This window comes from Mitsuaria sp. GD03876 (assembly GCF_029840635.1).
Taxonomy (GTDB): Bacteria; Pseudomonadota; Gammaproteobacteria; order Burkholderiales; family Burkholderiaceae_C; genus Roseateles.
In genome coordinates this window covers 1-42,302 of record NZ_JAOCCU010000051.1, presented here as the reverse complement: position 1 = coordinate 42,302, position 42,302 = coordinate 1, and the positions used below count along the sequence as shown (strand labels likewise).

31 protein-coding genes are annotated in these 42,302 nt (G+C 70.0%); 23 read left to right on the top strand and 8 right to left on the bottom strand.

Going from position 1 to position 42,302, the window contains the following annotated elements; translation table 11 throughout:
- Positions 1-31 precede the first annotated feature (31 nt).
- From N5D62_RS24050 to N5D62_RS24015, 8 genes are all read left to right on the top strand, one after another.
- On the top strand, positions 32-730 hold the full coding sequence (locus tag N5D62_RS24050; RefSeq protein WP_279760486.1) for a protein-L-isoaspartate(D-aspartate) O-methyltransferase: 699 nt from the start codon (positions 32-34) through the stop codon (positions 728-730).
- Positions 731-785: 55 nt separating this feature from the next.
- On the top strand, positions 786-1,670 hold the full coding sequence (locus tag N5D62_RS24045) for a peptidoglycan DD-metalloendopeptidase family protein (protein ID WP_279760483.1): 885 nt from the start codon (positions 786-788) through the stop codon (positions 1,668-1,670).
- Between the two features lie 23 nt (positions 1,671-1,693).
- The gene (gene rpoS / locus N5D62_RS24040; RefSeq protein WP_279760482.1) at positions 1,694-2,830 is read left to right on the top strand and encodes an RNA polymerase sigma factor RpoS; all 1,137 of its coding nucleotides are present in this window, start codon (positions 1,694-1,696) and stop codon (positions 2,828-2,830) included.
- A 150-nt stretch (positions 2,831-2,980) separates the two neighbouring features.
- Positions 2,981-4,450 (top strand): 23S rRNA (uracil(1939)-C(5))-methyltransferase RlmD, encoded by a 1,470-nt coding sequence (gene rlmD / locus N5D62_RS24035; RefSeq protein ID WP_279760481.1) that lies wholly within the window; start codon positions 2,981-2,983, stop codon positions 4,448-4,450.
- Positions 4,451-4,553: 103 nt separating this feature from the next.
- Entirely contained in the window at positions 4,554-5,663 is a 1,110-nt protein-coding gene (aroC, locus tag N5D62_RS24030; RefSeq protein WP_279760480.1) for a chorismate synthase, read from the top strand.
- A 278-nt stretch (positions 5,664-5,941) separates the two neighbouring features.
- Positions 5,942-7,117 carry an efflux RND transporter periplasmic adaptor subunit gene (locus N5D62_RS24025; protein WP_279760485.1) on the top strand — a complete coding sequence of 392 codons (1,176 nt, stop codon included), beginning with the start codon at positions 5,942-5,944 and terminating at the stop codon, positions 7,115-7,117.
- Between the two features lie 12 nt (positions 7,118-7,129).
- Positions 7,130-10,405, top strand: a complete 3,276-nt coding sequence (locus tag N5D62_RS24020; protein ID WP_279760479.1) for an efflux RND transporter permease subunit — start codon at positions 7,130-7,132, stop codon at positions 10,403-10,405.
- 113 nt (positions 10,406-10,518) lie between these two features.
- Positions 10,519-11,187, top strand: a complete 669-nt coding sequence (locus N5D62_RS24015; protein WP_279760478.1) for a hypothetical protein — start codon at positions 10,519-10,521, stop codon at positions 11,185-11,187.
- Positions 11,188-11,309: 122 nt separating this feature from the next.
- Here N5D62_RS24015 and N5D62_RS24010 read toward each other — a convergent pair whose 3' ends face one another.
- Positions 11,310-12,335 (bottom strand): LacI family DNA-binding transcriptional regulator, encoded by a 1,026-nt coding sequence (locus N5D62_RS24010; protein WP_279760477.1) that lies wholly within the window; start codon positions 12,333-12,335, stop codon positions 11,310-11,312.
- A gap of 261 nt (positions 12,336-12,596) precedes the next feature.
- Here N5D62_RS24010 and N5D62_RS24005 point away from each other — a divergent pair, with 261 nt between their 5' ends.
- The 5 genes from N5D62_RS24005 to N5D62_RS23985 all read left to right on the top strand — a co-directional run bounded on the left by N5D62_RS24005 (position 12,597) and on the right by N5D62_RS23985 (position 22,085).
- A complete protein-coding gene (locus N5D62_RS24005) occupies positions 12,597-16,037 on the top strand; it encodes an FG-GAP-like repeat-containing protein (RefSeq protein WP_279760476.1) in 3,441 nt (1,146 codons plus the stop codon).
- Positions 16,038-16,121: 84 nt separating this feature from the next.
- On the top strand, positions 16,122-20,270 hold the full coding sequence (locus tag N5D62_RS24000; protein ID WP_279760475.1) for an RHS repeat-associated core domain-containing protein: 4,149 nt from the start codon (positions 16,122-16,124) through the stop codon (positions 20,268-20,270).
- 513 nt (positions 20,271-20,783) lie between these two features.
- The gene (locus tag N5D62_RS23995) at positions 20,784-21,206 is read left to right on the top strand and encodes a hypothetical protein (protein ID WP_279760474.1); all 423 of its coding nucleotides are present in this window, start codon (positions 20,784-20,786) and stop codon (positions 21,204-21,206) included.
- Entirely contained in the window at positions 21,203-21,559 is a 357-nt protein-coding gene (locus tag N5D62_RS23990) for a hypothetical protein (RefSeq protein ID WP_279760473.1), read from the top strand. The genes N5D62_RS23995 and N5D62_RS23990 overlap by 4 nt, the downstream gene beginning before the upstream one ends.
- Positions 21,543-22,085, top strand: a complete 543-nt coding sequence (locus N5D62_RS23985; RefSeq protein ID WP_279760472.1) for a hypothetical protein — start codon at positions 21,543-21,545, stop codon at positions 22,083-22,085. Before N5D62_RS23990 ends, N5D62_RS23985 begins: the two co-directional genes overlap by 17 nt.
- Before the next feature lie 26 nt (positions 22,086-22,111).
- Here the strand turns inward: N5D62_RS23985 and N5D62_RS23980 are convergent, their stop codons facing one another.
- Positions 22,112-22,669, bottom strand: a complete 558-nt coding sequence (locus N5D62_RS23980; protein WP_279760471.1) for a hypothetical protein — start codon at positions 22,667-22,669, stop codon at positions 22,112-22,114.
- Positions 22,670-22,931: 262 nt separating this feature from the next.
- Here N5D62_RS23980 and N5D62_RS23975 point away from each other — a divergent pair, with 262 nt between their 5' ends.
- The 10 genes from N5D62_RS23975 (at position 22,932) to N5D62_RS23930 (ending at position 33,621) form a co-directional block, all read left to right on the top strand.
- Complete coding sequence (locus N5D62_RS23975; protein WP_279760484.1) at positions 22,932-23,426, top strand: gluconokinase; 495 nt, start codon at positions 22,932-22,934, stop codon at positions 23,424-23,426.
- Complete coding sequence (locus tag N5D62_RS23970) at positions 23,423-23,953, top strand: TRAP transporter small permease subunit (protein WP_279760470.1); 531 nt, start codon at positions 23,423-23,425, stop codon at positions 23,951-23,953. The genes N5D62_RS23975 and N5D62_RS23970 overlap by 4 nt, the downstream gene beginning before the upstream one ends.
- A gap of 18 nt (positions 23,954-23,971) precedes the next feature.
- Positions 23,972-25,264 carry a TRAP transporter large permease subunit gene (locus N5D62_RS23965; protein WP_279760469.1) on the top strand — a complete coding sequence of 431 codons (1,293 nt, stop codon included), beginning with the start codon at positions 23,972-23,974 and terminating at the stop codon, positions 25,262-25,264.
- 53 nt (positions 25,265-25,317) lie between these two features.
- Entirely contained in the window at positions 25,318-26,349 is a 1,032-nt protein-coding gene (locus N5D62_RS23960) for a TRAP transporter substrate-binding protein (protein WP_279760468.1), read from the top strand.
- Positions 26,350-26,572: 223 nt separating this feature from the next.
- On the top strand, positions 26,573-27,427 hold the full coding sequence (locus N5D62_RS23955; RefSeq protein WP_279760467.1) for a transporter substrate-binding domain-containing protein: 855 nt from the start codon (positions 26,573-26,575) through the stop codon (positions 27,425-27,427).
- A 334-nt stretch (positions 27,428-27,761) separates the two neighbouring features.
- Complete coding sequence (locus N5D62_RS23950) at positions 27,762-29,123, top strand: hypothetical protein (RefSeq protein WP_279760466.1); 1,362 nt, start codon at positions 27,762-27,764, stop codon at positions 29,121-29,123.
- A gap of 61 nt (positions 29,124-29,184) precedes the next feature.
- Positions 29,185-30,306, top strand: coding sequence for a patatin-like phospholipase family protein (locus tag N5D62_RS23945; protein ID WP_279760465.1), 1,122 nt, complete (start codon positions 29,185-29,187; stop codon positions 30,304-30,306).
- Between the two features lie 192 nt (positions 30,307-30,498).
- On the top strand, positions 30,499-31,521 hold the full coding sequence (locus N5D62_RS23940) for a phospholipase (protein ID WP_279760464.1): 1,023 nt from the start codon (positions 30,499-30,501) through the stop codon (positions 31,519-31,521).
- Between the two features lie 83 nt (positions 31,522-31,604).
- Entirely contained in the window at positions 31,605-33,014 is a 1,410-nt protein-coding gene (locus tag N5D62_RS23935; protein ID WP_279760463.1) for a hypothetical protein, read from the top strand.
- Positions 33,004-33,621, top strand: coding sequence for a hypothetical protein (locus tag N5D62_RS23930; RefSeq protein WP_279760462.1), 618 nt, complete (start codon positions 33,004-33,006; stop codon positions 33,619-33,621). The genes N5D62_RS23935 and N5D62_RS23930 overlap by 11 nt, the downstream gene beginning before the upstream one ends.
- 82 nt (positions 33,622-33,703) lie before the next feature.
- Here N5D62_RS23930 and N5D62_RS23925 read toward each other — a convergent pair whose 3' ends face one another.
- The 6 genes from N5D62_RS23925 to N5D62_RS23900 form a co-directional block, all read right to left on the bottom strand.
- Entirely contained in the window at positions 33,704-33,928 is a 225-nt protein-coding gene (locus tag N5D62_RS23925; protein ID WP_279760461.1) for a hypothetical protein, read from the bottom strand.
- A gap of 227 nt (positions 33,929-34,155) precedes the next feature.
- The gene (locus N5D62_RS23920; protein WP_279760460.1) at positions 34,156-35,730 is read right to left on the bottom strand and encodes a methyl-accepting chemotaxis protein; all 1,575 of its coding nucleotides are present in this window, start codon (positions 35,728-35,730) and stop codon (positions 34,156-34,158) included.
- A gap of 186 nt (positions 35,731-35,916) precedes the next feature.
- Positions 35,917-36,924 (bottom strand): hypothetical protein, encoded by a 1,008-nt coding sequence (locus N5D62_RS23915; RefSeq protein ID WP_279760459.1) that lies wholly within the window; start codon positions 36,922-36,924, stop codon positions 35,917-35,919.
- 68 nt (positions 36,925-36,992) lie between these two features.
- Positions 36,993-37,745 (bottom strand): DUF5672 family protein, encoded by a 753-nt coding sequence (locus N5D62_RS23910; RefSeq protein ID WP_279760458.1) that lies wholly within the window; start codon positions 37,743-37,745, stop codon positions 36,993-36,995.
- Positions 37,745-38,899 carry a glycosyltransferase gene (locus tag N5D62_RS23905; protein ID WP_279760457.1) on the bottom strand — a complete coding sequence of 385 codons (1,155 nt, stop codon included), beginning with the start codon at positions 38,897-38,899 and terminating at the stop codon, positions 37,745-37,747. Before N5D62_RS23905 ends, N5D62_RS23910 begins: the two co-directional genes overlap by 1 nt.
- A 137-nt stretch (positions 38,900-39,036) precedes the next feature.
- The coding region (locus N5D62_RS23900) for a hypothetical protein (protein WP_279760456.1) at positions 39,037-42,302 on the bottom strand (3,266 nt) is incomplete at its 5' end.

Here is a 42,302-nt window from a genome sequence, read left to right as displayed (position 1 = left end):
GCCGCAGGGCCACTGGCAGCAGGCCGCCGCCATCAAGGCCCGGCAGACGACGCCGATCGGCCTCGGCCTGGATTCGGCGGGCGTGCGCCAGCGCATGGTGCAGCGGCTGCGCCGCGACGGCCTGGCCGACGAGCGCGTGCTGCAGGCGCTGGCCAGCGTGCCGCGGCATGCCTTCGTCGACTCCGCGCTCGCCACCCAGGCGTACGAGGACACCAGCCTGCCGATCGGCCACGGCCAGACCATCTCCAAGCCGTCTGTCGTGGGCCGGATGATGGCGCTGATGCTGGCCGCGCCCGGCGCGCAGCAACGCGGCCACCTCGGCAAGGTGCTGGAGATCGGCACCGGCTGCGGCTACCAGGCGGCGCTGCTGGTGCAACTCTCGAAACAGGTGGTGTCGGTGGAGCGCCTGCGGCCGCTGCACGACAAGGCGCGCGCCAATCTCGCGGGTCAGCACCAGGTCCGGCTGGTCTACGGCGACGGCATGCTCGGCCACGCGCCGTCCGCGCCGTACGACAGCATCATCTCCGCCGCGGGCGGCGACAACATTCCCCAGGCCTGGCTGGACCAGCTCGCGCCCGGCGGGCGGCTGGTCGCGCCGATGACCGCGCCCAGCGGCCGCGGGCAAGTCCTGGTCCTCATCGACCATGTCCGCGACGCCGCGGGCTCGCGCTTCGTGCGCAGCCTGCATGAAGCGGTCCTGTTCGTGCCCCTAAAATCAGGGGTCCTGTAGCGCGGCCGCCTCACGGCGCCGCGCCTGGCCTTTCCGCAACGATCCACACGCGCGCATGCAACAACTCTTCCGTCTTCCGCTGCTTGGAGCCACCGTGGTGCTGATGGCGCTCGCGGGCTGCCAGAACACGCCGCACCGCGCCCCGGTGGAGGACCGCCCCGTCGGCAAGGGCTCGACCGCGCAATCCTCGATCCCCGGCACGGCCGTGACGCCGGCCCCCGAATCGAAACCGCTGCCCGGCGCCGAGAACGCCGGCAAACCCGGCTACTACACCGTCAAGCCGGGCGACACGCTGATCCGCATCGCGATGGACAACGGCCAGGGCTGGCGCGACGTCGTCCGCTGGAACGGCATGGAGAACCCCAACCTGATCGAGGTGGGTCAGGTCTTGCGCGTGGTCCCGCCGGGCGTGGACCCGACCGCGGTGACCACCAAGCCGCTGGCGACCTCCAAGGTCGAGACCCGTCCGCTGGATGGCAAGTCCCCGGCTCCGGCGACGACGACGGCCGCCGCCTCGGCGCCAGCCAGCGGCGCGACCGCGCCGGCGGTGCCGCTGGCCGCCAGGGACGACGACGACATCAGCTGGGGCTGGCCGTCGTCCGGCCCCGTGGCGGCCGGTTTCGACGAGGTCCGCAACAAGGGCCTGGCCTTCTCCGGCAAGGCCGGCGACCCCGTCTTCGCCGCCGCCGATGGCCGCGTGATGTACGCGGGCGCGGGGTTGCGCGGATACGGCAACATGATCATCATCAAGCACAGCACGAACTATCTGACGGCCTACGCGCATAACCAGACGCTGCTGGTGAAGGAAGACCAGGTGGTGCGCAAGGGACAGAAGATCGCCGAGATGGGTAGCAGCGACGCGGACGCGGTGAGGCTGCACTTCGAGGTGCGCAAGCAGGGCAAGCCGATCGATCCTTCCAGGCTGCTGCCCGCGCGCTGAGGCGCTCAAGGAGGCGCCGCGACATGAACTTGCAACGCGCCGCTTCCTCCGACGGGCATCTGCCTGAAGGCCTGGACCACCCCGGACATCCAGGCCGATTCCAATTGCCCCCCGAGCTCGCGGCCGACGGCGCCGCGGACCCGGCCGACGAGCGCGAGGCCGGCGCGTCGGCCGACGGCGCCGGCCAGGCCGCGCATCCCGCCGAGGACGGCGAATCCGACGACGAGGACGTCCGCGCGCTGCGCGACGCCGATGCCGGCGAAGGGCGCGCCAAGGCCCGCAAGGGCGACCTCGGTCCCGCCGACGGCGATGCGACCAACGCGCTGCAGGCCTACCTGCGCGACATTCGGCGCACGCCGCTGCTCACCCCTCAGGAAGAGTTCGACACCGCCGTGAAGGCGCGCGCCGGCGACTTCGAGGCCCGCCAGGCCATGATCGAGCACAACCTGCGCCTGGTCGTCAGCATCGCCAAGAACTACCTGGGCCGCGGCCTGCCGATGAGCGACCTCATCGAGGAAGGCAACCTCGGCCTGATGCACGCGATCGGCAAGTTCGAGCCCGAACGCGGTTTCCGTTTCTCGACCTACGCCAGCTGGTGGATCCGCCAGGCGGTGGAACGCGCGCTGATGCACCAAGCGCGGCTGGTGCGCCTGCCGGTGCATATCGTGCGCGAGCTGAATCAGGTGCTGAAGGCCCGGCGCGCGCTGGAAGCGGTGGCGGCGGAACGCGGCGGCGAAGGCGTCGTGCGCGCCGAGGACGTCGCCCAGGCGCTGGGCCGGCCGGTCGACGAGATCGCCGAGCTGCTCGCCTACGCGGAACTGCCGAGTTCGCTGGATTCGCCGGTCGATCGCAACGGCGACGGCGGCGAGTCGATGCTGGACCTCGTCGCGGACGAGCAGGCGGTCGATCCGGCGGGGCATCGGCTCAGCCATGAGCTCGAGGACCTGCTCAAGAGCGGCCTCGCCTCCCTGAGCGACCGCGAGCGCGAGGTGCTCGCCGGCCGCTACGGCCTGGCGGACCGCGAGCCGGAGACGCTGGACATCCTGGCGGTGCGGCTGGGGCTGACGCGCGAGCGCATCCGCCAGATCCAGATCGAGGCGCTGGCCAAGCTCAAGCGCAACATGATGCGCCAGGGCATCAGCCGGGATTCCATCTTCTAGACCCTGCGTCGATCGACCGGATCGACCGCTGTCGGTCGTCGTCGGTCGCGGTGGGTGGGCCAGCGGTCTTGCATGGCTCCCTCGCCCGCACCGCGGGAGAGGGCGGGGGGTGAGGGTCGTCATCGAGCGCCGCTGGGATAATGCGCGCCCATGACTGATGTATCGGAATGGCTGAAGGTCGAATCGCTGGACCTTGAAGCGCAGGGCGTCGCCCACAACAGCGAAGGCAAGGTCGTGTTCATCGAGGGCGCGTTGCCGGGCGAGGAAGTCCAGGTCACCGTCGGCCGCAAGAAGAACAACTGGGAGCAGGCCGCGCTGGTCGCGATGCGCCGGGAGAGTTCGCAGCGCGTGCGCCCCGTCTGCCCGCATTTCGGCCTGCATCCAGGCGCCTGCGGCGGCTGCAAGATGCAGCACCTGCACCCGGCCGCGCAGGTCGCGGTCAAGCAACGTGTCCTCGAGGACAACCTCTGGCACCTGGGCAAGGTCAAGGCCGAGGCGCTGCTGCGCCCGATCGAGGGCCCGGCCACCGGATACCGTTACCGCGCCCGGCTGTCGGTGCGCTACGTGCCGAAGAAGGGCCATGTGCTGGTGGGCTTCCACGAGCGCAAGAGCCGCTACATCGCCGACATGCAGGTCTGCAAGGTGCTGCCGGAACATGTCAGCGCGATGCTGATGCCGCTGCGCGAGCTGATCGGCGCGATGGATGCGCGCGACCGGCTGCCGCAGATCGAGCTGGCCATCGGCGACACCGATGGCACGCAGGTGATCGCGCTGGTGCTGCGCCACCTGGAGCCGCTCAGCGACGGCGACGTCGCCAAGCTGCGCGCGTTCGCGCAGGCGCATCCCGGCGTGCAGTGGTGGCTGCAGCCCAAGGGCCCGGAGACGGTGCACCTGCTCGACCAGGGCGGCCCCGAGCTGGCCTACACGCTGCCCGAGTTCGGCGTGCTGATGCCGTTCAAGCCGACCGACTTCACCCAGGTCAACCACCACATCAACACGGTGCTGGTCGGCCGCGCGCTGCGGCTGCTGGACGTGCAACCGGGCGAGCGCGTGATCGACTGGTTCTGCGGCCTGGGCAACTTCACGCTGCCGCTGGCGACGCAGGCGCGCGAGGTGCTCGGCATCGAGGGCAGCGAGGCGCTGGTGCAGCGCTCGCGCGAGAACGCGGCGCGCAACCGGCTCGAGCACAAGGCCAGCTTCGTGGCCCGCAACCTGTTCGAGATGACGCCGGAGCTGCTGGCCGCCGACGGCGTGTCCGACCGCTGGCTGATCGATCCGCCGCGCGAAGGCGCGTTCGCGCTGGTCAAGGCGCTGGCGGACCTGGTCAAGGATCCGTCGCGGGCGCCGGGCTGGACGCCGCCGGAACGCATCGTCTACGTCTCCTGCGCTCCGGCGACGCTGGCGCGCGACGCCGGCCTGCTGGTCCACGTGGCCGGCTATCGCTGCACGAGGGCGGGCACGGTGAACATGTTCCCGCACACGGCGCACGTGGAGTCGATCGCCGTCTTCGAGCGCGATTCTGCGGCGCAGGCCCGGATCGCGGCGGAGGCGGCGGCCGGCACGGATGTCGACGCCGCGGCCGACGCCTCGCCGTCTCCGAGCGCTGAGTTCATCGCTTAATGAGGCTGGCGCGGCCGGGACGAGGGCGCGTGACGCGCCGGTCGCCCAGGCCGCGCTCGTAGAATCGACCGCTTCGGTTTCTCCCGCCTCGGCAGGTTCTCAGATGTCCGGCAGCACTTTCGGCAGCTTGTTTCGCGTCACCAACTTCGGCGAGAGCCACGGTCCGGCCATCGGCTGCGTGATCGACGGCTGCCCGCCGGGGCTGGCGCTGTCGGTCGAGGACATCCAGCCCGAGCTCGACCGCCGCCGTCCCGGCACCTCGCGCCACGTGACGCAGCGCCAGGAACCGGACCAGGTCGAGATCCTGTCGGGCGTCTACGAGGGCCTGACCACCGGCACCCCGATCGCGCTGCTGATCCGCAATGTCGACCAGCGCAGCAAGGACTACGGGAACATCCTCGACACCTTCCGCCCCGGCCACGCCGATTACACCTACTGGCGCAAGTACGGCCTGCGCGATCCGCGCGGCGGCGGCCGCTCGTCGGCGCGGCTGACGGCGCCGATGGTGGCGGCCGGCGCGGTCGCCCGCAAATGGCTGCGCCAGGAACTGGGCATCCAGTTCCGCGGCTGCATGACGGCGCTGGGCGAGATCGACATCGCGTTCGAAGGCTGGGACCACGTCGGCCAGAACCCGTTCTTCGCCGCCAACGCGTCGCAGATCGAGGCGCTCGAGGCCTACATGGACGCGCTGCGCAAGGACGGCGACTCGGTCGGCGCCAAGCTGACGGTCGAGGCCACCGGCATGCCGGCCGGCCTGGGCCAGCCGCTGTTCGACAAGCTCGACGCCGACATCGCCTACGCGATGATGGGCATCAACGCGGTCAAGGGCGTCGAGATCGGCGCGGGCTTCGACAGCGTGCGCCAGCGCGGCAGCCAGCACGGCGACGCGCTGACGCCGGAAGGTTTCGTCGGCAACAACGCCGGCGGCGTGCTCGGCGGCATCTCCAGCGGCCAGGACCTGCGGGTCTCGATCGCGATCAAGCCCACCAGTTCGATCCGCACGCCCCGGCCGTCGATCAACCGCGCCGGCGAGCCGACCGTGGTCGAGACCTTCGGCCGCCACGATCCCTGCGTCGGCATCCGCGCGACGCCGATCGCCGAGGCGATGCTGGCGCTGGTCGTCATCGACCACGTGCTGATGGACCGCGCGCAGTGCGCGGACGTCGAGCTGCCCATCCCCGCCATCGCCGCCCAGCGCCCCGACGCGGGCTGAGTCGGCCCCAAGGCGGGCGGCCCCGCCCGCCGGCTGAGCTTCCAGCTATCGCTGTCGACCGCTCGACAGCCATTTACCAATGGCTGGCAATCGCTCATACCTGCCGTTTCGTCGCAATGACTAGCAATTCGTCGCTAGGCGTGTCGATTTCAGTAGCAAAGAAAAGCAGGCTATGACACGCAAACTGCAATTCGTCGCAGGTCGCTGACGCGCCAATTTGGGGATTCCTACACTCCGCCGCATTCAAGGATCATCGATCCGGTGATCCCGTGTCGAAGATGGGGGAGATCATGCGCAAGCAGTGGTGGTTGGGTGGCGTGGCGGTGGCCGTGCTGGCGGGCGGCGCCGGTGTCTACGCGACGAGCGGGAGCCAGGCATCCGCTCCGAAGAAGGATCCGGAGAAACCGGCGCTGGAGTTCCAGGCGAACGAGATCGTCAAGCCGACGCTCGCCGCGATGCCCGGCCTGATCGAGTTCTCCGGCCCGCTGGTGGCGCCCAACACGGTGATCGTGCGGGCCAAGGCCTCGGGCAGCCTGGACCGCCTGGCGGTCGCCGAAGGCAACCGGGTGCATGCCGGCCAGGTGCTGGGCCAGCTCGACCTGGAGGAGCTGCGCCACAAGGTCGCCGAGCGCAGCGCCAGCGTCGAATCGGCGCGCGCCATGTACGAGCAGTCCGAGCGCCAGTTCAAGGCCAACCAGGGCCTGGCCTCGCAGAACTTCATCGCGCCGACCGCGCTCGACAACTCCCGCGCCCAGCTCGAGTCCGCCCGCGGCCAGATGCTGTCGGCCCAGGCGCAACTGGGCACCAGCGAGGTGCTGCTGCGCCAGGCGGCGCTGGTGTCGCCGATCGACGGCATCGTCGCCAAGCGCCACACGCTGCCCGGCGAGAAGGTGGCCGCCGAGCAGCAGGTGCTGACCATCGTCGACCTGTCGCGGCTGGAACTGGCCGGCCTGGTCGGCACGCACGAGGTGGGCAAGCTCTCGCCCGGCATGTCGGTGCAGGTGAAGGTGGAGGGCAGCGACGCGCCGGTGACCGCGAAGATCGCGCGCATCGCGCCGGCCGCCGAGCCCGGCACCCGTTCGATCGGCGTGACGCTGTCGCTGGACAACCCCGGCGAGCGTTTCCGCGCCGGCCAGTACGCGGTCGCCCGCGTCGAGCTGCCCGACGACAAGCAGCGCCTGACGGTGCCGGTCACCGCGATCGGCAGCGTCTCGGGCCAGGAACACGTCTGGATGATCGACAAGGGCACGCTGGTGCGCCGCATCGTCACCACCGGCCGCCGCGACGCGCGCGAGGGCCGCGTCGAGATCCTCGCCGGCGTGACGCCGACGTCCCAGGTGCTGGGCGCGCGCTTCGACAACCTCAAGGAGGGCGAACGCGCCGAGATCCGCGCGCCCAAGGCGAGCGTGGCCAGCGCGATGGATGCCTCGGGCGCCAGCGCCGCGGCGCAGTAAGGGGACGCGACCATGTGGATGACCCGCGTCTCGATCCGCAACCCCGTCTTCGCCACGATGGTGATGGTCGCCTTGTGCGTGCTGGGGTTGGTGGCGTATTCCAAGCTGGGCGTCGAGCAGTCGCCCGACATTTCCTTCCCCGGCGCCCAGATCGACATCCAGTACCCCGGCGCCTCGCCCGAGGCGGTGGAGCGCGAGGTGGCCAAGCCGTTGGAGGAGGCGCTCAACACGATCGCCGGCGTCGAGCGGGTGCAGTCGCGCAGCTTCGAGGGCCGGGTGCAGACCTCGGTCGAGTTCTCGCTGAACGCCGACATGAACCGCGGCATGCAGGAGATCCGCGACCGCGTGGCGATGGCGCAGGCGCAGTTCCCGCGCGACGTGAAGCCGCCGATGGTGCAGCGCTTCCAGGGCGAGAACGCGCAGCCGATCATCGTGGCCGCGCTGCTGAGCCCCAACCGCACGCTGCGCGAGCTGTCGATGCTGGCCGACCTGACGATCTCCAAGCGGCTGGGCCGCGTCGAGGGCGTGGCCAAGGTCGACGTCGGCGGCATGGCGGTGCGCGAGGTGCGCATCGACCTCGATCCCACGCGGCTGCGCGCCTACAACATCACCCCGGCGGAGATCTCCAAGGCGCTCAACGCCGCCAACACCGACGCGCCGGTGGGCCTGATCTCCAACCGCTACGACGACGCGATGCTGCGCGTCGAGGGCAAGGTCAAGGACCCGAAGGAATTCGTCAACGTCGTCGTCGCGCGCCGCGGCGACCTGGCGCTGACGCTGGGCGACCTGGGCGTGCTCAGCGAGCGCGAGCGCGAGCTCGACTCCATCGCCCGCATCAACGGCCAGCCGGCGGTCAGCTTCAACATCTTCAAGCAGCAGGACGCCAACATCGTCCAGACCGGCGAGGCGGTGAAGGCCGCGGTCGAGGAGCTGCGCAAGACGCTGCCCAAGGACATGGAGCTGCGCCTGGTCTACGTCAACAGCGACTTCGTGAAGCACTCGCTGGACGGGCTGCGCCACACGCTGATCGAGGGCGCGCTGCTGACGGTGGCGATCGTGTTCCTGTTCCTGCACAGCTGGCGCTCGACCATCATCACCGGGCTGACGCTGCCGATCTCGGTGATCTCCAGCTTCATCGCGATCTACGCGTTCGGCTTCACGCTGAACTTCATGACGATGATGGCGCTGAGCCTGTGCATCGGGCTGCTGATCGACGACGCGATCGTGGTGCGAGAGAACATCGTGCGCCACGTCGGCATGGGCAAGGGCCACCACCAGGCGGCCGAGGACGGCACCAACGAGATCGGCCTGGCGGTGATGGCCACGACCTTCGCGATCTGCGCGGTGTTCGTGCCGGTCGCGTTCATGGGCGGCATCGTCGGCAAGTTCTTCTACCCGTTCGGCATCACCGTCGCGGTGGCGGTGCTGGTGTCGCTGTTCGTCAGCTTCACGCTGGATCCGATGCTGTCGTCGGTGTGGCCGGACCCGCCCAGCACCTACGTCAAGAAGGTGCCGGTGATCGGCCACCTGATCCGGCTGACCGACCGCGGCATGGACGTGCTGCACGCGGTCTACGAGAAGACGCTGCGCTGGGTGTTCTCTGGCCGGCGCTACCGGCTGTGGGTGCTGCCGGCGTTCGCGCGGCCCTTCGGCGCCGACGGCGCGCGCGACAAGACCGCGCCGCGCCGGCTGCGCTCGGCCACGATCACGCCGCGCGGCATCGTGACCGGCACGGGCGTGGCGAGCTTCGTGGCGGCCATCCTGCTGGTGCCGGCGGTGGGCAGCGAGTTCCAGCCGCAGGTCGACCAGGGCTTCACGCACCTGACGCTGCGCATGCCGGTGGCCACCAGCCTGGACCGCGGCGACGCCAAGGTGCGCCAGGTCGAGGAGATCCTGGCGAGGTTCCCGGAGGTCAAGACGGTCTCCACCGTCGTGGGCAGCAGCGGCGAGGGCATGGCCACCGGCCGCAACCAGGCCAACCTGGACATCGCGCTGGTGGACCGCAAGCTGCGCAAGCGCACCCAGACCCAGGTCGAGGACGCGATCCGCGCCGAGATCGCGCGCATCCCCGGCGTCGAGGTCAGCGTGGGCTTCAACCGCCCGGTGTGGGTGACGATCCTGGGCAGCGACCCGGAGGTGCTGACGCAGGTGGCCAAGGACTTCGCCGAGAAGGTCAAGAAGATCAAGGGCGCGGTCGACGTCGACACCACCGTCAAGCCGGGGCTGCCCGCGTTCGCGGTGAAGCTGAGCGACTCGGCGGTGCGCGAGCTGGGGCTCAACGCGGTGCAGGTGGCCTCGTCGCTGCGCGCCTATGTCAACGGCGAGGTCGCGACCTACTGGACCACGCCCGACGGCAACCAGGTCGAGGTGCTGCTGCGCCTGCCCAAGACCCAGCGCCAGAGCCTGGAGCAGATGCGCGGGCTGCCGGTGGCGTTCGCCAAGGACGGTTCGCCGATCGCGCTGGAGCAGGTCGCCACGATCGTGCCGGTGTTCAACCCCGAGGTGATCCGCCGCCAGAACCTGCAGCGCCGCGAGGCGGTGTATGCCGGCGTGCAGGGCCGCCCGGGCGGCGACGTCAACGCCGACGTGCAGAAGCTGATCAAGGAGACGCAGCTGCCCCCGGGCATCAGCTTCATGGTCGACGGCGACGGCAAGCAGCAGGCGGAAGCCTTCAACGGGCTGCTGATCGCGATGGGGCTGGCGCTGATCTTCATTTACATCGTGCTGGCCAGCCAGTTCGGCAGCTTCGTGCAGCCGATCGCGATCATGGCGTCGCTGCCGCTGGCGCTGATCGGCGTGATGCTGGCGCTGCTGCTGTGGAAGACGACGCTGAACGTGTTCTCGATGATCGGCCTGGTGATGCTGATGGGCCTGGTGACGAAGAACGCGATCCTGCTGGTGGACTTCGCCAACCACGCGCGCAAGGACCGCGAGCTGTCGGTGCCGCAGGCGCTGCTGGAAGCCGGCCTGATCCGGATGCGGCCGATCATCATGACGACCGCGGCGATGGTGTTCGGCATGCTGCCGATGGCGATCGCGCTCAACGAGGGCGGCGAGATCCAGGCGCCGATGGGCCGGGCGATCATCGGCGGCGTGATCACGTCGACGATCCTGACGCTGGTCGTGGTGCCGGTGATCTATTCCTACCTGGTGCGGGGCCGCAAGACCTTCGACGCGACCGACCCGGCGCCGCAAGGCCCGGAGGCGCATCACGCGCCGGTTGCTCCGGTCGCGCCGTCGCCGGAGGCCTTGTCGCCGATCAAGCCGATCCCGGGCGTCGCGGATTGAACTGACTCATTTGAGTAGGTCAGCGCGGTTCTTTGACCATTTGAGAGGATGGTGCGGCAAAGGGGGCTGGGAGACAGTGAGTGTGTTGTCAACGCGCTCGGAGGTTCCCTCTCATGTCCCCTTCGTCGATCCCGCCTTCTGGTCGTCCGTCGCCGCGCGTCTTCCGCGCACCCCTCGGGGTGGCGAGCCTGTCGCGGGTCGGTGTGCCGTCCGCGCCGGGAGGCGCCGCGAACGACGCCGACTTCCTCTCGCGCCAGCCGGACCAGGTCGAGCTTCGCTTTCGCGACCTGCGCATCGCCCCCTCGCTGCCGTGCCTGGCGCTGATGGGCTGCGTGGTGCCGGTCCTGGCGCTGGCCGTCGCGCTCGAGTCCTGGCTGGCCCTGGCCGGCGGCATCGGGCTGTTGATGATCCTGCTCGGGTGCGTGGGCGTCGGCATCGAATCGCTGCGCGGCCTGCGCCTGTCCTGCACGCCGCCGCTGCCCGGCTTCGCCGGCGACACGGTGATGCTGGCGCTGTCGGTCTCGGATCGCAGCGGCCGGGCCCGCCGCGACATCGCCGTGACCGTCGGCGACCTGCCGGTACCCAGCGCCGCCGGCTGGATCGATGTCGCGCCGCGCGCGACCGTGCCGGTGCTGATCCCGATGCCGGCGGTGGGCCGCGGCAGAAGGCCCGTCCCGCCGGTGCGGCTGGAGACGCGTCATCCCTTCGGCCTGGCGCGCGTCAGCGCCACCTGGGCACCGCGCCGCGAATGGCGCGTGTCGGGACGACCGGCGCCGTTCTGACCGCGCCGCGGTGGCCGGCATCGTCGTGACCACCGCCGTTCCGACCCAGGGCCCGCCGCGTCCGTGGCGGCCCCTTGGCCCCTTGGCCCCTTGGCCCCGCGGGGCCTCAGCTCCCCGGTTGCTCAGCAACTCTCCCGCATCACCAGCTGGAAGCCCAGATCCAGGCAGGGCTCCGGCACCGCCTCGTTGCGCATCAGCGCGATGAGCATCCTCGCCGCATGCAGGCCGATGTCGCCCCGCGGGGTGCGCACGGTGCTCAACGGCGGCAGCATCTGGTCCCCGCCGGTCAGGTCGTTGAAACCGACGACGGCCACCCGCTCCGGCACCTGCACGCCCAGCCGCAAGGCCTGCAGCAGCGCGCCCTGCGCGAGGTCGTCGTTGTTGAAGAAGATCGCGTCCACGTCGGGCGCCGACGCCAGCACCCGTTCGAACAGCGCGGCGCCCAGCGCGAAGGAGGAGGGCGCCGCGTCCATGAACTCCAGCGCCGGATCGTGGGCCGCGCCGAGCGCGGCACGATAGCCCGCGGCGCGCTGCAGCGTGCGCGGATCCAGCTGAGCGGCGGCGAACGCGATGCGGCGATAACCGCGTCGCATCAGCTCGGCGGTCATCGCGTGGCCGGCGGCCTGCTGCGAGAAGCCGACCGAATGCAGCCCGGCCTCGCCGCGGTTCTCCATCACATGCACGCAGGGAACGCCGCTGCCGTTGAGCAGCGCGCGGGCGGCTTCCGTGCGGTCGAAGCCGGTGACCAGCAAGCCGGCCGGCCGGTTCATCAGGTAAGTCCGCAGCAGCGCTTCCTCTTCCTCCGGGTGGTAGTGCGTGACGCCGATCAGGCTCTGGTAACCGGCGGCCAGCAACGTGCGCTGCGCCGCGTCGAGCAGGTCGACGAACAGCGCGTTCGACAGCAACGGGATCAGCACGACGACCTGGTTGCTGCGCGCGGACGCCAGCGCCCGCGCGGCCGGATCGGGCACGTAGCCGAGCTGCGCGACCGCGGCGGTCACGCGTTCCACGAGCTCCGCGGCGACGCTGCGTTCCCCGCGCAGCGCGCGCGACGCGGTGATCGGGCTGACGCCGGCGGCCAGGGCGACGTCTTGCAGGGTCGCGCGGCCGGTGGCGCGGCGGCGCTTGGAAGCGGGTGCGGAGGACATTGGCGGGAGGATAGCGCTGTCCTCCTGCGGGCGACGCCCGGAATGACCCCGAGGTCCGGCGCGCCGCCGAGCGGGCGCCGCGCGGTCGCGTGACAGCCGGATGACCCGCCGATCAGGGAAAGACCTGACCCTGTCCGTCACGAACTCAGAAAAAGGCGAAGCGATACTTCGCTTTGACAGAACCAAATACTTCTTCGCAAAGGCGACGCGATCGGCCGGTGAGCCGACGGGTCAGCGCCTGCGGCGATCCAGGGAGGATCCATGAATCGATGGGCTGTGGCGCCGCTGCGCGCCGGGCGGATGCTCGCGTGCGCCTTCGTCGGCGCTGTCATGGCGACCGGCGCGTTCGCGCAGATCAGCGTCTCGAGTTCCGGCAGCCCGGCCTACAGCCAGGCGATCGGCGTGCCCCCGGGCATCGGCGGCATGCAGCCCAACCTGAGCCTCATGTACGCCGGCGGCGGGGTCAACGGCCCGGTGGGGCATGGCTGGTCGCTGCAGGGCATCTCGATGATCACGCGCTGCCCGGCCACCCGCTACACCGATGGCCGGCCCGGCGGCGTCGTGTTCGGCCCGGGCGACAAGCTGTGCCTGGACGGCCAGCGCCTGATCCAGACGGATGCGTCGGGCAATGTCGTGGCGTTCCCGCAGGTCGACGATGTCAAGGGCCTGTCCAGCGGCTGGCGGGAGTACCGCACCGAGAAGGACAGCTTCGTGCGCGTGCGGGCCTACGGCCAGACCGGCAGCGACGCGGCCAACGGGCCGCAGTACTTCAAGGTCTGGACCAAGGCCGGCCAGATCTATGAATACGGCAACTCGCCGTCGGCGGACGTCAACACCAAGGCGTCGGTCGTCGCGCAGGGCAAGACGGCGGTGATGGTGTGGGCGGTGGCGCGCATCAGCGACGTCGTCGGCAACTACATCGACTTCAAGTACGAGAACGACGAGCGCGACTGGGGCAGCCACGCCTACAACGTCACCGGGCCGGGCCGCGAATGGAACATCCGCGAGATCCAGTACACCGGCAACGGCAGCCAGCTGCCCAGCAACAAGGTGGTCTTCCGTTACTCGAGTCGGACCAGCGACGCGGCGGAGTCCTACCAGCAGGGCTCGAAGAACGTCAGCGTGCGGCGCCTGGACGCGATCGACACCTACATCAACTCGCCGACGACCGCGCCGGCCGAGCCGGGCGCGGCGCCCGCGGGCGGGCTCTTCGTCAAGCGGGTGCGCATCGACTACGCCCAGGGCGGCCTGACCGGCCGCGCGCGCGTGGCGGCGATCTCCGAATGCGTCGGCGCCAACGCCAGCCAGTGCCTGCCGCCGGCGCGCTTCAACTACGCCACCGGCAGCGCGTACCGCGTGGCCTCGACCAGCTTCAACCTGCCGTCGACCAAGCTGTCCTCGATGGATGGCAAGTACGGCGTGATGGCGGGGGACTTCAACGGCGACGGCCGCACCGACCTGATCCGCTGGGCCGAGAACGCCGGCGAGACGCAGCTGCTGCAGAGCAACGGCGACGGCAGCTTCAGCAGCGTCGCGACCTCGCTGACGTCGATGGGCGCGCTCAACCGCGCCGACGGCTGCATCTCGTCCACGGTGGCCGACGTCAATGGCGACGGGCTGCCCGACGTGATCCGCGTGTTCAACGACCTGAACTCCAGCGGCGGCTCCTGCGGCCAGACGGCGCGCGCGGAGTTCCTCATCAACCAGGGCAGCGGCAGCTTCCAGACGCGGCAACTGCTGGACACCGGCAACGCGCAGATCGCGTTCAAGCGCCAGGTGTCGAATCCGCTGTCGCGGCAGTTCTGCGGCGATGTCGCCGCGGCGGGCAACGACGAGCGCTCGCGCGACCTGATCCTGGCGATCATCGGCCAGTGCGCGGGCAACACCTACTGGACCGGCTTTGGATGGACCGCCGGGGCGACCTACTACTTCATGGACGTCAACGGCGACGGGCGGATGGACATCATCACGTCGACGCTGCCGGCGCGCGCGCCCGCGGATCCGCGCGACGACCCGAACGCCGACGAGGACTATCCGATCTGCAACGCCTGCACCAAGGTCTACCTGGCGCAGGCCGACGGCCGCTTCGCGCTGACGCCCACCAACGTCGACAACATCGGGCTGTACTCGGATCCGGGGCGCTTCGGCGCGCTGAACTCGTGGACCTACGTGCGCGACACCAACGGCGACGGCCTGGCCGACCTGCTGTCGGCGGGCGCGCCGCGCAAGTACCGCAACTGGACCTCCAACGGCGACGGCAACTTCTCGGCGCAGGTCTATTCCGGCGGCAGCTCGTGCGCGGTGTCGCTGGACTTCAACGGCGACGGGCGCTCGGACTGCCTGCAGCCGGGCACCGGCGGCACGAACAACGCGCTGCGCGCGGGCTACTCGAGCACCGGACCGCTCTACGTCGCCAACTTCAACCTGACGGGCGCGTCGCAGGGCCTGAGCAGCAACGGCGGCAACTCGATCGGGCAGAACTACGGCGTCTACGCGATCGACGTCAACGGCGACGGGCGCGACGACCTGATCCGCTGGCACGACAACGCGTCGCTGAACCAGCTGTTCCTGTCCAACGGCGACGGCACCTTCGGCGAGGCGCCGATGAGCGCGCTGGGCGAGATGAACGGGATGATCCTGGGCCAGAGCGACGGGACCTATGACCTGCTGATGGGAGACTTCCGCGGGCTGGGCTCGGTGGAGTTCCTGCGGATCTCGCGCAACGCGCCGGACCTGAGCGACCTGAGCAAGAAGAACAAGCTCTTCGTCGCGTCGAACGTCGAGACGGCGGACCGGCTCGTCAGCTACGTGTCGCCGACGGGGCTCAAGACCACGGTGAACTACGAGGCGATGGCCAGCGGCCGCGTCGCCAACGACGCGGGCACCGGCTTCAAGGCCCAGTACCCGTTCACCGATGTGATGATGCCGGGCCAGATCGTGGGCTCGCTGGACCAGGAGTCGGGCGTGGGCGCGGAGACGGTGCGCACCGAGTTCGGCTACACCGGCATGAAGGCCGCGGTGGACGGGCGCGGGCTGCTGGGCTTCCGCCAGACGGTGCAGCAGAACGCCGCGCCCAATGGCGAGGCGCTGAGCGTGTGGACGGACTTCCTGCTGGAGGAACCGTACGCGGGCGTGGCCAAGCGCACGCAGACGCGCCGTGGCGCCTGGAACGCGCCGGGCGCGGCCCTGCTGAGCCAGACCGAGAACGTCTATTGCGACCGCACGTCGGGGACCAATCCGGATTCGGCCAGCGTGGATGCGCCGTGCGCGACGACGGCCAGGATCACGCGGCCCTACCTGCGCCGCAGCATCGAGTCGGGCTGGGACCTCAACGGCACGCCGCTGCCGGTGGTCACGACGCTCAACACCTACAACGACACGGGCGACCCGACGCAGATCGTGGTGACCACGCGCGGCACGGTGGCGGGGCAGGCGGACCAGGTGTCGACGAAGACGACGACCAACACCTACTGCGCGCCGGACACGGCGAACTGCGCCAACAAGATCGCGGGCGACAACTGGATCCTGGGGCGGCTGAGCCGCGCGACGGTGACCAACTCGGTGCCCAAGCTGATCGACGTGCTCAACGCGAGCGCGGGCACGTCCCCGACGGCGACGGCCACGACCGGCAGCCAGGCGGTCCAGCCGCCGATGAATCCGGCGGTGCTGTCGGCCATCCTGCAGCTGCTGCTGGATGACTGAGCGCGCGACGCGCCTGAACAGTCCCCGAACGGGAACCACGACAAGAACCGCACGTCCGAGCTGATCGGACCAGGGAGAGAGAGCATGCGTGCATTCCGGCTCGCGATGTCCGAGGGGTCGACCGGTGGTCAGGCGCGGCGCGCCTGGCGCGGGGCCCGCGTCGGGCTGACGGCGCTGATGGGGGCGGCGGGGCTGATGGGGTGGGGCGCCGCGCAGGCGGACCCGTCCTACAGCTACAGCCGCACGAGCGCGTTCACGTACAAGGCCAACGGCCTGCTCGAGAGCGAGACCGTCGAGCCGGACCAGCCCAACCTGTGCGTCACGACGAGCTACACCTACGGCGACGCGTACGGGAACAAGACGGCGACGACCACGGCCAACTGCGCGGGCGCGTCGACGACGGCGCAGTTCGCGCAACGCGGCGCGTCGGCGAGCTACCTGACGCAGACGGTGACCGTGGCGGGGGTGAGCGTGGTCGTGCCGGCGGGGACGTTCGCGACCAATGCGGCCAACGCGCTGAGCCAGGGCGAGACGCGGACCTACGACCCGCGCTTCGGCGCGGTGACGCGGCTGGTCGGTCCCAACGGCGAGGCGGTGGCGACGAGCTGGGCGGTCGACGACTTCGGCCGCAAGGTGCTGGAGACGCGCGCGGACGGCACGAGCACGGCGGTCTATTACTGCTGGCTGAAGGTCTTCAACCCGTCCACCGGGGCGATGGACCCGGCCACCAGCGGGAATGCGACCTCCAGCAGCGCGGGTTGCCATAACGGCACGTCGCCGCAGATCGGCGCGCCCATCGAGGGCGAAGTGCCGGCGGACGCGGTGCGCTTCGAGCACACGGTGGCGCTCAAGGGCGGCGCGGCGATCTCGGGCTACTCACGGGTGTACTTCGATCGCGCGGGTCGAAAGATCCGCAGCGTCGCGCAGGGCTTCGACGGCAACGACCAGCCCGGCGGCGCGCGGCTGATCGCGCAGGACGTCGACTACAACCGGTACGGCGTGGCGGTGATCTCGACGCAGCCGTACTTCCTCAACACGGGCTCGTCGACCACGGGCAACAGCGCCTACGGCCTGTCCAAGACCGAGTACGACGCGCTCGGTCGCGCCACGGCGGTCTACACGGTCGACACCAGCGTGACGGACCAGCAGACCGGCGGCAACGCCGGCGTGGTCGTGCTGCCGGGCAATCGCGGCGGTGCGCGGCAGATGGCGAAGTCCAGCGTCAGCTATGACGGGCTGACGACGGTTTCCACCGATGACCAGGGCCATACCAAGGTCGAGGAGAAGAACCTCGACGGGCAGGTCATCCGCACGCGCGATGCGATGAGCGCGGAGGTGGTGCATCAGTACGACGCCTTCGGCAACCTGGTGATCACGAAGGATCCGCTGGGCAACCGCATCACCGTCGACTTCGACGCGCGCGGCCGCAAGGTCGCGATGAACGATCCGGATGCCGGCGTCGTCGCGTACTGCTACGACGCGCTGGGGCAGCTCAAGGCGCAGCAGAGCTCCGTGATGCGCGGTGGCCACACGCCGGGCGCGTGCCCGGCCGTGGACGCCTCCACGACCGCGACGCCGGTGGCGGGCTGGACCACGATGGCCTACGACGCGCTGGGGCGCATGACCAGCCGCGCGGAGCCGGAGTACACGTCCTCGTGGAGCTACGACGGCTGCGCGATGGGCAAGGGCAAGCTGTGCCAGAGCAGCACCAGCCATGGCGTGACGCGCAAGGTCGCGTACGACGCGCTGGGCCGCGTGGAGAAGCAGCGCACCGACATCGCGGGCGACTTTAGCGCCGGCACGGCGATGAGCTACGACGCCAATGGGCGACTGCTCACGCAGACCTACCCGACGGGGGTGAAGCTCCGCTACCAGTACACCGCGCTGGGTTTCCTGCGCGCGGTGACGCTGGATACGCAGGTGAACGTCGGCGGCACGACGCTGGCGGCGGGCTCGGCGTTGTGGACCGCGAGCACGTTCAACGCATGGGGCAAGGCCGAGCAGTCGAGCTACGGCAACGGCATCAACAACCACGCGAACTTCCTGTCCGACACCGGACGGCTGGCCGGCCTGACGGCGGGCGGCGGCGCGAGCAATTCGGCCGTCAACCAGAGCTACAAGTGGGACAGCCTGGGCCTGCTGTTGCGTCGCGTGGACGCGCTGGGCGATGGCGGTGGCGTGGGGGCGCTGGATACCTTCGCTTATGACGCGCTGGGCCGGCTGACGCAATACGACGTGTCGGGCGGCGGCGCGGCGGGCACCAGCATCCGCACGGTGACGCTGCAATACAACGCGCTGGGCATGCTGCTGTCCAAGAGCGATGTCGGCAACTATGTCTACGGCGCGCAGGGCGTGGCCAACGGCAAACCGCACGCGGTGCAGGGCATCCAGAACCAGGGTCAGAACTTCGGCTACGACCTGAACGGCAACGCGACCTCAGCCACGGGCGGCAAGTGGCGCACGGTGACGTACACCAGCTTCAACATGGCTGACGCCATCACCGGCGCCGGTCCGACCAGCACCTGGAAGTACGACGAGAGCCACCAGCGGATCAAGGAGACCAAGTCCAACCGGATCACCTGGTACCTGCACCCGGACAACGCAGGCGGCTTGGGCTTCGAGCGCGAGGTCGCGTCCAATGGCACGCAGAGCAACCGGCATTACGTCAGCGCGGGTGGCCAGTCGATCGCGGTGCTGGTGACCAACGGTGCGTTGCCGACGCTGGATGCCGCGGCGATGGCGCCGGCGGACCTGGGCGTGGTGTCGGCGCTCAAGCTCGAGTACTGGCACAAGGACCAGCTTGGCAGCCTGATCGCGACAAGCGACCACGCGGGCAACGTGACGGCGCGTTACGCCTACGACCCCTTCGGCAAGCGCCGCTACACCAACACCGCCTACGACCCGTACGGCAACCTGGTGGTGGACTGGAAGCCCGACGGCAGCCCGGGCACCGATCGCGGCTTCACCGGCCACGAGCATCTGGACGACATGGGCATCGTCCACATGAACGGCCGGCTGTATGACCCGACCCTGGGTCGGATGATGCAACCCGACCCGTTCGTGCAGGAGATGCTCAACCTGCAGAACTATGACCGCTATGCGTACTGCTACAACAGCCCGCTGATCTGCACGGATCCGACGGGGTACTCCTTCCTGTCGAAGATCTGGAAGAAATTCAAGCCGATCATCATTGCCGTCGCGGTTGCCCTCATTGCACCGGAAGCATTGGGATATCTAACGAACTACTCTGCAAACTTCGTCGTCATGGGTACGACCGGTACGCTTGAGTTGACTTCTCTCGGTACAGCTGTTTCCGGGTTCGCTGCAGGCGCGATTTCTTCGGGAAATTTGAAGGGCGCTCTACAGGGAAGTTTGCGTGCAGGCTTGTTCAGCTTTGCTGGTGACGCGATTACTCAGACTGGATCGTTTGAGGGGAGCGCCAATGGCGGTTGGGGGGAAAACTCTTGGCAGGCTGTTGCGTTGCATGGAGTAGCTGGCTGTGTCACCTCGGTCGCAGAAGGCGGGAGGTGCGGCAGCGGCATGTTGAGCGCCTCGCTCTCGCAAGTAAGTCTTGGCTACAAGATGGCGTTTGCAGACGCGGTGGGAAATCGCCTGATCGGCGGCATGATCGCGAGTACCGTCGTAGGAGGCACTGGCTCCGTGTTGGGCGGTGGAAGCTTCGCAAATGGTGCCAAGACGGCGGCATGGGGGTACCTGTACAACCTCTGTAACCCGACGCACGGAACGGACTGCTTCTCCGACTTGCGGTCAGTTCTTTATGACAGTCCGCTTGCTAAAGCTTGGTACTCGGTGTTTGGAAATCCCAATGATCCGGTGGTGAATACGTATTACGCCGGCTTCACTATGACGGCTTCTGTTATTCGTGGTTATAGTTTTCAAACCGGGCTTGTGTATACGCCGGGCGAGGATTTTGGACTATTCTTTTCTGACTCGAAAGTGTATGGGTTTGATGGTAGTGCTGGCTATGTAATGGGATACAATCGGGGCCCTCTGTCTAGCTTCCAGGGCGAGGCTACTAGTGTCAATCTAGGGTTTGGAGTGATGGGCTTTGGTCCTGGATATGGCTTTACGATGTCGAACGGAGCATACACCGGGAGCGCCCTTGCTATTGGTCTAAAAGGAGTGCCGCCGGTTGGTGGCACCCTATCTGTTGGAACTTACAAGACCTGTACTTTGACGGTTGGAAAAACTAAGGCCGGTTGCGGGGGGTAGTTGTTGTGTTTGATACGTTGCTAAAAGCGCTGGTGATCATTTTAATGATTGCTGGACTGATTACCATGATTCGCGGTATTCATATGGCTTCGCGTCAGTTTTCAAGGAGTGTGGCCGGCCTTGTAAAGCCTGAACGCGGTGTCGACGGGAGGGTGCGCGACGTTACGCAACCCACTCAAGAAGGGGTTCATGCTGCAAAAGCCCTTTTTCGTAATGTTCTAACGTTCTTGGCCATTGAGGGAATTGCGGCCGCAGTGCTCCTTCTGAGGAATTGGCTCTACGGCTAAGCGCGATCGCGTGTTTCTAGAAGTCGTCCTGAGTGAGTATGCTGCGTAAGTTTCTCGGAATTCTGGCGCTACATTGGAGCCCGACATGTCGATCCACTTGATGCCGTCGGGTAGTACTGCTGTAGGCGACATTTCGGAGTGGCATGCGATGCAAGGCGGTGGATTTCTGCTCCGACCAGTTTCCCAGGATTGCCAAGGCGAATGAACGACGCGAAGGAATGACGCCATGTCGATCACGCGCCATTTGTTCGGACCGTCGATGGCGATCTGCCTCGGCCTGATCAGTCTGAATTCCTCGGCGTTCCAGATCCTGAATGGACCGGTGTTCGCCAATGGGGGGACTTCGACCGCCGAGTTCGCATTCATCCAGGCCGATGGTCAGGTGAGGGCGCTCGCTGAGATCCGCCCGGGTTCACTCTTCGGCTCGCGCGATCCCGTTCCGCAGGGGGCCATCCGAGTCACCTCGAATGGCCGTCAATTTGAGCTGGACGATGCGTCACGCTCTCGCCAAGCGCGGGACTTGAGACAGTCCCGCCAAGCGTGGGTTTTCGACGGGGAGCAGGTCTGCGTGCTTGAAAGCCGTCTGGTCGCGGAGGCGGCTTCCGCCCGTTGTCCAAAGATTCCTGAGCAGAAGGGGGAAGGGTCGTGAAGCCACTGGAAGTTTCCGCCGGGCTGCTGGCCGTCGCATGCTTCATCCCATTTGCGGCTGACGCCCAGGAGTACCGCCCGCTGCAGGGCAAGTACGCGATCGCCGGAGCGCATCTCGTCGATCCGGCCCCTGGCGAGAAACGTGATCGCGCGGTGATGTTCATCGAAGGCGATGCTGCGGCCGACATGTTCAAGGACATGCCCCAAAAGGCCGTCAAGGATCAATGCGCCGGGGACTTGGTCTCCAAGAGCGCGGGCAACCTTGTTTGCTCGAAGGCCAACGACGGCAAGTACTTCTGCTCGTTTGCAGTCGGCCTCAAGGATGGACGCCTGTTGAATGGCAGATCCTGCTGATCAGGGCCACGTGTTCGCCAAGCTGATCGTGCTCGGCCTGCTCGTGGCGCAGCCCGTGCTCGCCTCGGCCAAGGAGTACCGCAACGACGCCTTCGGCTTCCGGATGACCCTGCCGGATTCGATGAACGTCTGCACCACGCCTGTGCCTGCGCCCGATCACGGATTCCTGGTCATCGAATCAGGCGCCGATTGCGATGACGCAACCCGCCAACCGCTGATGGAGCTCTTCGTCGAGCACAACTCGCTGCCGTTGGGAAACACACCGAAGGAAGTCGCGGCGAAAGCCTGCAATGGAATTGCCCGCGATACGCGATGGGCTCGGGGTGGCGCTGCGATCTTCGAATGCGAACCCGCGATGAGAGACGGTCGCGCGACCCAGTCTTATGTCCTCGTCCAGACCGCGAAACGCCCGGATCCCGAAGACTGGACGATCGTCGTCATGTCTCTCTTTGGAAAGACACCGGCGAGCGTGCCGGACCGAAGACATGCGCGTTCGCTTTTTGCTCGCCTGAGATGGACGCGATAACTCGGCCTTGCTTTTGCGGGGCAAGTTCAGCCCAGTTTGCCTGCACCCGGATACCGCGCCTCCTTGAACAACTCCCGCGCCTGACGCCGCGCCTTGTCCATCGCCTCTTTCAAGCGCTCGCCTTCATAGCCCATCTCGCGGAAGAACGATTCCCGCGGCCAGGTGAGGTAGGGCGCCAAACTCTCCCGATCCTCATCGCTGAGCGGTTCCGCGAGCACCGGCTCCAGCGCCCGCACCTGCGGCCACGGCGCGTTCGCGACCACCGCCGCGGCGAACGGCATCAGCTTCGCGATGTTGTCGATCGACGGCCGATCCCGCAGCGGCTCAAGGTCGCAGACGAAGCTGAATTCAAAGGTGTTGCCTCGCTGCCCCCATTCATTCGGCCGCCACGCGCGACGAGCGTCCTCGTACAACATGAGATTCACGATGTCGACGCCCTTGGCTTCCGGACCTCGGAGTTCCTCCCGGATCGGCCTGAGCCTGCGCTGGAACCATTCGGCGAACGCCCAATGCGTGAAGCTCAGGTAGCGCTCATACCGCTCGCCGCGCGGGAAGTAATAGAACCGGAACGTTCGAATGGTCATCGGCGGAGGGTACCCAACCGGCAACCCCTCGCGCCATGAAACCCCGCGTAATCCCTATCCTGGTGCCTCGACGCACCACCTAAGATAGCGCTATCCCGCCGTACCGGTCACTCCGCGCGGCGGGCCGCCTCCCGCGACGAGGCCTCGACGGCGACCCCGGATTCCCCGACTCGCCGTCTCTTTTCAGACTTCGGGATAGCGCTATCCAATGACCTCGCCCCAAGCCACCGCCGCCGCCATCTCCGCCCGCGCCATCGTCGTGATGGGCGTGGCCGGCTGCGGCAAGACCAGCGTCGGCGACGCGCTCGCCCAGGCGCTCGGCTGGGCCTTCATCGAAGGCGACGCCCACCACGCCCCGGCCTCGATCGCCAAGATGCAGGCCGGCCTGCCCCTCACCGACGAGGACCGCTGGGGCTGGCTCGAGCGCCTCGGCCAGTTGCTCGTCGAGCAATCCCCCGTCGTGCTGAGCTGCTCCGCGCTCAAGCGCGCCTACCGCGACCGCCTGCGCCGCGCCTGCCCGTCGCTGCGCTTCGTCCACCTCGACATCGACAAGCCGCTCGCGCTGCAGCGCGTCGCCGCCCGGGCGGCCGGCCACATCTTCCCGGCGAGCCTGGTCGACAGCCAGTTCGCCACGCTCGAGCCGCCGACGGGCGAGCCCGGCGTCGTGACGGTCCCGGCGGCGCTCGCGCTGCCGGAACAGGTCGCGCGCGCCCTCGCGCTGCTGGCGTCGCACAACAACCCGGAGACCGCGCCATGACCGCCCCCATCCAGGACGCCCACGACCCCGCCGCCGCCGCGCCCCGCTCGCGCTGGCAGACCGCCAGCGAGGCCGCCATGGCGCTGTGCCTGGGCGTCATGGCGCTCGCGGTCTTCGTCAACGTCGTGCTGCGCTACGGCTTCGGCAGCGGCATCGCCGCCAGCGAGGAACTCTCCCGGCTGCTGTTCGTCTGGATGGTCTTCATCGGCGCCACCGCCGCCTACCCGCTGGGCGAGCACATGGCCTTCACCAGCCTGCTGCTGCCGCTGCGCCGCAAGCCCGGCGCGCTGCGCGTCATCACCGCGCTGATCCGCGTCGCCGTCATCGCCGCGGCCGTCATGGTCGGGTGGGGCGCCTGGCAGCAGGTCGTCGTCGGCCTGGACAGCAACTCCGTCGTGCTGGGCTACTCCAACGCGCTGCTGCCGCTGCCCGCGCTGCTGTCCTGCGCCGCCATCGCGGTCATGGCGCTGTGGGAGTTGCTCCGCAACCGGCCGCTCGACCTCGAGCACGAGTCCGACGTCGAGTAAGGGCAGGGCGCCACGATCATGAGCAACGAAGCACTCTCCTTCATCGTCTTCTCGGCCGGCATGGTGCTGCTGATGGGCCTGGGCATCCCGATGGCCTTCGCGCTGGTGCTGACCGGCGCCGGCATGGCCTGGGCGCTGGACTTCTGGGACACCCAGCTGCTGGCGCAGAACCTGGTCGCGGGCATCGACAGCTTCCCGCTGCTGGCCGTGCCGTTCTTCATCCTCGCCGGCGAGCTGATGAACGCCGGCGGCATCAGCCGGCGGATCATCCAGATGGCGCAGGCCTGGGTCGGCCACATCCCCGGCGGGCTGGGCTTCGTGGCCATCGGCGCCGCGGTGCTGATGGCCAGCATGAGCGGCTCGGCCCTGGCCGACACCGCCGCCCTGGCCACCATCCTGCTGCCGATGATGCAGCGCCACGGCTATCCGATGGCCACCTCCGCCGGGCTCATCGCCTCGGGCGGCATCATCGCGCCCATCATCCCGCCGTCGATGCCGTTCGTGATCTACGGCGTGACGACCAACACCTCGATCTCCGCGCTGTTCATCTCCGGCATCGTGCCGGGCCTCGTCATGGGCCTGGGCCTGCTGATCGCCTGGAAGCTGCAGCTGCGCAAGATCGACCTGCCGCCCGGCACCGCGCTGCCGATGGCCGAGCGCCTCAAGGCCACCGCCCAGGCCTTCTGGGCGCTGCTGATGCCGCTGATCATCATCGGCGGCATGAAGACCGGCATCTTCACACCCACCGAGGCCGCCGTCGTCGCCGCGTTCTACGCGCTGGTGATCAGCTTCGTCGTGCACCGCGAGATGGGCCTGCGCCAGCTGCACGGCGTGCTCGTGCGCGCGGCCAAGACGACGGCGATCGTGATGTTCCTGTGCGCCGGCGCCCAGGTGGCCAGCTACATGATCACGCTGGCCGACCTGCCCGGGGTGCTCAGCGGCTGGCTCGGCGGGCTGATCGAGTCGCCCCGCCTGCTGATGGCGCTGATGATGCTGATCCTCGTGGTCATCGGCACCGCGCTGGACCTGACGCCCACGATCCTGATCTTCGCCCCGGTGATGCTGCCCATCGCCGTCAAGGCCGGCATCGACCCGGTGTACTTCGGCCTGATGTTCGTGCTCAACGGCGCCATCGGCCTGATCACGCCGCCGGTGGGCACCGTGCTCAACGTCGTGGCCGGCGTGGGCCGGCTGTCGATGCACCAGGTCATCAAGGGCGTCAACCCGTTCCTGATCACCTACACGCTGATCCTGGTGATGTTCACCGTGTTCCCGGAGCTGGTCACCGCGCCCATCAAGTGGATGCGCTGACCGCTTCCCCCGAGATCCCTTTCCGACCGCGCTTCGTTCCCAAGGAGACAACCATGAGCAACAAGACCCGCCGCAGTACCCTGGCCACCGCCGTCGCGCTGGCCGCGATCGCGTTGAGCGCGTCGCTGCCCGCGCGCGCCGCCGACATCAAGCCGCGCCTGATCCGCTTCGGCTACGGCCTGGCCGAGAACAGCAACCAGGGCCGCGCGGTGAAGGTCTTCGCCGACGAGGTGCTCAAGCTCTCCGGCGGCAAGATGAAGGTGCGCGCCATCGGCGGCGCGGCGCTGGGCCCCGACACGCAGATGCAGCAGGCGCTGATCGGCGGCGCGCAGGAAATGATGGTCGGCTCGACCGCGACGCTGGTGGGCATCGCCAAGGAAATGGCGCTCTGGGACACGCCCTTCCTCGTCAACAACGTCCGCGAGGCCGACGCGTTGCTCGACGGCCCGGTCGGCGACAAGGTCCGCGCCAAGCTCACCGACAAGGGCCTGGTCGGCCTCGTCTACTGGGAGAACGGCTTCCGCAACCTGACCAACAGCAAGCACGCGGTCAACAAGCTGGAGGACCTCAACGGCATCAAGCTGCGCGTGATGCAGAACAACGTGTTCCTGGACAGCTTCAAGCAGCTGGGCGCCAACGCGGTGCCGCTGCCGTACTCGGAGCTGTTCACCGCGTTGGAGACCAACGCGGTGGACGGCCAGGAGAACCCGTACAACACCATCCTCTCGGCCAAGTTCTACGAGGTGCAGAAGTACCTGACCATGACGAACCACGTCTACAGCCCGTGGATCGTGACCGTGTCGAAGAAGTTCTGGGACAGCCTGTCCAAGGACGAGCAGGCGGTGCTGCAGCAGGCCGCCGTCAAGAGCCGCGACTTCGAGCGCAAGGACACCCGCGACGAGGCGGCCAAGGCGCTGGCCGAACTCAAGGCCAAGGGCATGGCGGTCAACGAGCTGAGCCCGGCCGAGACCGCGCGCATGCGCGACAAGCTCACCCGCGTGAACGCCGGCGTCGCCACGCAGGTCGGCATGGACCTGTGGAACGACACGCAAGGCCAGCTGGCCAAGCTGCGCGGCGGGAAGTGACCTCCTGGCCGCCGCGCGTCGCAGGCTACGACGGCGCGGCGGCTCGGTGTTTTCCCCGGCGCCGTTCGCGCACGAATGCGCATCCGGCGCGTCGCTTTCCGGCATCACTGAAAAAGACATTTCGTTACCGCCGCCTATCATGATTCGGACGTCCCGGGCTTGATGCGGGACAGGAAACCGGCGCGACGAAGCGCCTTCCCTGGGTTCGAAATCTGATTCGCGCATGCAACGACGACTTCTGACCCTGGCCGGCCTGGCCTGGCTCGGCGGCGCCCATGCCGCCGGGCGGCCCGCCGTGCCGCCGCCGACGCTCCCGCCGGGCGGCGCCGCCAATCCGACGCCCTCCGCCTCGGCGGGGCCGGCGGCCCCGCCGTCCTCCGGCGGTGCCGCGACCGCGTCGCTGCGCCTGCTCAGCGAGGAATTCCCGCCGATCAACTTCACCGAGGACGGCCTGCCGCGCGGCCTGTCGATCGACATCGTCCAGGCGATCCAGAAGCGGCTCGGCCAGTCGCTGCCCATCGAGTTCATGCCCTGGGCGCGCGCCTTCCGCGAGGCCCAGGACGGTCCGCCGACGGCGCTGTTCTCGATGGCCCGGATCCCGGAGCGCGAGAAGCTCTTCCAATGGGTCGGGCCGATCGTGTCCTTCCAGAGCACCTTCTACGCCAAGGCGGGCAGCGGCATCCGGCTGCGCTCGCTCGCCGAGGCGCGGCGCGCGCCCAAGGTGCTGGTGGTGCGGGACTGGTACACGCTGACGCAGCTGGAATCGGCGGGTTTCCGCAACCTGCAGCTGATCAGCGATCCGATCCAGGGCGTGCGGATGCTGGCCGCGGGCCGGGCGCCGCTGTTCGCCGCCGAGAAGCTGTCGATGCCCGAGACGCTGGCGCGAGCCGGCGTGGCGCGCCAGGCGCTGGAGGAGGTCTACTCGTTCGCCAGCAGCGAGGGCTACATCGCCTTCTCCCGCAGCACCCCGATCGGCACGGTGCACGCGTGGCAGGCGCAACTGGGCGAGCTCAAGCGCGACGGCACCTTCCAGGCGCTCTACAAGCGCTGGCTGCCCAACGATCCGGTGCCGAGGTAGGGCACGACAGGAGGCGGCGCCGCGATAGGAGGTGGCGCCGCGATATGAACGCGCGCCGAGACGGGAACGGGCGCCGCGACGGGAAACGGTGTCGCGGGAGAACCCGCGCGGGTCGGGCGCAACTGACCGTGTCCCCCGTCAACCGGTTGCGCCGATGCCCCCCTTGTCCATCGCCTCTCGAGAGGCTTGCGCCGAATCGTTCCCATCCCATCCCACCCCTGTCGACGCCGGCCCGCCCGCGCCGCCTGACGGCGGGCCGCCCGGACTGAGCACCGGCGACATCCGACAGGCCCGTGCCCTGATGAGCGCGGCGTGGTGGCCTCGCGGCCTGGGCGTGCTGCTGGACGAGGGACGATGGCGCCATGCCTTCGAGCCCGCCGGCGGCGTGCGCAGCTGGCTGCAGCTCGCGTCGCGGCCCGACGGATGGCACGCGCCCGCCCACGAGCCGAGGCATCCGCCGCCGGACGCCGGCGACGGGACGGCGGCCCAGCGGCCATCGCTGCTGGCAGGGCTCGTCAACGAACTCCGCATGCATCTGTGCGGACCTGGCGCGGCGGCACGGTCCCGCCTTCCGGGCGACGTCGCCACCTTGTTGGCCGAGCTCGAACGCTTGCAGGAACTGCCGTTCGACGACGCGCGGAGGCCGCGGATGCGGACGGGCCGCCGTCCCACGCCCGCCGACTTCCTTCCCGGCGAAACCCTGAGCGGCCCGACGCGCCTCAGCGGCGAGGAGGGCATCGACGCCCTCCGAGGACGTGTCGCGCAGTCGCTGGGCGCGGCGTTGCGGGAGCGCTTCGGCTGGGAGCGCCCGGCGACGGTGCATCCGGGTCCGATCGACCGCCTGGCCGACCAGTTGGCCAGCGCCGGCGACCGCGCGGTGGCGACACCCCGGTCGTGGTCGCTGAAGGTCGGGCGGGACCGGGACGTGGCGCTCGTGCTCCAGGACGGGGGCAAGGACACGGTGCTCGGCACGGTGCTCCCCGCCGGACCGCATCTGTCGGGCGTGGCGATCCTTCGCGCCGATCCGAAGGACGACCTCGCGGACGAGTGGGCGCGGGCCGGGACGCTCTACAACGGCGAGGTTCATGCCAACGGGAGGTTCATGCTCCCGCGGCCGATGGCCCGCGCGGACGCGCGCAGGCCGCTCGCCGGCCTCGACCTGGAGGGACGCCTGATGGTGATGGGCCATGGCCAGGGAAATCCGTTCGAGCTTGCCTTGCGCAGGGGCGGCATCGCGGCCCCCGGCATCCTGGGCGTCGGAGGTCTTCATCCCCAGGAATTGGCCCGGGAATTGGTCGCGCACGGACTGCCGCGTGGCTTCAAGGGCAGCATCCAGCTCCACGCCTGCGGGTCCGCGCAGACCCTGGGCACCGAGGCGACCTACGCCCACCAGTTCCAGCGGTCGCTGGCCGACCTGGGGTGGGACGAGGTGTCGGTCGCCGGACTCCCCGGGCGTGCCGCCGGGTTGCATAACCTCACCTTCGCGCTGCCGGCGGTGCCGACCGACGACCGGGTCGTGGACGAAGGGTCGGGCGTGGACCCACGCCCGAATCGCACCGTCGGGCTGGTCGACCCGATCCCTCGCGGTCGCCTCGGGTTCGTGGTGGGCTGGCGGGGCCATCTGGGGCCGGTCTCGAAGGCGGCCATGCCGGACGCCCCCGCCTCACCGAAGTCCGGGACGAGCCAGTCGCCTTGAACTGCTAGGCTGCGTCACCGCTTCTTCCGCCGCGCCGGTGGCGCGCCTTCCCGCCATGTCGATGTCTCCCCGTCCGATCGATCTCGCGCTGCAAGGCGGCGGTTCCCACGGCGCGTTCACCTGGGGCGTGCTGGACCGGCTGCTCGAGGACGGCCGGCTGCAGGTGGACGGCGTGTCCGGCACCAGCGCCGGCGCGATGAACGCCGCGGTCATGGCCACCGGTTTCGCCCGGGGCGGGGCGCTCGGCGCGCGCCAGGCGCTGTCGCGCTTCTGGCAGGACGTGTCCGGCGTGCCGGCCTGCTTCGGCGTCGTCGGCGAGGCGGCCGGGCCCGGCCAGGCCGCGCGCCTGGAGCTGCCGGCCTGGGTCTACAACCGCAGCGCCTGGCCCGGCTACGCGATGTGGGACGCCTGGCTGCGGCTGTGGAGCCCGTACCAGCTCAACCCGTTCAACCTCGATCCGCTGCGCGACATCGTCCAGCGGCACGTGGACGTCGAGGCGCTGCGCGACGGGCCGATGAAGGTCTTCGTCGTGGCGACCTCGGTGCGCACCGGCCAGCCGCGGGTGTTCAGCGGCGAGGACCTGAGCATCGAGGCGCTGATGGCCTCGGCCTGCCTGCCGCACGGCGCGCAGACGGTGGTCATCGACGGCGAGCCGTTCTGGGACGGCGGCTTCTCGGGCAACCCGGCGCTGTGGCCGCTGGTCTACGGCACCGCGTCCGACGACGTGCTGCTCATCCAGATCAACCCGCGCGAGCACGCCGGCATCCCGCGCACCGCCGCCGAGATCGACGACCGCATCAACGAGATCACCTTCAACGCCAGCCTGGTCGCGGAGCTGCGCGCGATCGCCTTCGTGCAGCGGCTGCTGCGCGACCGGCGCATCGATCCGACGCATTACAAGCAGATGCGGCTGCACCGCGTCGCCGACGAGGACGGCCTGGCGCCGTTCGGCGCCTCCAGCAAGCTCAACACCGACCCCGGGCTGCTGACCACGCTGTTCGGGCTGGGCCGGACCGCGGCGGACAAGTGGCTCGCGACCTGCGCCGCGCATGTCGGCCACGAGAGCACGCTGGACATCGGCGAGGTGTTCCTCGCGAACCGCGTGCGCAACGCGCGGCCGGCGATCCGGACCGCCGCCCGGCCGGGGAAGGCCAACAAAACCAATGAGGGCGGCAAGGCCTGACCCCGGCGCGGCCACGCGGCCGGCCCGTCGCGTGGATTCCTCCGACTGTGTCCAAGTGAAAGCCCGGGCCGCCCGTCGCGTTTCCTTAACGGAAGCGTCACGAGCGGCTCCGAACATCGCGCCCCATCGTTCGATGTGCGCAGACCGCGCAACACACCGGCCCGACACGGGCCTCACCACAGGGAGACTTCGATGCGATCCATGCTGCTCCTGGCCGCCGCCACCCTCGCGGCCGGCCTCTCCACCCCGGACACCGCCGCCGCCTTCGCGCAGGACACCCACAAGCGGATCGCGATCGACGCGGTCCGCTACATGCAGCGCCACGCGGGCACGACCAACTACGCCAAGCTGCTGGCGGGCGTGACGCGCGCGGGCTACACGATCGAGCAGTTCGCCGAGCAACTGGGCCAGGGCGCCTACGACGTCGACGACTTCGCCGACACCTACCTGTGCGGCGCGATGACCGGCGACTGCGTGCTGGCGCCGGTCTGGGGCCTGGGCTCGGGCATCGTCAACTACACCTCGTACTGGCACTTCCAGAACCGCACGCAGGGCGCGGACGTCCACGGCAACCCGTTCGGCGGCTACAACTACGCCAAGCTGACGGTCAAGGGCGACATCGACGACCTGGCCGCGGCCTGGCTGGTCGGCGACCACCTGGACGACGGCAAGGGCGGCATGAAGGGCTGGTTCGGCGACGGCAGCAAGTACAACACCTACGGCCTCACCGAGGCCAACTACCGCCAGGGCGGCAGCTCGACCCCGTCGATGTACGCCGACTTCGAGAAGGCGCCGTTCCAGCCGATCGACAACCTGGGCCAGTACTGGTGGTCCCAATTCCTGGCGCGTCCGACGGTGCAGAGCCTGGGTTTCGTGATGCACACGACCGACCTGCTGCAGCCGCATCACACCTGGACGACCTCGGCGCTGAACCACTCGGGCTGGGAGACCTGGGTCAAGGACTACTACGACGGCGAGGCGCTCAACGACGACGCGCTCGTCACCGCCGCGCTGGGCAGCTACACGCCGCTGGCGGCGACCGCCACCGACATCCGGCCGCTGCTGCGCCAGGGCGGCCAGATCTCCTACAGCCGCGGCGGCCAGGTGCTGTCGACCACCGACCACGCGGTGCGCCGCGACGTCGGCCGCGTCGTCGTGCCGCATGCGATCGCGATGGTCGTGCACCTGCTCAACCGCGCGGCCGAACGGCTGTGATGAACCGGGCGAGACGGCGCGCCGTCGCGTCCCCGCCCGTCGTCAGGACCGCGGCCGGGACTGCGGGAAGGACCGTGGCGGGCGTGGCGCTCGGCATCGCGACCGGCGTGGCGCTGCTGGCGGCTCAAGCCGGCGTGGCGGCGCCTTCGAGCGTGGCGACGTCCGGCGCGGCCCAGGCGCCCATTGCCGGCGCGACGGCCCCGGTCGACGCCCGCGCGGCGTCCGACTGGGTCGCGCGCCTGGGCGACGAGCCGATCCCGCGCCGCCCCGCCGAGGCGCTGCTGAGGCTCGCCCGCCGCGAGCAGCCCGAGCTCGGCCTGGCGGAACTGACGCGGCATGTCGCGCTCGACCTGCTGCTCGGCGATGCCGCCGCGCGCGAGGTCGGCGATGCGACGCTGTTCGCGAGCATGCGGGTCGGCTTCGCGCCGGAGGTCGAGGCGCGGCGCCAGTGGCTCGCGACCCTGCAGCAGCTCTGGCCGGAGCGCATCGAACGCGCCTGGTCGGCCGCGCGGCCTGAACTGCCGTCAACGCCGGACGCACGCGCCTGGACGGCGCAGTGGGCACCCGCCGGGCAGGGCGGCGGCCTGCGCATGGACGAAGGCCTCGATGCCGCGCAGCAGGAGGCCGCGACACGGCTGGTGCTGCTGCGGCATCGCGCCTACGGCGGCACGCCGGCCGGGGCGATCACGCTGGCCGATCTCTGGCCGCTGCAGAACGTGCAGGGCAGGCGCCTGCTGCGCTCGGGCGACCTCGAGTTCGCCCGCGCCCAGGCGCGGCAGCTGCTGCGCGAGCGCTTCGTCGAGGACTGGCTGCGACGCGACAGCGGCTGGAGCGCGGCCGAACTGGACTTCGTCCGCCGCGTCGTCGAGGCGCGCCAGCGCAAGCTCGCCTGGGTGCGCTGGCAGGGGCTGACGGCGGATCCTCATGGCGACGCGCCGGCGCGCGAGGCGCTGGCGGCGTCGGTGACGGCCGAGGAGATCGGCGCCTACTACCGCGCCCACCTGGACCGCTTCGCGCGGCTGGAGGCGGTCGATGGCGTGCGCCTGCGCTGCGCGGGCACGCCCTGCGGCGAGGGCACCGACCTGCGCGGCCAGCCGGGCGTGGTGCCGGTGGCCTGGCGTCTCGGCGATCCGGCGCCGGTGGCCGAGGTCGACGCCTGGTCGCTGGACCTGCTGCGGGCCTGGCCGGCCGGCGCGGCCTCGCCGCCGATCCGGCATCCCGACGGGACCGGCTGGGATCGCGTCCAGGTGATGTCGGTCCGGCGCGGGCACCACCCGGCGGACAGCGACACGGTGCGGCATGAGGCGCGCCAGGCGATCGCGCAGGAGAAGCTCGAGGCCCACTGGCGGGAGCGCCAGCGCGCGCTGCTGGCGTCGGCCGGCCTGCGCTGGGCGCCGGGGCTGGCGCCACCGGCCACGCCGTTCGAGCCGGACCTGCCGATGAAGGGCGCCGAGGGGCATGGGCACGGCCAGGGGCACGGGCATGCGCACTGAACGCGGCCGCGTGGACTGGAAGATCGCCGCGGCGTTGGCGCTGGTCGGCGCCGTGCTGGGATGGCTCGCGATCGGCGGGCCGGGGCGGACCTGGGACGCGGCGGCCACCTTGCAGGCGGGATCGCCACCGGCCTCGGCGCCGCGGCTCGTGCGGGACGGCCCGGCCGCGGCGGCCTCGGGACCGGCATCAGACGCGCTGGGAAGCGCGGTTCCCGCGTCGGCGGCCGTGGAAGTCGCCGCGGCGCCGGCGTCCACGCCTTCGGCCGATGTGCCGGCTGCCTGGAGCCTGTCGGATGCGCGCACGGCCGGCGACGACCGCGCGCCGCCGGTCCGCCGCCAGTCAGCCGAGGAGGGGACGCCGGCGTGGCAGCTCGACGACCGGCAGGCCTACGCGCGCCGCGAGCAGGACCGCCACCAGGCGGCGCAGCAGGCCTTCGTCGCCGCGGCCGACAAGGAGTTGCCGCTGATCGACCAGCAGATCGAGCGTGGACGCGCCATGGGCCTGTCGCCCGAGCAATTGGCTAAGGGAGAAGAGAAACGGCGCCGCATCGCCGAGATGCGGGCGCGGATGCAGGCGGAGCTGGCGGCCAGCGGCGCGGCGCCCTAGCGGCGGCGCTCTGGTCCGCGACGACCCTCACCCCGGCCCTCTCCCGCGGTGCGGGAGAGGGGGATGGCGTTGGAGGCGCCGGTCAGCTCAACCGGCGGAACTGGAGTTCCTCGATCAGCGTGTCCGGACCGACGGTCTTGGTCCGCTGCTGGATCACCTCGACGCGGCCGTCGGCGGCGAGTTGCTGGATCTCGCGCGCCGCGCTGTCGAAGACCAGCGGGTGCTCCAGGCCGGAGCCGGCGTGCGGCAGGTCGATGAGCTCCCCGGGCGAGGAGTCGAGGAACATCGTCATGGCGATCGAACTCATGCTGGACCTCACGAGCTGAAGAACACCTCGCCACTTTATGCTGCGCCGCAGCAAGTTCAACACGGGTTGCATCGGGTTGCAGGGGCTTGATTCGGTCATCGCACGCCGGTGCGTGATGCACCGCGATGAGGCGCGATCCGGCGCGATTCCCATGAAAAACGGAAGCCCGAAGGCTCCCGTGTCGCGTTTTTCCGATGCGCTTCGGATCGCCCCTCGGGCGGGTCCGCTCAGGCCACGGCCGCGCCGCGCACCTTGAACCGGGCGATCGCCTCGCTCAGCGCCATCGCCTGCTGGCGCAGGCTCTCGGCCGCCGCGGCGCTTTCCTCGACCAGCGCGGCGTTCTGCTGCGTGCCGCGGTCGATCGCGGCGACCGCCTCGTTCACCTGCACGATGCCGTGCGACTGCTGCTCGGTGGAGGCGTTGATCTCGCCCATCAGGTCGGTGACCTTGCGGACCTGCGTCATCACCGCGTCCATCGTGCGGCCGGCCTCCTGCACGAGCGCGCCGCCGGCGTCCACGTTGGCGACGCTGTCGGAGATCAGCGTCTTGATCTCCTTGGCCGCCTGGGCGCTGCGCTGCGCCAGCGCGCGCACCTCGCTGGCCACGACCGCGAAGCCGCGGCCCTGCTCGCCGGCGCGCGCCGCCTCGACCGCCGCGTTCAGGGCAAGGATGTTGGTCTGGAACGCGATGCCGTCGATCACGCCGATGATGTCGCCGATGCGCTTGCTGGAGCCGGTGATCGCCTCCATCGTCGAGATCACGCGATGCACCACCTCGCCGCCCTGGCCGGCGACCTGCGCCGCCGCGTCGGCCAGCCCGGTCGCCTTGCGCGAGGACTCGGCGTTGACCTGCACCGTCTCGGTCATCTGCGCCATCGATGAGGCGGTCTGCTGCAGCGCGCTGGCCTGCGACTCGGTGCGGCTGGACAGGTCCTGGTTGCCGCTGGCGATCTGCGTGGACGCGGTGGCGATGCCGTCGGCGGCCTGGCGCACGTTGGACACCATCGACGACAGGTTGCCGCTCATCGCCTTGAGCGCGGTCAGCAGCTGGCTGAGCTCGTCGCGGCCGTCGACCTCGATCTCCTCGCGCAGGTCGCCGTCGGCCACCGATTGCGCGACCCGGATCGCGCGGTTCAGCGGCGCGGTCACCGCGCGGCTGATCAGCCAGCCCAGCAGTCCGGCGATCGCGGCGGAGAACACCGCCGTGGCCAGCAGCAGCGAGCGGTCGGTGGCGAAGAGCTCGGACGCGGCCTGCGTCTCGGCGGCGGAACGCTCGTCCTCGTAGCGGATGAACTCGCCGGTGGCGCCCAGCAGCGCGGCCAGCAGCGGCCGGCATTCGGCGTTCATCTTGGCGATGGCGTCGTCGCGCTTGCCGTCGTTGGCCAGGCCGACGATGGCCAGCGCCACCTTGCCGTACTGGTCCTCGATGCCGGCGAGCTTGTCGAACATCGCCTTGTCCTGCGACGTCGCGTCCTTCGCCCCGGCGAGGTGCTCCTTGAGCTTGGCCAGCGACTGCTTGACCTCCTCGTGGGACTTGGTGACGGCGTCGAGTTCCATCGCGCGGTCCTGCGGCGTGGTCACCAGGACCAGGTTGCGCGCCGCGATCGCCCGCGACTTGGCGGCGGACTGCACCGCGATCACCAGGCGCTCGCGCGCGGCGACGCCGTGCAGGTAGTTCTCGACGCGAGAACTGGATTGGTCCAGCCAATGCAGCGCGGCGCCGGAGACGGCGATGACGATCACCGCCATCACGCCGAAGCCGGCCCAGAGCTTGGTCTTGACCTTGAGGCTCGAGAAGTTCATGTGTTTTCCCCCTGCTGATGGATGCGCCGCGCTATTTCTTGACGCGCGTCAATGATCTTCGGCGGGCAGTGCGCGCTTCTCAAGGCGGCGCGTGCCGATTCGCGCGTGCGGGAAACACCTACAGCGGCGTGGGGAAGGCCGGTGGGTGCGGGAAAACCCCGAATCCACCGGACGCGGACGCCCGATTCAGGCGCCGAAGGCGTGGGCCAGGCCGGCCACCTCGCGCTCGAAGATCATCCGTTCGCGTTGCACCGCCTGCTGCGCGGGGCGGGACAGCTCGAGGTAGAGCGCGTAGCGGCGCATCAGCTCGCCGGCGCCGGCGAAGACCTGGTCGACCTGGTCGGGCTTGAAGTAGCACTCGTCGGGCAGCGCGTAGTCGCGCGCCGCGCCGACGTCCAGGGCGAAGACGCAGCAGTCGCGCATCAGCGCCTCGCGCGCCAGGCGGTCCTTGCCGGGGAAGTTGCCCAGGTCGATGAACAGCTTGCTGCGGCCCAGCGCGTCGTAGACCTGCGCCCGGGTCAGGCCGCGGATCAGGTGCACCTTGCAGCCGTTCTCGCGCTCCAGCCGCGCCGCGATCGCGCCGACGTCGTAGACCACCTTGTGGTTGGCGTTGAGCGCGATGTCGGTCTTGGCGGCCGGGTCGACGACCGGTTCCCCGTCCGACGCCGCCGGCTTGCCCGGCGTGTAGTCCGACAGCGGCAGCGTGCGCAGGCATCCCAGCGCGCGGATCACGTCATGCGCGTAGGTCGACTGGTAGGTGTGCAGCACCCGCTCGCTGCGCAGCAGGTTCATGTTGATCTTGTTGACCGACAGGTACTCGAAGGCGTTGTCGATGCTCAGCCACCAGACCATCGGCGTGCAGGGCTGGAAGTAGCGCAGCCAGTGCACGTAGGTCTCGGCCAGCACCACGCAGGTGTCCGGCGTCATCGCGATCTCCTCGGCCAGCCGGACCTGGTACTTCTGGTAGTCGGCCACCGTGTTGGGCCGCGGCTGCAGCTTGAGCGCGGTGCCGGCGGTCAGGCCGTTGCGGCGGAACAGGTCGTCGATGGCCGGCAGGTCGGTCGGCAGCACGTACCAGACGCGCGCGTCGTGGCCCTGGCGGAGCAGCGAGTCCGACAGCTGGTGCAGCGCCTCCGGACCGCCGGTCTGCACGCCGTGGGGGATCAGGATGACGATCTGTTTCTTCGCGTTCATCGGGGGGCTTTCGGGAAGGACTCGAGGGATTCTGGAGGGGGCAACGGAGCGGCGGCGGGCGAGGGCGCTCAGCCCAGCGCCGCCAGGCGCGCCTGCAGCTTCTGCGCGGCCGCCGGCGACACCGCCTGCAGCCCGGGCAGCAGGAAGCCGCTGCGGCTCTTGACGATGCGGTCGGACAGGTGGTCGAGCAGGAAGTCCGGCATCTCGCGGTAGACGTTGGGCAGGTGGAAGATGCCGTGGAAGCCGAAGGTGGGGAAGGGCACGGCCGGGAACTCGACCGAGAAGTGCTGCGCGATCGCCTTGGGCGCGAAGCGGCAGCCGGCGCGCTCCAGCGTCGGCCGCATCGTGCGGCAGATGAAGAGGTCCTCGGCCTCGGTCGGGTCCGGGTAGTCCAGCTGCGCCACCGCGTGCACCAGCCGCCGGGAACGCCACGAGAAGCCGCCGTTGCCGACGTCGTTGTCCTCGTAGTTGGGCCAGGGCGCGCCGATGTAGTCGTAGTGCAGGAAGTGCGGCGAGAACTGGTCGGCGTTGAGCACGAAGCCGTCGTACTGGATCACCAGCACGTGGTCGGCGCTGAGGTGCTCGGCCAGCTGGCGCGTGACGATCAGGTTGTATTCGGTGATCGAGCGCAGCGTGGGCACCGGGATCACCGGCAGGCCGGGCCAGAGCTCCGGCCGGTCCGAGTAGATCAGCACCTGGCTGAACGGCAGGCCCTGCTGCTCCATCAGCCGCATGCTGTGCAGCAGCGCCTGGCGCGCCAGCACATGCAGGTCGGTGTCGACGATGGCGACGGCCAGGCTGGGCTTGGCGGCGGCGCTCATCACATCAGGTCCAGCAGCTGCTTCGTCACCGTCGCCCAGGAGAAGCGCTGCGCCAGGCGCTGGCGCGCGGCCTCGCGGCGCGGCGCCGGGGTCAGGCGCTGCTCGACGACCTGGAGCATCGCCTCGCGCAGGTCGTCCAGGTCGGGCACGACGAAGGCGCCGACCGGCTGCGGCGCGTCGGCGTCGGTGCCGGGGCGGCTGTGCAAGCGATGGCAGAGCTCGGGCGGCGTGAAGTCGTCGGTGGCGCCGCCGCCGCTGACGATCACGTGCGTGCCGCAGCCCATCGCCTCGAGCACCGGCAGGTTGAAGCCCTCGGCCCGGTAGGGCGAGACATAGGCGTCCGACAGCGCGTACAGCGAGCGCAGCTGCGGCAGGTTCAGGCTGGTGGACAGCACCGAGATCCCGTCGCGCACCTGCGGCGAATTCAAGGCCGGCGCGCGCGCGGCGAGCTCGGCGAAGACGCGTTCCACGCCGATGCCGTACAGGCCCTGGTGGTCCTTGAGGATCAGCCGCACCGGCAGGCCCTGCAGGCGCAGCTCGGCGAAGGCCAGCAGGATCAGGTCGATGCCCTTGTTCCAGGTCGCGACGCCGACGTTGGTGAAGACGGTCTCGTGCGGCTGCATGCCCAGCGCCGCGCGGGCGGCCTGGCGTTGCTCGGGCGTCATCGGGAAGAAGGTGTCGGTCTTGTAGCCGTGCGGCACGACATGCACCTTGTCGGCGTCGAAGCCGTAGTCCACCAGCCGGGCCTTGGACCAGCGCGTGGGCGTGACGACGAAGTCGTCGCCCTGCGTCAGCGCCGCGGGCGCCATCTCGGGCGGGTCGAAGCTCTTGCCGGAGAGGCCGAACTCCGTGACGACGAAGCTGGCGTTGCGGCGCGCGGCGGCGGGATCGCCCAGTCGGATCGGCGAGGCGATGCGCAGCCGCACGTCCATGACCCGGTCGCCGGGGTCGGGGAGGGCGTCGATGATGGCGCGCTCCTCGTCGGCGAAGCCGGAGTCCAGCTTGGCCTTGTCCCAATGCGGCAGGAAGAACGGCGCGTCCTTGTGGAACAGCTCGAACCGCGGGTCCTTCACCATCTCTAGGATCTGGTTCTGGTTGACCATCGCGATGGAGTGGTTCACCCCCCGCCAGCCCTCGATGCACAGTGTCTTCATCCGGCCGATTGTGTCCCCATGCCGCCCGGGGCATGCGTGGATAAGGGGGACAGGGACGGGCTACTCCAGGTCGCCGACGACCCGCGCCCAGGCGGATGCCCCGAGGCCGGCCGCGCCTGGCGGCGTCCGCCGGCGCGTCACGCCAGCTCGGCCATGTCGCCGGGCATCGCGGCCGCCCCGGACACCTGCGGCATCGCCAGCCCCAGCGCCGGCGAGCGCTCCGGCTGCGGCGCGGCATCCAGCGCCAGCAGCACCTGCCCGTTGCTGGCCGTCTGGCTGCGGGCGCCGATGCTGAGCTTGCCGCCGCCCATCAGGCGGTCGGTGACGCCGCTGCCGTCGGCCAGCGTCGACACGCCGCCCTCGAGGCCGCTGCGCCCGATGTGCGCCACCTGCATCGGCTGGATGACGACCAGCCCGATCGGCCGCCAACTCGACGGCGCGTCGACCTGCGCGGCGATCACGCGCTGCAGGCGTTCCGCCTGCTCGGCGGCGCCAGGGTCGCGCGGCGTGTCCGGCGGCAACGGGCGCTGCAGGATCGCCAGCCGGTCCATGCAGGCGTTGATCGCGTCGGCCGCCTCGGTCGTCAGGCATTGCCGTTCCAGGTAGATGCGCGCCGGGCCGGTCGGCAGGTTGACCAGCTGGCGCATGAAGTCGTCGAACTGCCGTTCGCCGCCGCGCGGAGCGCCGTCCGGCGCAAGCGTGCCCAGGTGCGCCGCCCAGCGGTCGCGCTGCGTATTCATCACCCGGATGAAGTCGTCGCGGACACCGAACTCCCGGTTCCTGGCGCACAGCTCCGGCCGGACCTTGCCGTCCTCGGTGGCGATGCGCACCAGCCCGTTGCGCGACTGCAGCACCAGTTCGGTCTCCACGCCGACCCGGTGCCGGCCGAACAGGCCCAGGTTGCGCCCGCCCGGCAGCGGCACCGCGGGATGGCCGAGGCTCGCGTTGGCGCCGACCCGCACCGCCGCGCGCGAACCGCTTTCCGCCTGCACGCCGCGCGCCGCGCCGGCCGCGTCGCGCGCGGTCTTGCGGTCCAGCAACGTCTGCTTGACGCCGATCCCCGCGGTCGCGGAGATTCCAACGCCCGGCGCCAGCTTGAACGCGGCGGTCGCGTCCAGCGACGCCGACACATCGACCGAGGTGGCCTTGGCCTCGTTCCAGCCGAAGGAGATGTCGCGGTAGTCGCCGACCTTCTCCACCATCCGCGCCCACATCGCGCCGCCGTTGGCGGGACGCGCGGCCTTGGGCTGGTCGGCGATCTGGAAGATCGAATTCACCACCAGTTCGTTCATGCGCTTCCAGTCGGTGGCGCGCAGGTTGGCGGTCTGGGCCTCGGAAAGCCCTTGATGCTCCAGGCCCGCCTTGCGGGTGCGGATCATGAGGCCCTTGGACACCAGGTGGGAGCCGCCCAGCCGCGCCATCGCCTGCGCCGAAACGTTGGCGAAGGGGCCGGCGTCCGCCCCCGCGCGCACGCCGGCGCCCACCGCGCCGCTGAGCTTCTTCTCGCTGCCCAGGTACAGGATGCCGGTGTCCAGGATGGTCGCCTTGAGCATCGCGGTGCGCGTGCGATCGACGCTGGCGTCGACCATCGGCGAGATGCCCAGCGACGCGCCGCCCACGTTCGCCACGGCCAGGCCGCCCAGGCCCGCCGACACGCCCACGCCATGCCGGCGCGCGTCGCTGTAGCTGCCCAGCCCGTCGGCGGCGACCGCGCCGACCATCTGGCGCAGCATGTCGCGGCGCTCGGCTGGCGTCGCACCGTCGAAGGCGCGCTGCAGCGCCTTCATGTCCTTGTCGGTGTCGAGCTCGCCCGCCGGCGTCTTGACCTTCAGCGCGGTCCCGACCGGGCCGGACTTCAGCAAGGTCGACAGCGGCGACTTGTCCTTGCCCGCCAGCCGGCGCAGCGCGCGCGCCGGCCAGCGCGCCCGGTCGAACCGCCCCGGCGCCTCGCCCTCCGGCGTCTTGCAGGCCAGGTCGATGTAGGTCACGAACTTGCGCAGCCGCTTGGCCATCAGGTGGAAGTCCGATCCCTGGCCGCTTTCGGTGAAGCCGTTGCGCAGCGCGACATACGCGGGCTTGAAGTCGCCGCGCACCTCGGCCTGGCCGGGGGCGTTGCGCAGGTTCTCCGTCGCGTGCAGGAAGGCCTGCGCGGCGAGCGTGGCGGGATGCTCGGGCTCATGCGGACCGCCGGGCCGGCGCCGCGCGTTGCCGGTGCCCAGGCGCGTCGGATCGAGCAACTCCGCGCGCTGCGCGTGCGCCTCGATCGCGAGCCGGACGTCGGTCGTCGACTGGCTGCCGCCCACCGGCAGGCCCAGCGCGATCAGCGCCTCCTCGGCGCGCAGACCGAGCTTGTGGCGCTCCAGCGCCAGCTGGGCCGCCTCGCGACCTGGGTCGCCGACGGGCGGCAAAGCCAGGCCCTGCAGGTCCATCAGCGCCTGGAATCCACCCGAGGTCGCGGCCAGCGCGCGCTGCGCCGCGTTGGCCAGGCGCGCGACCGCGGGCGAGGCGCGGGCACCGGCGCCCGAGCCGGAACCGGAGCCGGCATCGGCACCGGGGAGGGCTCTCGCGGTGAATTCGGCGCGGGTGGCCGCCTCGGCGGTCGCTGCCGGGCCGGTGGCGGTCGCCGGCACGGCCCACGGGTCAAGGGCCGATGGCGCGAGCAGGCGCAGCCGTTCATAGACCTGCTCGGCCTGGGCCGCGTCGGCGGCGACGGCGCGCAGCACCGAGGCGATCAGCAAGGCCTGCTCATAGCGCAGCGGATGTCCGTCGGGACGCTGCGCCGCATCGGGGCTGGGGCGGTCCAGCAGCGTCAGCGCCAGGCGCGTGACCGCCGGCGTGGCGGTCGTGGCCGAGGAAGCGGCCGACGCGCCGTCGGCATGGAACAGGCGGGCGAGTTCGGCGCTGAAGGCCACCGCGCTGCCCGCGGCGGTCGCTGCCGGAGCGGGCGGTCCGGCGCCGCGCTCGGCGTGCGTCAGCAACCGGGTGGCCTGGCCGGCGGCGGCGCGGGTCTTGCCGTCCAGGTCCTTCAGCCCGCGCGCGCTGGTGGCGGTCGTGGCCTCGAACACCTGCGGGCGGCCTTCGGCGACCGACAGCGGGGGCGTCTTGCTCCGGGACAGGGCGAAGGGGCCGATCGCCAGGTCATATCGCGGCGCGCCGGCGCGCAGTCGAAGGTCCTGCAGCGGACGCAACAGTCGCTCGGCCAGCGTGGGAACGGTCCGCGGCGGCGCCGCGTCGGTGTCCCGGGGCGGCAGCGGCGGCGGCGCCAGCGCTTCTTCCAGCGATCGCAGCGAAGGGCGCAGGGCCTCCATCGCCGCATCGGCCGGCGCCGCCAGCGCGTCCCGCTGCGCCGCGGCCGCGCGCGCGGCCTGGTCCGCCTCGTCCGCGCGGCTGGCGAGCACGGCGA

What these genes read in the sequence shown, in the direction of transcription:
- N5D62_RS24045 (WP_279760483.1), top strand. Translation starts at nt 786, where the DNA reads ATGCAACAACTCTTCCGTCTTCCGCTGCTTGGAGCCACCGTGGTGCTG.
- rpoS (WP_279760482.1), top strand. Translation starts at nt 1,694, where the DNA reads ATGAACTTGCAACGCGCCGCTTCCTCCGACGGGCATCTGCCTGAAGGC.
- rlmD (WP_279760481.1), top strand. Translation starts at nt 2,981, where the DNA reads ATGACTGATGTATCGGAATGGCTGAAGGTCGAATCGCTGGACCTTGAA.
- aroC (WP_279760480.1), top strand. Translation starts at nt 4,554, where the DNA reads ATGTCCGGCAGCACTTTCGGCAGCTTGTTTCGCGTCACCAACTTCGGC.
- N5D62_RS24025 (WP_279760485.1), top strand. Translation starts at nt 5,942, where the DNA reads ATGGGGGAGATCATGCGCAAGCAGTGGTGGTTGGGTGGCGTGGCGGTG.
- N5D62_RS24020 (WP_279760479.1), top strand. Translation starts at nt 7,130, where the DNA reads ATGTGGATGACCCGCGTCTCGATCCGCAACCCCGTCTTCGCCACGATG.
- N5D62_RS24015 (WP_279760478.1), top strand. Translation starts at nt 10,519, where the DNA reads ATGTCCCCTTCGTCGATCCCGCCTTCTGGTCGTCCGTCGCCGCGCGTC.
- N5D62_RS24010 (WP_279760477.1), bottom strand. Translation starts at nt 12,335, where the DNA reads ATGTCCTCCGCACCCGCTTCCAAGCGCCGCCGCGCCACCGGCCGCGCG.
- N5D62_RS24005 (WP_279760476.1), top strand. Translation starts at nt 12,597, where the DNA reads ATGAATCGATGGGCTGTGGCGCCGCTGCGCGCCGGGCGGATGCTCGCG.
- N5D62_RS24000 (WP_279760475.1), top strand. Translation starts at nt 16,122, where the DNA reads ATGCGTGCATTCCGGCTCGCGATGTCCGAGGGGTCGACCGGTGGTCAG.
- N5D62_RS23995 (WP_279760474.1), top strand. Translation starts at nt 20,784, where the DNA reads ATGTCGATCACGCGCCATTTGTTCGGACCGTCGATGGCGATCTGCCTC.
- N5D62_RS23985 (WP_279760472.1), top strand. Translation starts at nt 21,543, where the DNA reads ATGGCAGATCCTGCTGATCAGGGCCACGTGTTCGCCAAGCTGATCGTG.
- N5D62_RS23980 (WP_279760471.1), bottom strand. Translation starts at nt 22,669, where the DNA reads ATGACCATTCGAACGTTCCGGTTCTATTACTTCCCGCGCGGCGAGCGG.
- N5D62_RS23975 (WP_279760484.1), top strand. Translation starts at nt 22,932, where the DNA reads ATGGGCGTGGCCGGCTGCGGCAAGACCAGCGTCGGCGACGCGCTCGCC.
- N5D62_RS23970 (WP_279760470.1), top strand. Translation starts at nt 23,423, where the DNA reads ATGACCGCCCCCATCCAGGACGCCCACGACCCCGCCGCCGCCGCGCCC.
- N5D62_RS23965 (WP_279760469.1), top strand. Translation starts at nt 23,972, where the DNA reads ATGAGCAACGAAGCACTCTCCTTCATCGTCTTCTCGGCCGGCATGGTG.
- N5D62_RS23960 (WP_279760468.1), top strand. Translation starts at nt 25,318, where the DNA reads ATGAGCAACAAGACCCGCCGCAGTACCCTGGCCACCGCCGTCGCGCTG.
- N5D62_RS23955 (WP_279760467.1), top strand. Translation starts at nt 26,573, where the DNA reads ATGCAACGACGACTTCTGACCCTGGCCGGCCTGGCCTGGCTCGGCGGC.
- N5D62_RS23945 (WP_279760465.1), top strand. Translation starts at nt 29,185, where the DNA reads ATGTCTCCCCGTCCGATCGATCTCGCGCTGCAAGGCGGCGGTTCCCAC.
- N5D62_RS23940 (WP_279760464.1), top strand. Translation starts at nt 30,499, where the DNA reads ATGCGATCCATGCTGCTCCTGGCCGCCGCCACCCTCGCGGCCGGCCTC.
- N5D62_RS23930 (WP_279760462.1), top strand. Translation starts at nt 33,004, where the DNA reads ATGCGCACTGAACGCGGCCGCGTGGACTGGAAGATCGCCGCGGCGTTG.
- N5D62_RS23925 (WP_279760461.1), bottom strand. Translation starts at nt 33,928, where the DNA reads ATGAGTTCGATCGCCATGACGATGTTCCTCGACTCCTCGCCCGGGGAG.
- N5D62_RS23920 (WP_279760460.1), bottom strand. Translation starts at nt 35,730, where the DNA reads ATGAACTTCTCGAGCCTCAAGGTCAAGACCAAGCTCTGGGCCGGCTTC.
- N5D62_RS23915 (WP_279760459.1), bottom strand. Translation starts at nt 36,924, where the DNA reads ATGAACGCGAAGAAACAGATCGTCATCCTGATCCCCCACGGCGTGCAG.
- N5D62_RS23910 (WP_279760458.1), bottom strand. Translation starts at nt 37,745, where the DNA reads ATGAGCGCCGCCGCCAAGCCCAGCCTGGCCGTCGCCATCGTCGACACC.
- N5D62_RS23905 (WP_279760457.1), bottom strand. Translation starts at nt 38,899, where the DNA reads ATGAAGACACTGTGCATCGAGGGCTGGCGGGGGGTGAACCACTCCATC.